Raw genomic sequence first — 55,504 nt, forward strand, 5'->3', positions numbered from 1 at the left:
ATTCTTCACTATATTTTGCCATAAAAAACACCCCCGAAAGTTAGATTTATTACTCTAACTTTCGGGGGTCGGTACTTTGATCTCTAAGCGTTTTTTTCTATGTTTGAAGTTGGTTTTCTTTGTTTCCTGCTTTGTAGAAAAATGAGCGTATTCTTTTGTTATCGGGTTTGTTGCCTTTCATGGGCTTTATAACGGGGATTTGGTTACTGTCTACTTTTTTTTGCTTGCTCGGGCATCATTGCGGCGCTTTCGTTACCGTCCTCTCTCTTTTTTGCTTCCTCGGGCATCATTGCGACGCTTTCGTTACCGTTGCCTCTCTTTTTCACCTTCTTCGGGTATCATTACGGCGCTTTCGTTACCGTCTGCTCTCTTTTTTTGCCTTCTCGGGCATCATTGCGGGGCTTTCATTACCGTTACCTCTCTTTTTTTGCTTCCTCGGGCATCATTGCGTGGCTTTCGTTACCGTCTCCACTCTTTTTCGCTCTCCTCGGGCATCATTGCTATGCCTTCGTTACCTTCCGCACTCTTTTTCTCCTTCCTCATGCAGCATTGCGGCTCTTGATTATCGGCTCCTCCCCTTTTCTCCCTCCTCGGGCATCCTAACAATTTTTTGTTTCCCCTATTTTCAAATTTTCAGTAAGAAAAAAACCAATCCCATTAGGAATTGGCTTTCCTTTTTTCCTTTATTTCTATGTTATCTAGAATTTCATCTACGATACTTTTCCATGAATACTGTTCGATCGCAAGCTTGCGTCCATATTCGCTCATTGCTTGATATTCATCGCTGGATATCGTCATTAATTCTGAAATTGCATGAGCAATGCCTTCAGGATTTTCTGGAGGAGCAATTTTTCCGCAATTGTACTCTTCAAGAATCGCTGCGCTCTCCCCATCTCCACAATAAAGGACGGGAACACCTGAGGAAATGGCAGGGAAAATTTTCGAAGGTCTTGCGCCTTTGAAAAGCTCAATATTCCTTAAAGATACGACGCTAAAGTCAGCGATTGAGAACATTCTTGGCATTTCTGAAACTGGAACGGATCCATAAAAGGTTACATTCTCCAGTCCTAAGTCTTCTTTCATTTTTACAAGCTTCTCACGCTCTTGGCCATCACCGACAAAAAGAAAATGGGCATCTGGCTGCTTGTCCTTTAACAGCGACGCAGCTTCCAATACAGAATCCAATCCTTGTGCATACCCAAGTGCTCCAGCATACATAAATACCTTTTTTCCTTGGATGCCAATTTCACTTAGCAGGCTTTCATCTTTCGTAATCGGCTTAAATGTCTCCGTATTCACACCATTGGGAAGAAGAAATACATCTGATGAATCCTTCCCCTTACGAATCATATAATCCTTAATTCCTTCGGTTGCAGTCGCAATTTTCCACGACTTTTTATAAAGAAATCTTTCTAGCCACTCAGCTAAGCGGATAAACGATTTATTTTTTAAAATCCCTAATTCAACTGCTGATTCAGGCCAAATATCTGCTACATTGAAGACAAATTTAGCCCGCTTCATTTTAGCCCCGAGATAACCTGTGATGCCTAGAAAAAGCGGCGGCGAATTACAGATGATTACATCAGTGGGCTTTGCTTTCATAAGCGAGTAAAATGCACTGAAAGTGAAGGAAAAATAGGAAGCAAGCCGCTTCCAGAAGCTCCCTTTCGGAGACGGATAAATCCACGAACGGTGAACAGGAATTCCATCCCAATCCTCATACATATAAAATTTCCCTTTATACTCCTCAGGAATAATTCCATGAGGATGATGAGGAAATGCTGTTAATACTTCCACCTGATGACCTCTGCTAATAAGCTCTTTACTTACTTCGTATACTCGAATTTGAGGGGCACCTGTTTCAGGGGGAAAATGCTGGCATAGATAAATCACTCTCATTTTCCCATCTCCATTACTTAACATGAATTTGTTTAATATAAGCTTCTAGCTTATCTTTAAGATCCGGACGCTTCAGCGCATAATCAATGGACGCCTGTAAAAATCCAAATTTATCGCCGACATCATAGCGTTTGCCTTGGATAATATAAGAGTAAATCGATTCTTGTCCGAGCAGTCGATCGATGGCATCTGTCAGCTGAATCTCGCCTTTTTTATCAGGCTGAACTTGTTCCAGCAGATCAAAGATCGCTGGTGATAAAATATATCGCCCAACAATCGCTTGTGTTGACGGCGCTTCTTCGATTGCAGGCTTTTCAACTAGGCTCTTCACCTTGAATAGATCTCCTGTACTTTCAGAATAATTAACAATTCCATACTTATTAACTTCTGAACGAGGCACTTCATTACAGCCAAGAATGCTCGAATGAACCTCATTATACTGATCGATCATTTGTTTTAATGCCGGAACTTCACTATCGACAATATCATCCCCAAGCAAAACAGCAAATGGCTCATTGCCAATAAATTTCTTGGCACATAGGACTGCATGTCCTAAGCCAAGCGGCTCTTTTTGTCTTACATAGTGAATATCAACGAGGTTAGAGATATTCTCAACCACTTCGAGCATCTCATGCTTTCCTGTTCTTTCAAGAAGCAATTCTAGCTCAACAGATTTATCAAAATGATCTTCAATTGCCCGTTTACTTCTACCTGTTACAATAATGATATCTTCAATTCCCGACTCAACCGCTTCTTCAATAATATATTGAATCGTTGGTTTATCTACAATCGGAAGCATTTCCTTCGGCTGCGCCTTTGTTGCGGGCAAAAATCTTGTCCCCAAGCCTGCTGCAGGAATAACTGCCTTTTTAATCATGATTTCATCCCCTTTTTCAAGGTTTGGTCATATAGCTCAAGCATGCCATTTGCGTTATCAACCCAATTATAATTTGCCTTTACATGGTCGATACCGGCAAGACCCATTGCTTGGCTTTTTTCTTTGTCTTCTACTAAGGATAGAATCGCTTTTGCTAACTCTTCAGGATTTTCTTTTGGTACCACATATCCTGTCTTGCCTTCAAGAACAACCTCTGGCAAGCCCCCGACATTAGAAACAACAACAGGAACGCCGCATGCCATCGATTCAACCGCTGCAACCCCAAAGCTTTCACTGTCCTCTGTTGAGGGAACCCCGAACACATCCATTTTATTTATGTATTCAGGCACTTTGTCATTCGGCACTCTGCCTGTAAATGTCGTGACATGATCAATTTTCAATTCCTTTGTTAATTGTTCATATTCACTTCTTTGCGGACCATCTCCAACGATGAGCAGCTGGGCATTTTTCTTACTGGAATAAATCGTGGCGAACGCCTTAATTAAATCCCCGATCCCGTATTTATCTGATAAAGCCTTTACCGTACCAATCGTAATTTGTTCATCCGATTTTAAACCCGATAGCGGCTTGAATTTATTCATGTCCACTCCAAATGGTGTGACAAAAACCTTTTTATCTGTATACTTATTTGTTTCTTTAGCCATGATATGACTTGTAGAACAAACCACATCTGTTTTCGATAATGTGTAATCAACAATTTTTCGATTCACACTGCCTTGCTGAGGAAATTGGAAAATATCTCTTCCCCAAACAGAAACATAATAAGGCTTGTAATTTGCTAATGCTCCAATAAATCCATAGCTTGAAACATAGTGAGCGTGCAGAATATCAGGCTTGAATTGTTTTAAGATCTTCTTTAAAGCAAAAACGCTGGAAATATACGATAGCTTTCCTGGCAATAGCTTCGGAAGGGTAATCGTATCTACTTCCTTTGCATTTTCCGCAGAGTAATGATCGAAAAACGTAACAACCTTCACATCGATCCCTTTATCTTTATAAAACAAGGCCCACTTATGCGTGTGTATCGATCTGCTTGGAGCCAAAATTAAAACTTTCATATGTCCTCCTCAGAAAGTCCTTCGTTAAATTACGTACTTATGGGGACAAAAAAACACCTCATTTTGTCCACTTGTAATGTTGTTCTTGCGAATTAAAATTTAGTTGGTAAATGGTTGATTTCCGCTCCAGGATGCTCGCTTTCCGCGGGGTAGGCGCTGAGCCTCCTCGTCGCTAACGCTCCTGTGGGGTCTCAGCTTTCTTACGCATCCCGCTGGAGTCTCGCACCTTGCGCTCCAATCAACCGACTTTGTTGGTAAGCCATGTTCATCCACTTCGTTTAAAACAACAATCTTTTAGAAATGCTCCTTAACAAATAGGAATTATTTAATAAGACTGCTTTTTATTTTTTCCACTCTTGCCAGCCATGAATGCTTTTGCAGGAATGTTTTTTGGATGTTTTCTCGATAACGCTCAGCATCTTTTGTCATTTTCACAATCGCCTTTGCCATATCTTCCGGGTTATCCTCACAAATCAGGCCATAGCCATCTGTCTCTATTATTTCTTGTTGTGCCTGACAATATGTGGCGATCACTGGAAGCTCATTGGAAAGGTATTCGACGAGCTTAACCGGGACTGAGAAATCATTATAGATGCTCCGATATCTTGGAATAAAAGCAAAGTCCATTTCACGATAAAGCTCATTTAACGCTTCTCCGCTCACATGCTTGACCGCTACATTCATTTCTTGCAGTCGTGCCTTCTTTTCCTCAGATAATCCCTTGTACTCATCCTCACGGCAAACAACCGTCAATTCACATATAACACTTGCCTCATTCGCTTTTTCAAGAGCATCGAGCAAGAGAAACAATCCATAATCCTCATTATTAATTCCGCCGACATACAGCCCTTGAGCATTTTGCTTCACTCGTTCGCTGCGAACAACTTGGCTCTCTTTTCCTCCTGGAGGAAGAGAAACCTTTTCTCTATTAATATCCACATACTTCCCCATCGCATCGCTAGGGAGGAAAATAACATCACAATATTTGCTGTAAAAATTCTCTTCCATCCGGTAGATGGTCTTCATAACCGTCTTTTTCGCACCCTTTAATGGATAAAGCTCATCAAATTTCCAATACACATCACGGTAGAATACACCGACAGGCACATGGCGCTGCTTTAGAAATTTCATGACCTTTGTATCAATAAAAGGCTTCTTCGGGATATGTCCCTTATCTGTCAGCCAAAAAGGAATCGTTTGGTTCTCCATATAGCAGAACCAAAGATCATCCAGCTTCCCTTCTGCCTTCCATTGCTCAAATAAGGTCGCCCTTTCAGCTGAGTTCCCTGACAGCAAGAGAATATTTACACCTTCCCGGCTTCCCCATTGCTGAAATGCCTTATACATTTCCTTCGGGCGAAGCTTTGAACCGCTATTTGCATTCTCGGCTACCTCAAATGGGTAATAAAGTAATACTGATTTCATCGTTTTTTCTCCTTATGCCTCGTTTCTCGCTTTCTTCTTGAAAAAGAAGGAAAACAAATCCAAACGAATTCTTATAAACAGCAGAATTCCAGCGAATAAGCAAGTGATAAAAATCCAAATTGGATTGAAGAGAAAATCAGCAAATCCACCTACTAATGTCCGAGGAATATTAATGGAAAAGTATATAAACAAGCATAAAAACACTGGGTTTTTCGGAAGCCTGATAAAAACAATATACAGAATCTGGATAAGCACTCCAACATATATCGTACCGAATAAAATCCCTAAATAGCCAAAATTAGCATACGCTTCCGCAATGAAAAGCGTATTCAGCACGCCACCTGTCCCATCTTCAATCCGATTAGGGAATGCGTTTGCCATGACTAGTCTAGCTGAACGCACCTGTTCAATATCAAACCAGCCAATTAAAATCGATGGGAGGCTGCTTCCATGTAAAAATGGGATAGACTCGCCAAAAATATTTAAATGCAGGAAGGTAGGCGCAATTTGCGCAAGAATAAGTCTTCCAATTGGTCCTGATGAATAGGACAAAAAGGAACCTAGATCATTTACTCCTTGAATAAACACGTACATCAAAATGATTAATGTAGCACCACTTATCACATAGAGATTAATCCTCCTGCGATTAAGCACTAATTTCCCAACATAAAGCTGGACAAAAATAAACATAATGATGTAGAAAATAATCGGTGATTTGGATAAATCATACACACTAATTAAAACCGCACAGGCGAAAAGAGGAAGGAATAACAGTCCCCATTTCAATTGTCTTGTCTTAACGGTGTATACATAAGCGATTAAGGACAGCAAAGGCGTCAATGCAATTGCAAATATATTTCTTATTAACACATGGCCATGGAAATTCCTTGCTGCATCAATACGAAGCATCCCTAAATCAGATAGATTTCCTTTCAGCAATGCGAAAAGTGGCACCTGGCTCGTCTTTAATAGCGTATAAGCAACCGCAAGCATACTGATTAGCGACAGACCGAGAAAAATAAGGTAAAACTCATTTTTCTCCGTAAACGTATTCTCTACCGGCTTTTTTAAATAATGATTGAATTCCTTCTTCGCATTAAAGCCAGCAAGCTTGCTGACAATAAACATCGAAAGCGGCAGCATAATCATGACGAAAGAGACGGCTCCAAAACCGATATACCGATACACTTCATGGTCGAGTTTATTAATCATATAATAATGGTCGATATCAAGCGCTATTAATAAGCTGCCGATATAACAGGAAACAAACAAGGAATAGTAAAAGATTAAAGAATTGAGATTTGGCTTTAACAGTGACAAACTCCCAGATACATTTCTAAATAGGATAACTGAAATCGTTAGAACAGCAACCCAAACAATGATAGCTAACATTCGTCAGCACCTACTTTTTGCTGATAATATCAACAATTTTTTCAGAGGCTTGTCCATCACCAAATACTTCTTTATATTCTGGATTAACCTCTTTTTGCACCGCAGCTAAGATTTTCTCTGTATCTGTTCCCGTTAAGATATTTGCCTCTCCACTAAGCGTTTCAACCCATTCCGTCTGTTCACGGATCGTTACGCAAGGTACCTTCATGAAATAAGCTTCTTTTTGCACACCGCCAGAGTCCGTAACGATTTTCTTTGCATTTGCCTCAAGCGTCAGCATATCTAAGTAACCAACAGGGTCGATTACTTTTAAATTAGGCACATCGCCCAAGTTTAAGCCGTAATCAGCCAATTTATGCTTTGTTCTCGGATGGATCGGCCAAACCTTCACTTCATCAATTTTTGAAAAAGCATCTAAAATGTTTTTCATATTCTCGATATCATCTGTGTTTTCAGCTCGGTGAATCGTAATTAAGTGATAATCTTTCGCTGTTAATCCAGCTTCCGCTAAGATATTGGACTTTTCCTTAGCCAGCTCACGGTTATAAAGAACAGCATCGTACATCACATCGCCAATATTAAATACATTGTGGGTAATGTTTTCGTTTGTTAAATTTTCAATCGCCGTATCTGTCGGGCAGAATAAATATTCTGAGACATGGTCTGTCATAATTCGATTAATTTCTTCGGGCATTTTTTTATTAAAGCTTCTAAGACCTGCTTCGATATGAATAACAGGAACGTGCAATTTAGCAGCCACTAATGCGCCTGCCAACGTTGAATTCGTATCTCCATAAACCATTAAATAATCTGGCTGTTCATTTAGTACAATCTCTTCGATTTTCGCAAGCATTTCACCTGTTTGCTTTCCATGGTTGCCTGAACCAACACCTAGATGATAATCAGGCTTTGGAATATGCAGCTCTTCGAAGAAAATATCAGACATATTTGCATCATAATGCTGGCCTGTGTGGATAATCTTTTCTTCCATATGCTTTCGTAATACCCTTGATACTGGAGCAGCTTTAATAAATTGCGGCCTTGCGCCTAGAATCGTTAATATTTTCATTTAGATTCACCTTTCAAGCTTTGAATATAGTCTTTTGCTAAAAATGAGTTTATATTATACGGCTGCGAATATTTCAAGCGATCATATTTAAAGGACAAAGCCCCAAGGTATTCAGGATAGCTTTTATAAATGCCATACCATTCCATCGGCTCTGAATAATACTTTTGATAAAGCTTTTTCTTGTTATATAGTTTTTTCGCTGTATTGTAAAAAACACCATATTTTTGTTTTAAAGAAGTTTCCTTGCCTGCAGGTTTTTCTGGCTTTGGAAAATAATCCGGGTACATTTGATGAAGCGTGTAATCATATAGGTATTTCTTAAAACGATGTTCGACAGGAACTGTTTTGAAGAATTCCATTAACCGATCATCCCATAATGGAATTTCCCAGCCCTTTTCATAAAATTCATAAACTCTGACTGAGTTAATAATGAACTTTGCCTGTCTCTCTTTCCAATCCCAATATTCGAATAAAGCGCTCGCCTGCTCATTTGTTTGGAATGGCAAGTCTCCAAATGACCGTTTGATCTCAGCCAGTACATCCCCTGCAGAAGCATGAAGCCCTTTTTCAATGTCCCAAAGCTTGTGATGCTTATTAAGGGTAAACTGAACGACATCTTCTGCCGTAAATACTCGATCCTCCGTGATTTCATAAGCTAAATGGCTTCCAGCAACGAAATCTCCTGAATGACCAGGAATGAACACGTAATCACGATCCTGCTTATTAGTGATTTCTCTTACGGCTGGCCAATCCTGAAGGTGAGCCATGGACGAACCATTCACAGCAAAATCGACATACTGCTTCCACTCATTTGAATGATACCAGCGATGCCAATCATCCTTTTTATATTCAACAAAGTCCCATTTTAAGCCAAGGCGATCAGCGATATCCTTACTGACAAGTGCCTCTTTATTTTCCCTTTTTCCATACGTAAAGGAAGCGATATCTTCTAGCCCATATTCCTTTAGCAATAAGGCAATAATTCTAGAATCATAGCCGCCGCTTAGAGGCAGAATCGGAACTTTATTCTTTAAACGGATGATGAGGTCTTCAAACACTTCATGAAAAACATTTCTCAGCTCTAAACTAAATTGGTCTAGATCCTTTTCATCAGGATGATGATAAAACTGATAATACTCTTTGCTTCTACTCTTCCCATCTTCTTGAATCTGAATGTATGAACCAGCCTCAACTTGATTAACCCCATCATAAAGAGTCTTTTCGTTTGCGGTAAATCCAGTTAATAAAAATTCCTTCACAGCTGTTGGATTCATTGCATAGTCTGCTTTATGACTAACTTTATCTGTTACAACCCAGCTTAAGCCATCTTTATAATAGAACAGCGGCATACTCCGCTTCCGGTCAACAATCGCCGTCACTTTCCGCTGATCTGCCTGTATAAAGACAAACTCTCCATGTATCTCATTCAGTTCACGCAGGAAAAAATCTTCTTCTGCTAGCACGTCCTGAAGATTATCCGCATCATAGCATTTTCCCTTGTAAAGAATATAGCCGCCAAAGTATACTTGGCCAAATGGAAACGTTAATTCTTTTATAAGATTACTGTTTTGAATGACTACTTTTAACAAATAAATCACCTATTTTTTCATTCGGTTATATGAATGCAGGAATTGCTTGTGAGGCAGCTTTTGGAACGCAGACCCCACAATCCTTGTTCATATCTATTAATTTGCAGCAGATTTTTTCCGCAATAGATCTTTATCTATCCGTGAAAGCAAGACAACAATTACATATCCGATCCAAGCAAATGCAATATTCCAATCAGAAAGGCTGCTCTCCTGAATATAAACGATCGCCATCACTGCTGCCAATGAGGTTAAAAATAAAAAGGACATTTTGCCAAATGACACGGGAACATGATACAGCTTTTGGCTTTTAAAGAAAATATACGTAATTGCGACTAAGTATGAAAGCAAATAAGCTGCGACACTTCCCCAGATTGAAAATAGAGGAATTAAGACCACATTCAAAATAATATTAATAACTGCTGCCATTCCGAACGCATAAGAAATGATCTTTGTTTGCTTCGAGAAAAAGATACCAACTGAAATGATCATATAGAAAAAGTTCAAGAAGGTTACAGCAGATAAAATGGCTACATATTGATAGGCTTCATAATAATTATCGTTTAATATTTGGAAAATCCATGGCATTACTGTTGCGATGAATAAGACTCCAATTGTCCCAACTAAAAGAATACCATAATATAACTTGGCGAATAAAATCGGACTATCCTTCTTATCCTTTAGTGACATTGAGAATGGTCTCCATGCCATTTGAACACCACTTGTAAGAAGTGTAATTAAGGTAGCAAACTTTATTGCCGTTTCGTAAATCCCCACTTCTCTTAAAGAAGTAAATTCCTTTAGAAAAATGACATTTGCATTAACGATGACCCAAAATGCTAAAGATGCAGGCACTAGAGGAGTCGCATACTTTAAGATTTCTTTCAAAAGCTTTTTATTAAAAGTAAAGCGCACGTATTTTAGTGCTGGTTTAATTAGAAGGATAACAACTATTGATACACTTATAATTCTTCCATACATGATTCCATCCATAGTAGGTGTTACAAAAGCTAAAAACCCATAGGAGAGTATGGCGATTAGGAGCATTTTCAATATGGTAAAGAAAACGACCTTTTTTGTAAAGAATTCATACCGAAGCACCGTAAGAATCAATGCAATAACCGTATCCAGAGCCAGAACTCCAATAGCGATATAAAGTAGGTAATAAAGCTTAGGCTCATCAAAAAATAATGAAGATAACCATTGGCCACCTATCAAAAATACAACCGCAGTTATGAGAACAACCGTCAACCTAAAGGTCATGACAGAACGGACATAATCAATCCTTTTCTTCTTATCCTCGGTATCAAAGTAGTAAAAAGCAAGAGCAGAATCCGTACCGAAAATAACAACAAAGGTAAGCATCGATGTAATACGATCCAAATAACCCAATGCACCGTACTGTGCTGGATCAAGATAAGATGTATATATCGGAAGCATAATAAAGGCAATTAGCTTCGTTCCTACGTTCATAAATGCGTAAAGGAGCGAATCCGCTCCTAAACGCTTAATTTGGGCGAACACCCTATAACAGCTCCCGCTCGTCTACCATTTTGACGAATTTAGCAGGAACACCTTTAATTAAAGTCTTTTCTTCCGTATTCTTTGTAACTAATGCACCAGCGGCAACAAATGTTTCCTCTTCAACAACGATACCTGGAAGAATGATCGATGCTCCACCTACGCGAGCGCCTTTTTTCACATGGGCCCCTTTAATCTTGTCAAAACGTTCTTCTGTACGGCCCATGAAATTATCATTTGTTGTTGTCACACAAGGAGCGATAAATACTTGCTCCTCCAATGTTGTGTAAGCTGTAATATAGGAATTAGATTGGATTTTTGTGCGATCGCCAATTTTAACAAAGTTTTCAACTGTTACGCCTCTGCCGACGATAACAAAATTTCCGATTTCAACGTTTTCTCTTACACTTGCAAGGTCTGCAATTAGTGTGCTTGAGCCAATTTTTGCTCCACGGTAAATAACACAATTCGCACCAATAGTTACTTCTTCACCAATTTCCAGTGCAGGAATGGAATCAGATAGCTTAACCGTGCTCGTTTTTGCTGGCTTTGGCGGCTTTCCGACAACAGCTCCATCTGCAATTGTCGTATTATCCCCAATCGCTGTTCCCTCATGAATCGTTACGCGGTTACCAACGATAACGTTTTTACCGATTTTTACATCTTTTTCAATAACAGAAAAATAACCGACCTTTGCCGTTTCATCTACTATAGCGGAAGGATCAATAAAATTCATAAGAAATGTCTCCCTTTGCCTTTTAATTAAAATGGTAACTTTGACCGGATTATTGGAGAATTTGACCGGATTATCTTCGTAATGGCTGGATTATTCTCCAATTCGGCCGGAATATCGGAATGACTATTATAATTTAATGTATTTATTTGGCTTCGCAATGTCTTTCAGTGCGTTACGAGTATCGAATATAACCTTGCTTTCCTGTGCAATCATTTCATAATCAAAATCTGTATGATCAGTTGTTACTAAAACAAGATCTGCCTCATTTAAAAGCTCTTTAGATAATTCAACCGTTTCAACCGTTTGGTCGCACGATCTGAATGACTTCACATAAGGATCTACTACTGTATAATCTGCACCGTGATGTTCTAACAGTTCAACAATCTTAAGAACTGGAGATTCCCTTACATCATCAATGTCCTTTTTGTATGCTACACCAAGAACAGCAACCTTCGCACCACGAAGTGCTTTGCCATCTTCATTCAATGTTTGCATCGCGCGTGTGATAACATATTCAGGCATGCTGTTGTTAATTTCGCCAGCAAGCTCAATTAGTCGTGTATGGTAGTTATACTCACGAGCCTTCCATGTTAAGTAGAATGGATCGATTGGGATACAGTGTCCGCCTAAGCCTGGACCTGGATAGAAGGCCATAAATCCGTAAGGCTTTGTTTTTGCTGCATCAATTACTTCCCATACATCAATGCCCATTTTCTCACAAAGAATAGCCATTTCATTCGCTAATGCAATATTAATGTGACGGAACGTATTTTCGAAGATTTTCTCCATTTCAGCAACTGCTGGAGAAGATACTTCATGTACATCGCCTTCAAGAACACTTCTGTAAAGGGCCGCTGCCACTTTCGTACAGTTTTCAGTGATTCCGCCAACTACTTTCGGTGTATTCTTCGTTTTGAATTGTTTATTACCTGGATCCACACGTTCTGGAGAATAGGCAACAAATACCGTTTCACCAGTTTTCAAGCCTTTTTCTTCAAGCGCAGGCTTTACAATTTCCTCTGTTGTTCCTGGGTAAGTAGTTGATTCTAATACAACAAGCATGCCTTCATGTGCATATTTAGCAATTTCTTTTGATGAGCTTTCTACATAAGATGTATCTGGCTGCTGATAAATATCAAGCGGCGTTGGCACACAGATTGCTACTGCATCTACTTCTTGGATACGGGCATAATCAGTTGTTGCAACTAAACGGCCATCCTTAATCATATCTGCTAAATCCTGATCAACCACGTCTCCGATGTAGTTAATTCCCATATTCACTTGCTCTACACGTGCAGCCTGCACATCAAAACCGATAACCTTATAGCCTGCTTTCGCTTTTTCAACTGCTAATGGAAGGCCAACATAGCCTAAACCAACAACACCTATGACAGCTTCTTTATTTTCAATTTTATTAATTAATGATGTATATACGTTCATCTTTCTTTCTCCTTTTATAGAACGACTTTTTTGCCAGTTTCAGCTGATTCTAATATGGCCAATATTAATTTTACAGGAGCAAGACCGTCTTCTCCAGTTACAATTGGGTTACGATTTTCTTTTACAGCAAGCACCATATCTTCGATGATGCATTGATGCCCTGGTTTGCCGAAAGGATCCGCTTGAATCTCATTTTTTATTTTGTCCGCTTCCTCTTCCGTTACACCTTCGATATCCCATGTTTCAATAAAGTTAGCGTTTCTTCCGCTAATTTTCACCGATGCGGTTTCTCCAAAGATCGCAAGTGATTCTTCTAGATTCTTTGGATAGATGGTCGTTGCTGCTTCGATGACTCCAAGCGCTCCATTCTTAAATTGAACGACAGCTGCTGCGACATCTTCAGTTTCGATTTTGCGTAAGCGGGTAGCCGCCATAGCCTGAACCGATTCTACCGGTCCCATTAACCAAAGCATTAAGTCAAGATCATGTATGGCTTGGTTCATTAGAACACCGCCGTCAAATTCCTTCGTCCCACGCCATTCTGCTTGATCATAGTACGCTTGATTTCGATTCCAGCGTACTGTTGCGTTCGCATGGCTTAATTTCCCGAATGAGCCTGCATCCATCTGCTCTCTCAGTTTTTGAATAGCAGGTCTAAAGCGGTTTGGATGTACAACAGCAAGCTTTACGCTGTTTTCATTCGCATATTTAATCATGTCCTCAGCATCTTGCAGCTTAAGGGACATTGGTTTTTCAACAATAATATGTCTCTTATGCTCTGCAACAATCTTTGTTAAGCGTGCATGTAAACCCGAAGGGACACAAATATTAACAACATCAATCTCCGGATTCTCTTCAAGCATTTGAGCTAAGTCCGTATATTTCTTTACATCTTCATTATCAATTACTAAACGTGCAGGGTTCGTATCGCATATTGCATACAAATTCGCATTTTCAGCCTTTTCGATGGCTTCAATATGCTTGTTTGCAATATGCCCCATACCAACAACGGCAAAGTTAACCATGTTTATAGAATCTCCTAGCATCATTAATATATTTCCAAAGCATCAGTATAAGGATTGCAGCAATAATCCCCAAAACAAGCCCTGCTAATGTCAGTTCTAATTTATACGTGTTTGTTGGGCCTACTTCTTGAGAAACGATGCCCGGCTTTTCAAAGAAGGCTAAATCTGTTTTCATGCTTTGAATAGACGTTTTTGCCTTCGCAGCATCAGCCTCAGATTTTTCAAGCAAAGTAGTAATTTCTTCTGTTTCTTCAATTGTTAAATCTTCACTTTCAAGTCTTTCATTACTAACTCTGATCACATCATTTAATTGGTTAAAGGTTGTTTCATTATTCTTTATAATATCTTCAGTCGTTTGATATCTCAGATCATAGCTGTCAACAAGCCCTTGTTCAATGCCAGTTGCCATCTTCTTAAGGTCCTTTTCCAGCTGCTCTTTATTATCATCAAAAATTTTGATTTTCACATAGCTTTCACTAGAAACATATGCATCAATGACACCATGAACATCTTTGCCATAAGTAGCAACCACATTCGATGGATTTGTTAATGCCTTTAATTTAATGGAACCTGTAAAAACAGATGCAGTCCCTACATATTTGCCATCTTTAGGAACAACATAAGAAGCACCGAATCCTACTAACGTAAATAGAAGCGGAATAATAAGGAAGAAAATTTTCTTCTTCCAAAAGAAAACTAAGTATTCGTATAACGCAAACCTTTTCTGTTCTGCCAAAAAGACCACCATTCCTTTTAAAATAATAGAAACTGCTTAAATGCAAGTAAAGAAACGCCCCCTGCTCGGCGACGTTCCCTTTTATTTTTTATTTTTTGAAAAACTCCGCAATTTTCGCTACTACATATTCTTGCTGTTCTTGTTTCAATTCAGGGAACATTGGCAATGACAACGCCTCTTTAGCTGCCTTTTCTGATTCTGGCATATCTCCTTCTTTATAGCCTAGATCTCTAAATACAGGCTGTACATGGAGTGGCAGCGGATAATAGATCATTGTTTGCACACCTTGTTCTTTTAAGAAAGCCTGTAACTCATCACGCTTCTCTACACGGATTGTGTATTGGTGGAATACGTGGTAATTGCCTTCTTTCTCAACCGGTGTTTTTACTAAGTCCCCTAATTGCTCATTAAGAAGATGTGTGTAGATAGCTGCTCTTTCTCTTCTCAGCTCGCTCCATTTATCTAAATGCGGGAATTTTACGTTTAAAACAGCAGCTTGCATCTCATCCAAACGGCTGTTATAGCCTAATACATGATGATAGTATTTCGGCTTGCTTCCATGAACACGGATTACACGGCTGTTTTCTGCAACCTGGTCATCATTCGTCACAACCATGCCTGCATCTCCGTATGCGCCTAGGTTCTTTGTTGGGAAAAAGCTGTATGTTGCTGCTGTCCCATATTCTGCAACAGTTTTTCCTTTATGCTTTGCACCGATTGCTTGTGCAGCATCACCGATTACTGCAAGTTGATGCTTATCAGCAATTGCACAAATTTCTTCCATATCGGCTGTTTGTCCATAAAGATGAACAGGAATAATCGCTTTTGTTTTTTCAGTGATAGCTGCTTCAATTTTCTTTGGATCGATATTAAATGTTACTGGGTCGATATCAACATATACCGGAGTTGCTCCAGCACGAACAATCGAACCGCCAGTAGCAAAGAAAGTAAATGGTGTTGTAATTACTTCATCACCTGATTTTACTCCTGCTGCTTGTAGTGCAATATGTATGGCATCACTTCCGTTTGCTACACCAATCCCATGACCAACACGGCTATACTCTGCTACATCAGCTTCCAGCTTCTTTACATTGGCTCCTAGAATAAAATGAGAAGAGCTCATCACTTGATCTAAAGCAGAAAGCATTTCTTCTTTCAATGATTGATACTGTTCACTTAAATCTAACATAGGAATATTCATACTCATTTCCTCCAACTTCCTAGATGAAATACTAAATTATTTTAACATAAAATGGCGTTTGAATAGCTATTTTACACTACCTTTAAATGACAAATTTCGAACATAAACGCAAAACTAAATGCTTCTTCTAAAAAAGCCGTTTGCGAGTCGTCCACAAACGGCCTAATGTTATTGTCTTCCAGTTACTTTTCGATATATTTTGATAACAGGCTGATACTTCTCGTGTACTAAGCCGATTGTTTCCGCAAGTACTTCGAGGATCAACAATAATCCGAAGATGATAAAAATACTGACCCATAGCGTTGCCGTTGAAAATAGTATGGCACTAATGCTAAAAATAATTCCAAATCCATAAATGCATAGCACTGTTTTCCGATGAGATAACCCAAGAGCTAACAGACGATGGTGCAAATGCGATTTGTCAGGAGCTGAAATCGGCTTCTTGTTTACAATCCGCCGAATAATAGCAAAGGTAGTATCAAAAACAGGCACACCTAGAATGATAATTGGAACAATAAAACTAAATAAGGTTACACTCTTATACAAACCAAGTAATGACAGAATCGAAATGGCATAACCTAAAAACAATGCCCCTGTATCACCCATAAATATTTTTGCCGGATGGAAATTATGGAACAGAAACCCTAATGTGCTTCCCAGCAAAATAAGAGATAGCATCAAAATGAGCGGCTTCCCTGCTATTCCAGCCATAAAAGCGATGGTTGCAATAACAATCGCAGATATTCCTGCAGAAAGTCCATCAAGGCCATCAATTAAATTAATGGCATTCGTAATGGCTACAATCCAGAAGACCGTAATTGGATAGGTCCAAAAACCAACATCAAACGTACCGATAAACGGAATAGTTAAATGATCTATCGTCAAGCCGCTTCCTACAACAGCAGCTGCAGCAAGCAATTGACCGATTAGTTTATATTTCGCTGAAAGTTCATACTTATCATCAAGGACGCCAGTAATCACAATGATAATCGCACCTACTGTAATCCCAGTTATCTTTTCATTATAGAGACCGCCCACAAAATAGCCTGCAATCACTCCAGCAAAGACAGCCAAACCACCGAGCCTAGGCATGATTTTTGAATGCACTTTCCTATGATTCGGTTTGTCAGTCGCACCAATTTTCAGTGCAAACTTAATGACCAAGGGAGTTATTAGCAAGGACGTCACTAAAGCCGCAATAAATGCAGCTAAAAATTTAATATCCAATGATATCACCTTTAGTTTTTGAATTTATGCAGCCAGATTTATACTACCATATATCAAAAAGAATTCAATTAATTTCATTTTTAAAAATATTCTCTTGTAAGGTATAGCAGTTACTTGCTAATAGTATCACCTCTTTTACAATAAAGTCTTTATTAGTTTTCGACCTTTAATGGAAGTTTCCTCTAAAGTTGACGAATATTATCGAAAAAAGTTTCAAAAAATGAAGAATAATAGAATCTGTCAAAAATTAACTGCGGCTTCTCTTCCAAATTATATTATACTACATTATATGTTATAATTAGATAGGGAAAAATGTAGAAGCTAAAACAGTTATTAATCTTATAAAAATAGTACTACTTTTTAATAAATTTTTAGGAGAGAACAGCATGCTATCGTTAATGAAGCGCATATTTAATGAAGATTCTGCCGAGCTTAAACGTTTATATAAACATGTTACAAGTATTAATGAATTAGAAGAAAAAATGGCGGCTTTAAGTGATGAGGAACTTAAAGAGGCTACTCAATATTTAAAAGAGAAGGTTGCTGAAGGCGTATCTGTTCTTGATATAAAAGAAGAAGCTTTCGCAACAGTAAGAGAAGCTTCTAAACGTGTACTTGGTCTTCGCCATTATGATGTACAGCTGCTTGGCGGTTTAGTTCTTATCGAAGGCGGAATTGCCGAAATGCGAACAGGCGAAGGAAAAACACTCGTTGCTACCCTTCCCAGTTATTTAAGAGCATTGGAAGGCAAAGGCGTACATGTGATTACAGCGAATGAATACTTAGCTAAACGTGACTTTGAGCAAATGGGAAAATTGTTTAATTTTCTTGGCTTGACAGTTGGCTTAAATATTTCTCAAATCTCTGAAACTGAAAAAAGAGAAGCGTATAACGCAGATATTACTTATGGGACAGGTACAGAATTCGGGTTTGATCTTTTGCGCGATAATATGACATCAAGCTTTGAAGAACGTGTTCAAAGACCTTTACATTACGCAATCGTTGATGAAGTTGACAGCATTTTAATTGATGAAGCAAGAACTCCGCTCATCATTGCCAGCAAATCAGATATTGCAACCGAATTATTCTATATTACCTCTGAAATTGTAAAGAATTTTGAAGACGGCAACCAATACGAATTCTACCCTGAAACAAAGCAAATTGTTTTAACAGATAATGGAGCAACAGAGTTTGAACAGGCTTTTGGCTTGAATAATTTATATGATGCTGAGCACCGTGAGCTTCTTCATAACATCATGCAATCATTACGCGCACACGTTGTCATGAGAAAAGATGTTGATTACATTGTGAAAAAAGACGAAATCATGCTTGTCGATCAATTTACAGGAAGAATCATGGAAGGACGTACATTTAGTGATGGACTTCACCAAGCAATCGAAGCTAAAGAAGGCGTGACTGTTAAGGATGAAAATCAGACACAGGCATCCATCACTGTCCAAAACTATTTTAGAATCTATAAAATCCTTTCTGGGATGACTGGCAGTGCGACACCGTCTAAAAAGGAATTTTTTGAAACGTATAATCTTCGAGTGGTTGCTATACCTACGAATAAACCGAATGCTCGTATAGATGAGGAGCCATTAGTTTATAAAAATTATGAGTCTAAGGTTGCGAAAATTGTAGAAGAAGTAGAAAAGCATAATAAAATTGGCCGCCCAGTATTAATTGGGACAACATCCATCGAACAATCCGAAAAGCTTTCAGGCTATCTGGAGAAGGCTGGAATTAAGTATAAAATTCTTAATGCAAAAACAGAAGAAGATGAAGCAAACATCATTTCACAAGCTGGACAGATGAACCAGGTTATGCTTTCTACGAACATGGCTGGGCGCGGAACAGATATTATCTTAGATCCAGCTGTCAGAGACCTTGGCGGCTTGCATATTATTGGCACGGAGCTCCATGAAAGTGAAAGAATTGATATGCAGCTAAGAGGAAGAGCCGGAAGACAAGGTGACCCTGGCTCCACTCAATTTATCATATCGATTGAAGATGATATCTTTAATAGCTATGATAAAGAAGAGATGGACAGGTGGAAGAAGAAAATCAAAACGGATGAAACTGGTCTTATTGTTTCACCAAATCCGGTTAAATTTGTGCTTAAAGTTCAATCCATTGTAGAGGGTGGTCATTTCTCTGCAAGAAACCATCTTTTAAAACTGGATGATGTCGTCAACCAGCAAAGAAAAATTGTTTATGAAAAACGCGATCAGCTGCTGGCAAATACAAATTCTGCAGCTTTGATTATTAACTCATTACAAAGCCATCTTTCTACTACTTTTGAAACATATTGTCCTGCAGAGATTATTACAGAGGCTTCGGCAGCAGACGGGTTGTATGAAGAGCTGACACTTATTTTTGGAGAGCTGCCATTCCAAGCTTCTGATCTAGTCGATCTTGAAAAAGAAGTGATCAAAGGAAAAATCGACCAGCTGTATGAAAACTATATAAATGAAATTAAGACGCTTGAAACAAATGAGGATTTCCAAGCACAGGTTAAATTATTATATCTGCAGAATTTGGATCGTTCATGGGTTGTTCATATGGAAATGATGATGCAATTAAGAGAAGGCTTTAATATTCGCGGCTATGGTCAGGAAGATCCATATCGCCTTTACGAATTAGAAGGCTTCGAAGAGTTCAAGCATTTCTTAGCCGAATTAGATGCTCAAGCGAGCAAGCAATCGAGAATGATCATTCAGCATTTTCTTCCTGGTGAGGAGAAAGAATAAAGAATATGAAAGAATAAGGCGATTCAGCAAAACTCGCCTTATTCCTTTTAAAAGGGGACTGGACAACTAATGGGGATTTTTAATAAGGGAAATAATGAAGCAAACGAACAAGAAGAAAATAAATCGTTGGATATTCGCTCAACAGATAATGAAGAAGGAATTAAGACAGAGCTTTCTTATCATCCAGAATGGGATTTGAGCGTTCAAGAAAAGTATGTATTCCAATATAATCATCAAAAATTGCCCACACTTCAGCCGAACCAAATTGCGATTAACGGCATTAATTTATACGAATATGATGGCGGTTTCGTTATCACTGCTTTCTTAAGAAGCTCCCTTCCTAAGCCTGTAAGCTTTGAAGTAATTGACTTAGTTATTGTGAATGGCGATAATGAACGATTAGCTAGAAAGAGCTTTGAAATGGATCTATTCAGTGAACTCCCTCCTAACTCTTGCAGACCATGGAGATTCTTATTCGAAAATGAGAATAAGCTTGTTGATGAGATTCCTAAGAACAATTGGAAGGTTGTCTTTGAACTGAAGCAGAAGGCTCCGGACGTGCTTCCGCTCGATCTTGAGGATAGCTGGAAAGAAGCATTTAGTGACGAACAGAAACAACATCTAGAGAACATTGTAAAGAACCTTCCGCCATTACGCGAAGGAGAAGTTAATTTCATGGGTCTAGAGGCAAAAATAATTGAAGGTCGTGGATTGGCTGCCACATTATTAATCCGCAATGCAAGCAACCGCAGCATTACGATTGAAAACCTGCCACTCGTATTTGAAGATGCTTCCGGCGAAGCTGTTGCTCAGGCAGGCTTTCAACTAAACAACCTTGAGATCAAGAGCCAAACATGCAAGCCATGGACCTTTGTTTTCCCAGAATCAGCAATTAAAAAAGAAAATCTAGATCTATCAAAATGGAAAACTTATGTTCCTCAAAATGCAGCTGTTAATATGAAAGAAGAGGCCTGAAGCTAAGCTTCAGACCTCTTTTTTATACTATAAAATAAAGATAGTAGAACGATCGGGTTAGATGATTAATTAGCTAGTTCCAGCCCAGACAAGCAAGATGGACTGCTGCATGGCGCCGCGTGCCATAAAACAGTCCATCTTATGTTCTTGAGGAGCTAAGAGCCCTAGCTAGATGACCTAGGCACTTATGCTTTTCTTATAGTGAAAAGTAATCAATATGTGTGTCCATTTTCGTTATGTACATATTATCGCCAAGTCCGTACTGACCGCCATGCTTATCATCATATGTATATACACGGTATTTCTCGCCCGCTTTAAGTACTCTTTCAACAACTAAATTATCGTTGCTATCACGTTTCCATAGATTAATAGACTTCTTAATTTCAACTACGCCAATTTGACCTGACTTTACTTCAAGTCCTCTGAATTCTCCCGGCGGTGGTGGTGAAGCTTCAAAATTTGTGAATCGCTTCGCGCCTACGTATTTATTTTTCCAATATTTATCGTTTAAACCATTGATTCTAACGCCGTCAGAAGTGGAGGCATGAATAAAGTTATTGTCACCAATATAGATCCCTGCATGGGATACGCCAGATCCAGATGTATTAAAGAAAACAGCATCCCCTGGCTTTAAATCCGATTTAGCAACAGTTTCGCCAACATTATACTGATCTGCAGAACTTCTAGGTAAATTATTTACATTAAAATTTTCATATATGTATGTGATATATCCTGAACAATCAAAGCCTTTTGGTGATTCTCCTGCCCAAACATAAGGAGTTCCAATGAATTTCTTGCTATATTCTACTAGATCATCCGTACTAGATGCACTTGCGCTGCCTGCTCCGAAAACTGCTGGAAGAAGCAATGCTCCCGTAATGACTACTTTCGCTAAAATCTTCATTTAAACCTCCCGAAAATAAGAAGAATGTCGTATATTATCGCTACAAGTATGATTTTACATTATTTTCAGGTAATTTATCATTTCAAATCTATTAAATAATTCTTGTTATATTACAGGCATGTTACAATTTAAACGATTTTGAGAAACAATACTAAAGAACTAGCCAAATTATCCCATTTCATGAAAAATATTTCCGATAACTGAAAAAAAAGAAATAAACCTTCTTAGCATGTAAGAAGGTTTACGAAAAGTCTGGCCAATTCTTTTGGAATTGATCTCCTTTAACTTTTCCGAGTGTTCTATATCGAAAAGGCATTAAGTCACTTGTGTCTTTGTCCATATACTCTAAAGCTAATTCTAACGGAATGAGATTAAATTGCTCCTGTGCCTCGGAAAGAAAAAAAGCATCTTTAATTCTTCCGCTTTTCTTCGTATCAATTAATAGAAAGGCCGGATAATAGCTGCCATCCTTTGCTTCAAGAATTGCTTTTGCTGTAATAAAACCTTTTTTCTCTTGTTCGATATCTTCATTCTCGGTTTTATCTAGAGCCTTTTGAGCCCAGCCTTGCCTCTTATAACCCCCAATGATTTTGGGAGGATCTTTTTCAAACTGTTTTTTTACTTGTTCCATATCATTCGAACCCATTGACATTCTTTTCCCTCCAACGAAAAGGGTTTCTATAAATTATCCCATAAAAGAGCACAAAATAGAATTGCTTGTACTAGCGTACCATATCATAAATGACAAATCAAACCAATACAAATAACATTTTTTGTAAAGCGCAATCATAACAAGGGCCAAATTCCCCAATTCAGTATAAAAAATCAGGGAGAAATTTGGCCTCTTATCCATTCTTTATTTAGTTATATACAGCTTGAATTTGGTCAATAAAAATGGCACCGCTATTTTTATTTGCATCATTTGTTTCCATGTAACGTACTGGCGCTTCAATAACTAATGGTGTTTTGATAGTTTGTGGAACAGCTGCTTCGATATACTTCCAGCCAGTCCAATTTAAATTCTTTGTGAAATCTAGCTGAATCTCTTGGCCACTGCCATCCTTTAGCTGCATTCTTAGCCAATGCCCTTTGCCATCCCCGTAAACCCACATGCCGATTTTTTTCGGGTGGCCTTTTACAGCAATCGGTTTAATGGCATCAATATAAGCGCCTGATGTACCTGTAGTACCAGTAAAGTCATAGCTTAGCTTTGCTGCTGATTTTCCTGTTTTGCTTAAAGGATCTTGGATTAGGTTAACACTCTTATATCTTGCTCCAGATGCCTTATAGTTTGCTACTCCGTTCTCAAAGCCTTCAATAAGAATCGGCTCAGGTGTACCAACTGTTACAGCAATTTTTGCTAAAATCTTTCCATGGGAAACAGTAATCGTGCCTGTTCCTTTTGCAGATCCAGCTTTAAATTCACCTTTATTATTAATTGTACCTAGGCTAGCCGGTGATACACTCCATTTGAACAAAGCAGGATCTGTAATCACTGTTTTGCCTTTATAGATGCCCTTCGGCTGAATCTTATAAATCGTGTTGTTTTCAACAATGATATCCTTTTCATCCACTTGTATGCTATCAAGCGTATTAATTAAATTCACCTTAATTTTGCTGCTAATATTGCCTGATGAAACAGTAATCTCACTAGTGCTTAAAGAAGTGGAAGCTGTATAGCTGCCATCCGCATTTTTCTTCAATGCTGGAGAACTGTATGCTACTTGTGAAACAGGAACCGCATTATAGAATTGATCCATTCCTTTAACAGTCAAGCCTAAATCTTTATATGTCGCACCTGCAAACAAAGTAAGCTCTTTCGGATTGACGACAAGCTGATTAAGAGGTCCCTTCATCCATTGACTGATAAACAATAAGGAATTGGAAACGGAACGCTCTGCTCCATCTGAAGGCTTGTTCACTACTGAAACGGAATCATTCCCATGATCTCTTACAACCATTGTAGAAGATCCGCCTCCATCAAAGGTAAATGCTTGGATAGCACCGAGGTCTTTCATGACAGTAGCCATTTCCTCTAAGGAGAGACCCACACTGTGAAGTGCGTTACGCCCATCAACAACGACCGTGACAATTCCGCCATCCGCTTTAATACCTATTGCCGATCTTGGATGAACACCAGCAACAGTCTGCTTAACAACTGATCCATTTTTCACTAAGTGGTAACGGCCGCTCAACGCTTCCACCACTTGGTTCCAATCAGTTGAACCAAAATCTGCCTTTACTTCAATCTTGTCACCTACGGCAATTGTTTTTAAGTAATTACTGCCCAAATTATGACCAGAAAGAACAAATTCACCGCTATTTAATTTCTCGTCCCCTACATTCTCTACCACTCTAACAACCGTTCCCGTTAACACACTATGACCGTTCAATTGGCCAGAGTCTGTTTTTACAACAACCTCTGTTCCAAGATTATTTGTACGTGTAGAACTTGCAAAAGCTGGTGTATAAAGAACAAGATGGTTGGCCAGCCTATTTCTATTAACAGAATTAATCCAGTAAGCATTCTGTCCATTTACTTGAACAGAAATTTTCAATTGCGGATTGCCTATTAATGGCTTGCCATCCTTTGTTACACCGAAAACAGCTAATTCGTTCAATGCCGTCTGACTCGTAGCAACAATTTCACCCTTTTGAATCATTAGATCTACAGGGTGGCCGTTTTTATCAAAATAGTCACCGTTGATACCCGCTACTACATGTTTCTCTAAAGTTTGGGCATTATTTGCTTGTTTGGATACAGGTTCAAATCCATATAATTGACCTTTTGCCAAACCTGTTTCTAAGCTAATCTTTTCTGTCTTGCCATCATACTCAACTGTATAGATTTTTTGCTTTCCTCTGTTACTCGTTACAGAAAGCTCTGTCTCTGTTACCCCAGGAGCAATTTTTTTAGATTGCTGCTGTGTAATTTTTCCGATTGAAAGATTTCCTATCGGCTTTGTTGTCGATCCGCCACCGCTATATGCGGCCTCAAGCTCTGCCAGTTTTTTCTTAGATGGCGTCCGGTAATCGACATAACCAGCCATCTTTGTAATATAGTAACCTCCGCCAAGTCCATATTGGCCTCCGAAGAGATTGTCATAGCGATACACTCGATATTGCTCACCAGGCTTTAAAACCCGTTCAAATACAAGCTTATTTCCTTCTCTTTTCCATAGATTAATAGGCTTAATTACTTTTATTTTCCCCACTTGGCCTTTAACCATAAGAAGCCCGTCCCAATAAACTTTCGGCTCGCTTGCAGAAGCCTGAGAGCTTAAACCAAATATCAATGCAACAACTACTGCTAACTTAACTATCCACTTTTTCGTCATTTTCCCTCTCCTTCATTCTACTATTCTCTTATTATATGACATTTTCCCAGTTATTTGGACAAATAACTGGATAAAACGACTTTTGAACTAATAAACTTAAGAGGGGAGCTGACATTATTTGATATGCAGCGATTAATCTGAAGAATTTGCTAGTTTTCCGGTCCTTTTGTGCTGTTTTCCGGTCTAATTTTTTGTTTATCGGCCACTTTTACTCGTTTTCAGGCCACTTCCTCTTATTTACGGGCCACTTTCTTAGTTTATCAGCCACTCTTCATATTTACGGGCCAATCAGCCAATAGAATAGCAAAAAAGCCTGCGGGCGGCTCCCACAGGCTTTTTCTAAAATAAACTTTCAATAAATTGATAGGTTAGCGGTGCCAGTCTTTGCAATTTCGCTCGGGAATTGTCATCGCGATAATATAGCGCAAATGCTTCTGCGAAGTATTCCTCACGATAATTAAGGAAATACTTCTCACTCAAGAACAATCTTCCTTTTTCCAGATTCCAAATCGCATTGAAAGCTTCTGATGATGATACATGGTTCTTCAAAATACTATCAACGGAATGTGCTAGCTCATGGAGCTCTAAATTAATGGAACCATGTCCGCTTCCTCTTTCACTATAACCTATTCGAACGACGACCGCTTTTCCACCGCCGACTCCAGGAACATCATCCCACGTCTTATTCGTATCCTCCCAGCCTCTTGGGGCTACGCCTTTTAGGTGTGCATATTCGGCTGTATCTGTGATCGGTCCATTTACTAGATGGATATGTATTTGATGATCAATTAGCTGCGTTAAAATAGGTTCCGGCAAATGCCCTAATCGCTCTTTCACTTGTTCAACAGCCGTCGTATTATATTCTTCTTTCGGAAGAGTCACTATGTTTTCAACAAGGCATTTATGGTCACAATCTAATAGCTTGCGCTTAGAAGCTGATGGCGTTTCATAAATAACATGCCCTTTCACTTTCGTAATATAGGCATCGCCCCCAACCCCATATTGGCCGCCGTAAAGATCATCCATACGATACACGCGATATTTCTCACCAGGCTGAAGCAATCTTATAAATTGAAGACCATCCTCTGTTCGCTTCCAAAGATTGATAGGTTTAACAACTGTGACACGTCCAATTTGTCCTTTTTTCAGCTCGACTCCATCCCAATACACAGTCGCAGCCTTGGAATCCTCGGGATGTATTGATAGAAAAAGGATGAATACAGCAAATATAAAAACTAGTTTCTTCAAATGATATCCCTCCAGCTCGTACCTTTATTGTATGTCGATTCCCTGGAAAAAGATAGAGACTTTTCTATCTAAAAAACCTATGGGGCACAAGCTCAGACTGCAATCCAAAAGAAGGATTGCGATTCTGAACGAATACCCCACAGGCATCATAGCATATTAATTTTTATTAACAGTTAGAGTGTAAGGGTTTAAAGTTGTATTGCCGAATGAATCACGCACCTTAATATGGTAGGTGCCTTTGCTAAGGTTAAAGTTTAGAACCTCATTATCCCCGCTTGAATAGTAATCAGCTGTTGTTACTAGCTTGCCATTTTTATAGAGGGAAATCACTCCATCCACTTCAATGCCTGTTGCAAGTTCAATCGTGCCAGTCGTATTCTTATCAAGTTTTAATTCATACCAGTCTTCATCCCCGTAAGGAACACCAGCATTTAAATGACCTGTTGCCTGCAAATGCTTGGATGATTTCTCTTTAAGTTTCAGCGGCTTTGATGGAACGTTATTTTTTACAACTGAATCTTTATCCTCATCGTTTTTATTAACAGGGTTAAGTGTTAATACGTATGGCATTAACGAGAAAGATTGGAAGCCATCGAAATAGGCAGAAGCTGTGATGAAATAATTCTTGCCTTTTTCTGTTTTAAAAGAACCGTATGTTTTTCCTTGCTCAGCACCTTTTGCAATATACTGGGACTTAGCAATTTCTTCATCATCTAATTTACGGTTTTTATTCGTATCCTCAACAATAACTAAATTGCCATAGAAAGGACTAACTAGCTCCTTCGGATACTGGGATTTAAACTTATCGCTTACTTGCTTTCTCTCTAGTTTAATGCCGTAAATATCATTCTGTTTGCCCTCAAAATAGAAAACATCCTGATCATTCGGCAGAGCAAAATTGCCTTCGATTACATTTGCAGTAAGATTCTTCGCATTTTCCGGCTTATCATTGTCCTCATATTTATCCTGTGGATTTTTCACTACAAGCTTCGAAGTAAACTGATAAGGATCAAATGAAATACTGCCATTATAATAATTCGTGTTTACTTTAACATAATACGTTTCATTCTTCTTTAATCCTGTAAAGATAGAAGTGCCAAGCTCACCAGATTGCCAGAATGAATACTCATTTGTACTAATCATTTCAGTGTATGAATACTCTTCTCCGTTCTGATCTTTTTCTTCCTTCACTTGGTAGATTCCTAACATTGGAATAGAGGCATCTTTATCAGATAAAATAAACTCATAGATTCCATTCTCTTCAGGCGTAAAGCTAAACCAATCCTCATCCTCTAATGTTTGAAGATAGCCAGTTGCAGAATCGCCAATTTTATAAGGCTGAGCCCCGTCTTTGATCATTTGCACATAGTCAAATTCCTCTTCTTGAGGAGGCGTTGTAATAAGCCCTAATTGTTTTTCAAGCATACTCATTTCCTCTTCCTCAGAGAAAAATACTGGCAATGAATCCTCATCTGGAGGAAGAACCTTGCCTTCCACATTTAACTGATAAGGGATTGCTGAAGATTCAGGGCTTTGCTCTTCCTCCATCATTCCCATATTCATGAAGAAATCAAAAATACCAAAATAGTTGCTGTCTTTATTCGATACTTTAATTAATAATTCAGTCTCAGGGTTGGCAGTAAAGGATAAAATTTCACCTTCACCTTTGCCTTTATTGTTCGCATAATATGATGGTTCTTCTGGGAATTGAGCTAGCTCCTCAGGCAGCTCTGCCTCCTGCTGCATTTCTCCTTCTGCCATTTCAGATGGAAGCCATTTCTCATAAACACTTATACTTGTATCTACACCTGGAATACCAGAAAGGTCCACACGAACAACTTGCTCTTCTTCAACAGAGAAACGGTAGTAATCATCATCGCCCTCTTCACCAATCAAAGTAAAGTTTTCCTTTCCGGATTTATACGGCAGCTTCAGATCAATCGGTGTCTCAAGTGTAGATTCATCTTTTGGCAGCGCTGTATATTTTTTCACGGAGAGATTGTACTTGGATTGCTGACTTTTAGAGTCATCATAGCTGCCATTTACATCCTTTACTGCAAAGGTAAGCTTCCCAGAGGCAGGAACTTTATATAGCTTGCCTTCTGTTTTCCCATCCAGCACTTTATTGACATCGACTTTTTCTTTGCCATCAGGTGAATTGATAAGAAGTTTGTAGTCAAATTGCTTTGCACCCTCTAGAGAAAATTGAATGTACTCCCCAGCCTTCACCTCTGTTTGGTACCATTTTTCTTCAAATGGCTTTGTAATAACTCCATTGATAATAGAAGTTTTCGCTAAGTCTACTTCTTCTGCCTTTGCTAGAATTTCTTTAACTGTCAAATCTTTGTTTGTTAAATTTGGCAGTTTCTTCATATCAAAGTTAAGTGCGGCAACCGGGTTAACGAGTCCATTTCCGTATTTAACATCAAACCCTTTTTCTCCCAAATCCTCTGTTGTATGCTCTAAAATATACTCTACCTGCATCGGTGTTAATTTTGGATTTTTTGATAAAAGCAGAGAAGCAACACCTGCTACCACTGGAGAAGCCATTGAAGTACCGCTCATTTTAACAAAGCTTGACTTCTTTTCATAATCATAGAGCGTGCTATACACTTCATCTCCAGGTGCAACCAAATCAACTGATGGTCCATATGAGGAGAAGTCTGATAGCTTCTTTTCTTTGTTCACAGATCCGACGCTAATAACTCCCTCGTATGCAGCTGGATAGCTTGCAATAGCAGCACCGTCATTTCCTGCTGCTGCAACGATGGTAATATTTTTATCCAATGCTTTTTTAATCGCTTCCTCAATAACTGGCGATTTCATCGGTCCGCCTAAACTCATATTGATTACTTTGGCACCCTTTTCCACTGCGTGTAAAATTCCATCAGCAATCGCATAGTCGTATGCCCCATACCCACGGTCAAAAACATCGATTGGAAGGATGCTAACATTTGGATTTACTCCAAAACCGCCAATGCCATTATTTTTGTTCCCAGCAATAATCCCCGTCACATGTGTTCCGTGGAAATCAGGAGTTCCTTGATTCATCGGGTTTACTGCATTATAGCTAGGCAGCAGCTTCCCTTTTAGCTCTGGGTGCTGCATGTCCACACCTTGGTCAATGACAGCAACAGTCACCTTATTCTTCCCGGCCAGCTGGTGCGCTTTATTCAGGTTTAGCATATCAATATAGTACTGCTCAGATACTTTTGGATCTTTAGCATTTAAAGGTTTGTACAATGCACTTGGATTCACTGAATTTACATGAGCGAATCCCTTATATTTCTCCATTACTTTTTGAAGATTCTTTTTGTTATTAACTTTAACAACGGCATAGTTAAGAGTAGGAAAATTCTTAAGCAATGTTCCTCCCGCAATCCGATGTTCTGCTTGAGTAAGCGATTTCGAATATTTAATGATAATTGTATCCTCACTTAAAGCCTTTTCATTGGCCAAGTCCAGCTTTTTCTGAAGCTGTGGATTACTTACGTTTATCGCTGCTACATCCGCTGATTTTTTTTCGGCAAAAGCTGATGTTCCCGCTGCTAGATTACTAGAAATTAAGCCAAGCCCAACTGTAACCGATAAGGCATTTCTAACCCATTTTTTCATAGTATCCCCCTATTTTCTGTACTCACTTTATCTTACTAATAATTACCAAATAATAGCAAGCGATATCCTATTCAAACTTTTTACTAATTTCGACAGGCAGATCCTTCATCGTGCCCATTAAACAAATTGGAGCTGCTCAACATGAATAATCAGATCTCCTTGTCCACAAGCAGTGCCGACCACCGCTTGTGAACACTGTTAGCGTGAAAGGATTCCTTTTGCTAGATATCTAGCTGTTTGCTTCTTTCCGATTGCTTTCATTGCTGAAAGTTCTAGTTTGGAAGGATGAAGGGGGGTAATAATGGATGGTCCCTCTTCTTTTTGAACAGAATCTGATTGACTGACAATCATTTCACCAGCGTCGATTCCTTTTTTGGCCTGCACTTGATTACCGGATTGCATGCCAGCTTTCATTTCTCTTTGCTCTAGCCTTCCGCTTGCTGTAATAACCCAGACAAAGGATTTCTTTTTACTCCTCACAACAGACTCCTTTGGAACCATTATTGCTCCGTTCACCTCTTTTGTTATAAGTCTTATGTTCACATGCGACCCTTGAAGTAACTCTTGAGGTGCCTCTTCATCCAATTGAATCGTAAATGGATAGCTGCTTTTCTTCTTCTCAGAAACACGGCCAGCTGGAAGGTTATCAGCTTCTTGTAATGTCCCCTTCCATGGATTCTTTATTAAATTAGAGGAAAGCACAGCTGTCATCCCAGCTTCTGCTTGAATCCGTTCCTCTTCATTAAAGCTGCCTCGAATTGTTGGCGTCAGAGAATTGATTGTTATCAGCGGATTTTCTAAGCCGATATTCACATCGCTAACAATGCCCTCATACTCACTAACAACAGTCAATTTCCCCTCGCTTGCCTGAAGTGCTTCTAATTCCTGTTCGTACTTTTCAGCTGTTTTCCCTAACATTTCTGCCTGTAATTCTTTATCGTATATATCTTGCTCGACGCTATGTATAATTGCTCGTCCTTCCGCCTTCTCTTCCTCCTCAAACATTAACGTATCTCTATAGCGGGTAAGCTCAGAAATATGATCTTCTATAGCTGAAATCTGGTTTTCTATCTTAGTAATTTCAGCCTCCATTCGGACACGATCTGCCTCAATATCAGCCGAAATATATTCATATAAAGGAGTACCTATTGTTACCTCTTCTCCTTTTTTCACAAAAAACTGTTTAAAAGAGCCCATTTTTTCATCATAGTAATAATGGTAATTATCAGATGGTGAAACAACACCTTCCTTATGAAGCATTTCTTTTATATCTTCTTTTTTGGCTGCTGAATATTGATCAACAAATGCGGCTCGCTCAATCTTTGATTGATCTTTTAAAATGAGGTAGAAATTTCCGGAAATGACTAGACAGCCAGCTCCTATCAGCAGCTTTTTGATGTGCTTTCTCAAGTAATCACCACCTGTTTATATAAGACTTTCAATTTTCAAATAGGATAATAATGTTGAAATTAACCAAAAGAATAGATTTACACAAATAATTAAAATGAAAATAACCGTAGGGTTCTTTTCACTCATCCTCTTTATGCATACATATTGAAAAATAATCACCCAAATTTTAAAAATTGAGATATGTGATAAGAAATATACGACAATCATATTCGATGTAATATATCTAGCTATTACCCCTAACCCAAATGGAGAGAATTCAGAACCGATCCCTAGGGAAACATTGAAAGGGAGCAGGATAGCTTTCTCAACCAATAAAATACTGAGTACAAATAATTGAATGACAACTAATTTCTTATATGGAAGGTCCATTAAAGCCCACAGAATAATTGACCAGCCGAAGAGGACAAATGCTGCAAAACCGGCTCCCCATATAACCTTCCCGATTCCTGCTATTGCCTTCTTTGCCTCAAGCTCCTGCTGAGGGATTCCGGCAATTTCTTTTGCTAGAAAGTCCAATCCTACACCGTAATAACTAGCAATAGCAGATAGAAAAATACTAAATAAAATGAGGAATACAACCTTTTTCCAAAGCCCTCTTATTTCTTCCGCCTTCTCCATTTGATAGGAGAAACTACTTGGATGCAGCAACCCTTTAAAAAGTTGCACGTAATAGACCATAAGCTGTACCTCCAAACGAATTCTATTTCTATTTTAACCCACATATTGTCTCAATTCCCATTTTAAACCCTAAAATTGACGAAATTAGGAAATTGTTCACAAGTTATGATAGACACCAATAAAAAAAGGAGATTCACCCATTCCAATAAAGATGTGAATCTCCTCTTGCAATCTATTTTTTTCAGGAAGCTGCCTGCTACCCAGTTAGTTATTTGTGTAGACGTGTTTTGTTTTGTCGTAATTTAGGTAGAAGCCGCCGCCTAAGTCTAGCTTATTGCCATTGATAGCATACACTCTAAACACTTGGCCATTTTTCAATATTTTAGCTGTATTGCCAGCCGCATCAATAAGCGGACTATCAGCTTTTATTTGGATGGTCCCTTTATAAAAAGAAACATCCGTTCCTTTTTTAATGTAATATCCACCGCCAACATAGTAAGCATTTTCATCATAGCTGAATACTTTAACGATTTCGCCAGGAATCATTTTACGGTGAACTTTGCCATCTGGCTTATATAAATCGATATTTTTACTCTTAATATGCAATCGGCCAATATAAACGCTCATCTTGCTGCTATTGGCTGCAATGACATAATTGCCGCCGAGATTATAATTGTTGCCTAATGTACCGAATACTTTATAAGAAAAGCCCTTTTTCAAGATCTTTTCTGTTTTTCCGTCTGGACTAATAAGCGGCATATCTGCTTTCAAATACACAGACGCTGCTGGAAGCTTCGATGTCCATTCACTGCTTACATTTGGAATCGCTAAGTTAATTTGCTTCATCTCATCAAAAATACTTAAAACCTTTTCGCCGTATCCATTCCCAGGAACAGCCCACCGATTATTTAAATCCGTCCAATAAGGTGCAATTCCCCGCTTTACATAATCAAAACGAGGGTCAATCTTCTCAGTTACAAGCGGTTCATTGTTCGCATATGCCTTCAAATGCTGGATTTGTGCACGCACACCTTCCTCAGGCGTATTGAAAAAGGCTCCTTGTGCTCCGCCGCCAACCGCACCAATGCCAGAAAAATTGTTTTGCTCAGGTAACACATCGTTGCCATATTGGAAAAATCCCGTTTCATGGATAGCTTGTGCAAAGGCAATGTCCCCACGAATGCCTTCCATCCTTCCAATGGATAAATATAAATCTGCTAATCTATAAATATCGACAGTCGTTAACTTAGGATCTGGCTTTTTCAGCAAGACAAAATCACCCATTTGCTTTGCCGTTAATATAGAATTCCCTTCTATGGCCACTTTTTCACTAGCAGCTTCTGCAGATACAGTTGGAATCAGACTCATAACTAAAACAAACAGCAATAAATAAACTTTTTTCATCACTTTCTCCCTTGCAATTGATTTCTAGATGATTATTTCTATTCGTCATACTTACTTTCTATTTTCTCGTAAATTTAAATAATCGTAAAGGTGTTTTCAATACTAAAAATATAAAAACAGAGAGATAGATATCTCTCTGCTTCTAGTAACAGTATTACTTATTCAATTCAGCTAGTTTCTTTTTAGAAGGTGTTTCATATTTTACTAGTCCTTTGATGTTTGTGATGTAATGTCCATCACCTACACCATATTGGCCAAAGAAAAGCTTGTCTTGGTTATACACTCTGTATTTCTCACCAGGCTTCAGGACACGAACAAACGTAAGCTTGTTATTCACATCGCGCTTCCAAAGGTTAATTGGTTTTTCAATTGTTACACGGCCAATTTGGCCTTTTTTCATTAATAGACCATCCCAGTAAACATTCTTTGTTGGTACTGGTGTTGGCGTCGGTGTTGGCGTCGGTGTTGGTGTTGGTGTTGGTTTTACTTCTTCTTTTTCAATAGCTTTCTCAACAAATCGAGCTACATACTTATCGTCCACCGAGCCTATTTTTTTAAGATAAGCAATTAATGCCTCATCTAATGCAGGGAACTCATTTGCAATTGGATTATTCTTGAATTCAGTATACTCATCTCCGCCAATAGCCATGAAATCATTTGTTGCGACTAAATACTTCTTATTCATATCAACTGGCTGCCCTTTAATCTTCAATTCATGCACGCGGTGACCAGCTGTTTGAGCAGGATCAATCGCAAAAGTTAAACCAGAAACATGCGGGAATGCTCCTTTAGATTCTGGATAAGCACTTACACCGTTTTCAAGACTAGCTTTTATCTGCGCACCTGTTAACTCTTTCGTCACGATATAGTTGCCAAACGGCAGTACCGTAATGACATCTTCCTTCGTAATGTCCCCTTTTTCAATTGATGCGCGAATTCCGCCGCCATTTGTTAAAGCTATATCCGCACCAGTCATATCTACCATTGCATCTGTAATTAAATTTCCAAGATTTGTTCCGCCTACACGGACTTGCTCACGTTCACCATCTAATTGCACATTCGTTTTTCCAATCACTTCTGATAAAATTTCTTTTTGAGTTTCATGGACCTTTTCAATTGCCTTTTCAACAGCTGGATCAGGTTTCACATTCGCTGCTTCTTCTTTTGAAATCAAACGCGCTGATTTATTGGTTAATTTCTTATCTTCAAAAGTTAGCTCAACAACACCAAGATTCTTTGTATATTCTCCTGTACTTACAATCAGTGTATCATTTTCTCCTTTTAGTCCTTCCACAAGAGTGGAATGACTATGTCCATCAACAATGAGATCGATGCCAGGAGCACCTTTTGCAACTTTAATTGATGTTTCTGTACTTGACTCATCAATTCCTAAGTGAGTCACAGCAATAATCATATCAACATTTTGGGATTTTAATTCCTTTACCATTGCCTGTGCTTCTTTTACAGGATCAGTAAACGTTAATCCCTCCACGTTTTTCGGATTTGTTTTGTAATGTGTTTCCGGTGTAGATAAGCCAAAGATACCTAGTTTAATGCCATCCACTTCTTTAATTTCATATGGTTTTAATAAATTTGTACCGTCTTTCTGACGCACATTTGCACTTAATACAGGGAAATTCAATTTCTTTTCTAATTCTAGCAATCTCTTATACCCATAGTTAAAATCATGGTTGCCAGCAGCCATTCCATCATAGCCAACAGTGTTCATTACTTCTGTAATACTCTCTCCTTGGCTTACTGTGGCAAAAGGTGTGCCGTGCAAAGTATCTCCCGCATCCAACAATAATGTGTTCGGATTCTCGCTCTCGAATTGCTTCACAAGCGCAGAAATCTTTGCAAATCCCATTCCATCGCCTTCTTCTACGCGGCCATGGGTGTCATTTGTATGCAAAATTGTAATTTTCTTTGTTGCTGCAGAAGCTGAAATGCTCTCTGCATTCACAGAGAATTGTCCGCCAAATCCGGACCATACGACTAAAGAAGAAGCAATAACAGCAAAACCTTTTTTAAACCTTTGCATGACTTACCTCCTGTTTTTTGAGAATTCAAATCTATTATATCTTATAATTATTAATCTGGTGTTAATAGAATGTAAAATTAGTCGTAAAGACCTATCAATATGACCTAATAAATAGACAAATTATGATGTTTTTAGACAAATTCCAACAGCAAAATAAATAATTTCCATATTTTCCACATTCCCAGATTCGGTTTGCTAGTATACAATAGTAACTGTACGCTAGCATGTGTAAACAAATGGGTTTACTCTTCCAGCGTGCTTACCTAACTTTGAATTAGTCATCGGATCTTCCGAAGGCTAATTCTTTTTTTATGCCTTCAAGGAGGACAGCGTGTCAGGTTCCTTGTCCCACCAATTTTTCGTGATCAGTGAACTACAGCTAAAAACCTTTTCCTTTTTTTGATTGAATTAGAAAAACTCCCCTAGTATATTAAGAATATATTGAATGGGAGGTTTTGGAATGAAGAGAAAATTACTTGGAATATTATTTGTATTTGTTCTTTCCCTTTCTATCCTGCCTATCGGTTCTGCACAAGCAAGCGTGATGTGGGGGAAAACAGAGCTGAAGAAGGGGCAAATAGGAAAAGCTACATTAATAAATAATTCACAGCTATGGGCATACAGTAAGGATCGAAAAAGTTTAATAGAAATTCGGAAACTCAAAAAAGGGGAAGAATACCGCGTCTATACATTTAAGAGCGACTTCGGAGGACTTTATGGTGTTGGCGGAGGAGCATTTATTAAGAAATCTTCTGCCGTTAAATATGAAACTCCTTCTAAAGTAAAGCTGCAGGCGTTAGGTGTGACTCTTTCTAAACAAACATTTGAGGGTGAATTTAATTATCCGCAGGTTGAAGGCTTGATCAGCAGTGAGGCACAGAAAAAGATCAACTCAGCTATAAAAGGTCACATGGCCGCTTCTTATAAATCCTTATTAAAGTTAGAAGAGGATGAGTTTGCCCATCGTGAAGATTATTATAATGAACACGGGTACGATGTTCCTGAGGATGAAGAATACAGATTTTCCTATGAATATGATGTAACCTACGAAGTTAAATATAACAAAAATAACCGATTAAGCATTCTTATTTACGACTACATGTATACAGGCGGTGCTCACGGAATGTCGACAGTGGAAGCTTATAATTTCGATGTGCTGACTGGTAACCAAATTTCTTTAACGAGCATAGCTAAGGGCAGCAGTGCCTTAACAAAAATGAAAAATTATGCAAAAGCTGATCTGCTTAACCAAAATAAAGAATTGGGAATGATCTTTACTGACTCCCTTTCTTCAATCACGATCAATAATGGTCGCCCTTTTTATTTTTATGATAATGGGGTTGTTGTGAAATTCTTCGAGTATGAAGTAGCCGCTTATGCAGCTGGAATGCCTGAAGTGAAAATACCTTATTCGGTTTTTAAATAATAAAAAAGGGGACAGATATGATCTGACCCCTTTACTTTTTGCCACTACTTCAGAAGCGCTAATTTACTTTTTGATGGTGTTTCGTAATGGACACTGGCGGAGTTTTTTTCAATAAATAATCCGCCGCCTACTCCGTAGAGCCCACTTTTCTCGGCAAGATAGCGATAGACGCGGAATTCTTCACCCGGCTTAAGTGTACGTTCCTTTTCTAATGTTCCATCATCATTTCGCTTCCAGAGGGCTGCAGCTTGCTTAATGGTTACTTTTCCAATTTGGCCCTTTAGCAGTTCTGTTTTTCCCCACATGACTTTTTGATGTGCTTTTAAAGAAAAAAGTTCATCTTTGCTTGTGAAGTAGATGACCCCATCTGCCCCTTTAGTAAGCCTTTCAGCTCCTGTACTTTTTAGTATTTCCTTTTTAAATGTCCCTGGATGAACGCTAAACAACGTCCCTTCAACTGTTCCATAAATCAATCCATCATTTCCTATAACAAGCGTTCCATTATTAAAACGGCCGCTCGTATTTTTTACGATATTAACCGTTTGTGTTTTCTTTGTTTGCGGATCATAAGAAAAGAAATTGCCATCTGATAAACCATAAATTTTCTTTGCATCTGCAGCCAAGGCATGGATCATGCGCGGATTTTTTATCCCTAATGGCAAAATCTCAATTTTCCCTGCCGGGGTCGAGCTCTTCATTCTAAAAAGTATTGCATTTTGTTTGCCTTCCAGGTTTTTTCCGCTGAATATGGAAGTGCCTCCATAGACGTAAGACTGATGAGCAGTTAAAGAAATGATGCTTTGATCCTTCACAATATTTCTTCTGACTGAATGGTTTCGTGCAATCGTGTCGTATATAGTTAGACTCCCGCCAATTTCTCCATTTTTCGGATGGGTGCCAATAAATAAGTAGTTCGTTCCTTTCGCTCCTGTCATCGCCACCGGTCGATTTTGTCCGTTGCCAATTGTAAACAACTGTGTTGGTGACGATGGAGCCTTCAACTCTGAAATCACACCTGCAGGATAAACCCCGAGATAAAATTTCCCATTGACTGTCGCAAAACTTTCCACTTGACCGATCCTCGAGATCGATGAAAAAGTTTTTGACTGCGGATGGTAGACGCCCATCTTATCAGATACATAGCTGCTTATATAAATATTGCCATCCGGTCCTGCGGCTAAATTGTAAATAGGCACGCCCGCTGCCGGCAAGGCAAAGTGATCAACAACCAGCTCTTCACTTGCCACATCATACGTAAAGAAAGTGCCAGTATTTCCAAGCAAGCCTGCAAGGTAGGTTTTCGATCCTTTTTTTACGAAATCAAGGGATACAGCTTCTGTTCCCTGCAATGTTTTACGTGAAGCGGTTACTTTCCCTGTCTGCAAATCCATTTTTTGAAGGTGATAGTCGTTTGTAAAGTATACATCCTTCCCGTTAGGTGCAAGCTTCGAAACTCCCCGTGATTTCGCTGTCAGCTCCCCTTTGAACTTATATGTTTTTGCATCGAACATAAGAATGGTTTGTTTATTTTCAAGCTTGGCAAACAGCACACCCCCAGCCTGATCTAAATCATAAACAGAAGTTGCATTTTTATATTGCTGGGGCAAGATAGACTTTTTGGCATTGGATGAAAGATTCCAGGCAATCAAATCAGCATTTGCTCCAACTCCAACAAACATTGTGTTTGTTGCTGGATAATAGGCTAAGCTGCGGCCGATTGTTTTTCCGTTCGCCGCTTGTCCAAGATTTTGAAACTTTCCACCGCTATATTTAAATACCCCGCCTTCATAAGACGTACTTCCATACACATTCCCATGATGGTCTACTTCAATATCATGAATGGATGTACTTCCACTCGTTGCTTTGCCAAGATCGGTTAACTTTTTTTGATTCGGATTATATTTATAAAGTTTATTGGAAGGAGTTCCCCCAATCCAGACCTCTCCTTTTTCATCCACTTCAATCGCCCAGCCGCTAGATGAACCAGCTAAGGCCTTTTGATCAACCATTTTTTTATTAAACAGATCAAATACAGCTAATTGGGCAGGCTCACCTTGCAAAAGAATATACATATAGGCATTTCCTTCCGCATCATTGCCTGAAACTGCTGTGATGGCGGTACTATTTGTAATTGGTTTTCCTACTTTTGAAATTTGGTAGGACGAATCAGCTGAGACAGAGCCAATTTGCGAAAATACTAGAAACACACAGGCTAACATAAGAAAGAAGACCGACTTTTTCACCATTATTTTTTCCCCTATTCTATTGATGTTAGATCTATTTTACTATAGGTAAATCATAATTGGGACAATTAGTGTGGAATGAGATAGAGGGAAAAACTACTAAAATAAATGAATGACTTCAAAATATGTTAAATCAAGTCGGCAAAGAGATGAAGGATAGAAATTTTTTGACAGATTAAGCTGGATTTATTATCAACTTTGGAGAAGGGATGTATTGGAAAAAGCAAAGTTTTTATATTAATCAAACGTTTGATTAAATTTTTGTAAAGCGGAAATAGACGCTTCAAATGACTTGCCTCTTCGCTTCTAAATATTTGAAAATTTAAAAAGTTAGTTGTATAAATAGAAATAGATAGGTTCCAAACATAGGAGGAGCGTTATGTTGGCAAATAAACAAGAAGAATGGATAAAAAACGGAGATTTTTATATAAGTACGAATAAAAGCTATTTAGATATTGATGTTATCTATAATTTTCTAAGTGAGGAGTCCTACTGGCTTAAAGGAATTTCAAAAGAGCTGGTTATAGCAGCCATTGAACATTCGATTCTTTGTTATGGGATCTATGAAGGAGACCCCGCCACGGGTTCCTCAAAACAAGTTGGTTTTGCACGTGTCGTATCCGATCTTGTTCGATTTTCGTGGCTCGGTGATGTGTTCATCCTTCCCGAATATCGAGGAAAGGGTTTAAGTAAGTGGCTTATGAGTGTAATTACCGAGCATCCTCATTTGAAAGGAACAAACTTCCACCTCGCCACGAGGGATGCGCATTCTCTTTATGCCCAATATGGCTTTAAGCCATTAGACAATATCGAAAATCGAATGGCAAGACCTTTTGATTGGGATGCCATCTATGATGGGTATAAAAAAGGATAGACTTATTCAGCGATTCTTCCATAAAGAGAATCGCTTTATTCTAAAAAATAAGCCGTGTAAAAATAGGTGAGCACATTGCCAAATTCGAAAGATCAGATTAGAGCAGTAGTTACCGCAATTGAATATATGAAGAAGCATTTAGAAGAAGAAATTACTTCAGAAGAGCTAGCTTCTCACGTTGGATATAGCCCCTATCACTTTTCGAGAGTGTTTAAAGAAATCACAGGAGTATCACCACGACATTATTTATCTGCCTTACGTATCGAGGCGGGTAAGAAAATACTTGTAGATGCTTCCTCATCATCGATATTAAAAACACTGCTGTTAATTGGATTTAGAAGCATGGGAACGTTCAGCACGAAATTCAAACAATTTGTCGGGCTGTCCCCAAAGAAGTTTCAGTTGCGTACAGAAGACTTGCACCAATTTATTAACCAATTTGAGCATCAGGAAAAGCTTGAACCTATTACATTAACTCCGCCTGTTGTTTCATGTCAGCTAGAATTTCCGAAAGGCTTTAAAGGCCTTATTTTTATCGGTCTCTTCCCGCGCCCGATCCCAGACCAAAGACCTTTAGCCGGAACGGCGATTACCCATAATCAAACAAACTGCCTATTCTCCTCTGTGCCATTGGGAACCTACTATGTTTTAGCGGCAGCACTTCCTCTTAGTTTTCATCCAAAAGACTACTTTCTTTTAGATGCAGCCTTACGAGGAAAGTCGGATCTTGCAATTGAAGTAACAGAAAGGACAGAGACGGAAGTTAAGATAAAGCTTAGAGATCCTTTGCCCTATGATCCACCGATCTTAATTAATCTCCCTCAGCTATTATTTGAAAAAGAAAAAAACAAAGCAAACTAGAAGAATTTTCCGATTATTTTTTTGTTAAGTTAAGGATATCAAATGCTAGGAGGGATCATTTTGTTAAATCAAGTGTGTGTGTTAACCGCGAAGGTGGACGACATTAAGAAAGCAGTTGAATTCTATACAAATGTGTTATCATTCAAAGTTTCAAAGTATTACGGGGAAAAGCTTGTTAGTTTAATACATAATGAAATCCCAATCGTACTAGAGGAAACAGAGCCTTTTGATACAGAGACACGCCAAAGTGTTTTATTCGGAATTCTTTCGGAGAACCTTGATAAAGATGTTGAGGCACTAAAAGCAAAAGGAGTATCGCTTCTCTTTGATGAGCCCCAGCCATGCCCGCCTGGCCGGTTTACGATTATTAAGGACCCTGCAGGAAACCAAATTGAACTCGTCGAATTTTCTAGCTAGTTAACATGATGCCTGCTATAAAGCATCAAACATATATTAAGTCGCAGCCAGCGAAAGTTTTCCATACGCTAACAACCGCCGCTGGATGGAATGCATGGTTTACAGATCGCACAACCATCGTGTGGAACAATGATGGTGCAGGTGAAATCCGGCTAAGATGGGCAGTTAATAGGCATAAAGTGATTGAAGATGGCGGAAAAATAGTTGAAGCCATCCCATATGAGTCTTTTATTTTTCAATGGTGCCCTGGAGAAAGCCCAACAACCGTGAAATTCAATTTGCATCCATTTAGGGAAGGAACTCTAGTAATCCTTGAAGAGCATGGGTATTTAAATTCAATTAAAGATATCGATGCGTGCATTGGATGTGCTGCTGGATGGGGAGAAGCACTGACTTTATTAAAAATATATCTAGAACACGGGATCGTTCTTAAGGGAGATTTATTTATAGGAGATGATACAGCTGATATATGAAGTGACATTTCAGGTACGTGTAACCGATATGACTAAAGGAGAATCGTGGTATCGAACATTATTAGGCCGAGAGCCTGATTTTGTGCCACATGAGGGTTTTGCAGAGTGGGAGCTTATTCCAAGATGCTGGCTCCAGGTGGCAGAAGGAATTCCAGCCACAAGCAGCGGTCCTCTTAGACTGGGTGTTGTGAATATTGAAGATGAGCGTGAGCGATTAGTGCAAGAATTAAATATAGATCACTTTAAGATATATGAAAGGCCCGAAGTTCCAGTAAAATGGGCAACATTTTCGGACCCCTGGGGAAATCATATTGGGATGTTTGAGTATTTGAATAAAGCAGAGAAGGATAGAAAGATGAATGAGGTATTAGGAATCTGATCAGTACTTACTTCTCTCTCATTGCTGAGCTTCCTCTTTTATTGTCTGGACTTATACTAGAGCTTCAGGCTCGTTCCGGTTTTCAGCCAAAAAAAAATTGCAGAGAAGTTGGTCTTCTCTGCAATTTATGCATTTCTAAACATTCTCGTTGGACGAGGCATGATTTTATCTGATTCTTTCAAGACTTTATTTAATGTATCAATGTTGTGGGCTACGGAATCACTGAAGCTGCGCGGGCCTAAAATTTTCCCTTTATTTTTCTGGATGACTTTTCCTGCCGGGGAACGTCTAGAAACAATGGTGCCAGAGCTTTGATAACTTACTCGTTCTTTGCTCATTTTGTCCCTCCTATCAGCATAATCAAAAATTGAAAGAAATAGCCACTTTCGTTTATTATAGCATATTCAATCTCATCTGAATATGCGCGAACTTGTTCTTTAGACCACCAATCAATGAACGTAAAATGGAGGCAAAGCACATATTCACCTATTGGTTCGGTGATATAGAGGGTCTGTTTTTCTTCCAAAAAGGCAATTAGCCGTTCTTGATTATTATATGCTTCTACAACAAATACATCCTCCGATTCGGTCAAATCGAAAAAGTCAGGTGCTGTAATTTCACCAAATTCAGCCATTCTCTTTAAACAAGTTCCATCGTATTTATAAAGGGATGCTGCTAAGCATTCAGAAACGGTATTCACATGGATAGGGTTTGTTTCAGGTGTCTGCATGATCGCCTTTGGTTCATCAAGAAATAGTAAACCGCTTTTTAAAAAGTTCGACCATTCTCTTTTTGTATTTTGCACGATAGAATTTCTTTTATCCAGCATAATTAGTGTGTAATCTGCATAATTTAACAAGAAAGATGCTTGTCCTTTAAGCTCTTCCAATTGATCTCTTTCTTCGATGAGACCAACTACGGATCTAAGTGACGTGCTAAGCATCGCTGAAATCGTGCTTGCTTCTTTTTCAGAACGGGAGATATTAAAATCATAAAGCCATTTTCCATTTGAATAAATATCATACAGAAACGCCCATACAAACGGATCAGCAATTTCAAGCAGGCTTTTCGCTATTCCATCTTGCTTTAATTGATCCTGCATCCAGTCTTTTAACGGATCAAAAGGAGACCCTGGCAGCCTGTGATGGTCCCTTAAATAAATATCATATAAATTCTTAAATTCCTTCTGTAAAAGCTTAAAGTTATTTTTGATCTCTGGCGATACAAAAACAAGGATATGCTTTTTCTCCAGCAGCGCAGCTTTATATTCAAGATAGGTCGGTGTTACATTTCCACGTAACAGCCTCCTGCTCGCTCCTGATTTCTTATGAATCAGCAAAACAAACACGTCGCTGGACTTGACGACGTCCTGACACTGTTTTAATGTATCCTTTTCCCAAGTACCAAAATCTCCATCTTCGAAAATGGGTACTTCATGCCCACTTTCTTCAAGATGCTTTTTGATTAGCTTCCTTGGACCTTTAAGATCCTCCTCATAAGCGGAACTAATAAAAATTCTTGTCTTATTGATCAGCGGAAACTCCCCCTTCCCCCTAATGCTCTTACCCATATTATACCATTATTGAAACAAGCAGATACCTAATAGACAGAAAATTTAATTTTATAGCCTTTCCTTTAAAAATCTACATACTTCTTCAAATGATTCAGCAACAACAGGATCGCTCATATTCTCATCAAATGAGTGCTTGCCATTTTTAATTGTAATCAGCTTATTTGTGATACCTGCCTTGTTAAGGGCCTCGCTCATGAATACGGACTGTTCAAAAGGAACATCCTCATCGGCATCGCCATGCAACAGGAGCGTCGGCGGATAGCTTTCATCCACCTTCTTCAATGGACAAAAAGGATCAAGCGTCCCTTCGTTCTTGTCGGTTAAATAGTCGATCCACTTTCCTTGCTGACGGCAATATAAATAGATGCCGAAGCGGCGTTCAATTGGTCCCTCAGATATGGGATGCTTCTGAACGAGCTGTTGCACAAGAACCTCAGGAACAGCCGTCATTTTTGAAAAATAAGGACTAGACTTTCGATACCAATCCCCAGTAATATCTCCATACCCATAAAAAGAAACAATCACTTTCGGCCGGACTTGTAAAGTACCGGAAAGCAATGCGAGATAGCCCCCAGCTGAACTTCCAATTACCGCAATCCGTTCAGGATCAAAATTGAACTGATGTACGCCTTGTTCTTTTAACCACAAAAGAGCATCTTCTATATCTTCTTTAATCTCAGCAAGCTTGGATTCAGGCGCTAGCCGGTAATCAATCGTGCATACGTTATAGCCTGCCTGTAAATAAAGATCTATTTGTTCCTTTTTCATATCCGTTCTTGATCCAAAGATTAAGCCTCCGCCATGAATATAAACAATAAGTGGCGCATGCTTCTCCTCAATGGAATAAAAATCCCCTTTGATGCTGCAGCCGTCTGCTTCTTTATATATAAAGGTTGTCTTCATTATGTATCCTTCCTTTCATATGCTTGTTACCGATTAAAATTATAGTACATCGGTGCCAGAAACAAATGAATGGCGTGAATCTTTAATGTTTTTGCAATGTAAACCCTTTCAATTTTATTCGATTGTTATGCCCGATTTTCTATAATGCAACTGAGGTTAAGTTATTCTTTATCCATTTACCTAAGGCTCTTATGAAAAATATGGTTGTTATTTCAGCAGTTGTCTGACTGAAAACTGCTTTCGTTGACTGGAGCGAGAGGTGCGAGACTCCTGCGGGAGGAGTGGGACAGATGAGACCCCGCAGGAGCGACTGCGACGAGGAGGCTCATCGCCCACCCCGCGGAAAGCGAGCAGCCTGCAGCGGAAGTCAACCTCTGCTCACTATATTTTAATAGCCTTTCGCATCCACATTAGTCAAACGCATCAAAAATAATACCGAGGTGATAACAAGTGATTTATACAATTGTAAAAAAGAACTCGTATCAAGACTCTATCAATCTAATGCTATTAACCAATTCAATCTCTACGATTGAAGGCGTCAACAAGGCACAAATCATGATGGGAACACCAGCAAACAAAGATATCTTTAAAACAGCTGGCTTGTATTCAGACGAGCTGGAAACAGCGGAATCCAATGATATGGCCATTGTGGTTGATACTGACGATGAGAATAAAATGAGTGAGGTACTCGAAAAGGTTGAGCAATACTTGAAAGACCAATCCATTAGTAATAAAGGAAATGATTTTGAAACGGTCCGTACATGGGATCGGGCAAAAAAGGCATTGCCTGATGCAACATTGGCTTTAATTTCTGTTCCTGGTCAATATGCGGCTGATGAAGCTGAGAAAGCATTGGACCTAGGCTTGCATACATTCATTTTCAGTGACAACATGCCAATCGAAGATGAAGTGAGACTGAAGAAAAAAGCTCATGAAAAAGGATTGCTTGTCATGGGGCCAGATTGTGGAACAGGGATACTGGATGGCGTTCCCATTGCATTTGCGAACGTTGTTAAAAAGGGCCGCATCGGAATTGTTGGTGCTTCTGGAACAGGAATTCAAGAAGTTACAGCAATTATTGACCGTCTTGGCGAAGGAGTTAGCCATGCAATTGGTACGGGTGGCCGTGACCTGAAGGAACCCGTTGGTGCAATCACAATGATGGACGGCATCCGCGCATTAGAAAATCATCAGCAAACAGAAATCATTGTTGTTATTTCTAAGCCGCCAGCGAAGGAAGTACGCAATGAAGTTGTAGATTTGCTTCATAGCGTTTCAAAGCCTGTCGTTACGATTTTCTTAGGAGAAAAGCCAACTCAGCATGAAGGAAATGTATACCAGGCATACACGCTTGAAGAAACAGCCCGCATTGCTGTTGATCTAGCAAAAGGAAATGAAATCAAAGCTGATTATAATCAAGGCAATTATGAAGTGGCAAATAAAGACTTAAAACCAAACCAAAGAACAATTAAAGGACTATTCTCTGGCGGAACATTAGCTTCAGAAGCAGCCGTATTAATTTCTGATGCATTAGGATTAGGATCTGCCATTACAAACGAAGATGGTTATGTCTTAAAGAAGGACGGCCACATCGTTGTGGACCTTGGTGATGACAAATATACACAAGGAAAGCCGCATCCAATGATCGACCCTGAGACGAGAGCAAGATTTATTGATGAGGCTGGTGCTGACGAACAAACAGCGGTTATCCTTCTTGATTTCGTACTAGGCTATGGCTCACACGATGATATGGCGAGTGCCCTATTGCCATCGATTCAAAAAGCAGTTTCTCACGCGCATAATGAAGGCCGTACATTGCATGTAGTTGCTTCTGTTTGTGGAACAGAAACAGATCCGCAAGATTACCAAGCTCAAAAGAAAAAGCTTGCTGAAGCTGGCATCATCGTGAAGGACAGCAATAACGAAGCGGTAAGAACAGCTCTAGCAATCGTTGGCTTGAAGGTAAATGATGTACAGAAAGCCCATGTAGATGCAAAAGCACCTTCGAAGACATTCGACTTAAGCGTGTCTCAAGAAATGGCAGCATTATTGAACAATAAACCAAGTGTGATCAATGTAGGCTTAAAGAGCTTTACAGATTCCATCACAGCATATGGCGGCCGTGTTGTTCAGTTTGACTGGAGACCGATTGCTGGCGGAAACGAAAGAATGAGAAAAATCTTAGCCTTATTAAAATAAAAGCTCTGTAATTATTCATTGTTGATTTTCGTGTTTGTATGAAAATTCATAAGCGGAGAATTTCCGGCTATTTATAGAGACGAAGCTTAAGAAGCAAATATAAGCGGAGATATTCCGATTAACAGCTCAAATTTAGGTGAAATCCAAAGATTTGGATACGATAACCGGAAAAACTCCCTTTATTTTAAAAAAACTATAGGTATTTCACAATTTAACCGGAATATTTCCGTTTATTTCTCAAACACCACAAAATCAACATTCAGTTATAACAGAGCCAATGAAAAAGTTTATCTAACCTATCAATTATTCGAGGAGGATTTCACATGAAATACAATTCAATGGATGAGGCAAACAGAGCGGTAATTGAAAAGATTTCTGGATCAGCGCCATTCCTTGTGGATGTTGTTCCAGCTAAGGATAAAATCAAAGAATTAAATGAAGGAAAAGTACTTTTGCATGCTGGACCACCTATTAAATGGGAAGATATGACGGGTCCAATGCAGGGTTCATGTATTGGGGCTGCCCTTTTTGAAGGCTGGGCTACTACGGAGGAAGAAGCAAAGCAAATGCTTGAAAATGGCGAAGTAACATTTATTCCTTGCCATCATGTGAATGCAGTTGGTCCAATGGGCGGAATCACTTCTGCAAATATGCCTGTATTTGTAGTAGAAAACCGTTCAGAAGGAAACGAAGCATACTGCATCATGAACGAAGGAATTGGAAAAGTACTTCGTTTCGGAGCTTACTCTGAAGAAGTAATCAATCGCTTAAAGTGGCAGAAAAATGTATTAGGTCCAACCCTTTCAAAAGCATTAAAGCTAACAGATAATGGCCTAAATTTAAATGTAATGATTGCTAAAGCAATCACTATGGGAGATGAGTTCCACCAGCGAAATATCGCAGCATCCCTCATCTTCCTTAAAGAAATCAGCCCATATATTGTGCAAGTAGAAGATTTAAAGGATACCGACTTAAAGGATGTTATTAAGTTCCTAGCTGATACGGATCAATTCTTCTTAAATATTGCCATGGCAACAAGTAAAGCTGTCTTAGACGGTGCAAGAAAAATTGAAGAAGGTACCGTTGTTACAGCAATGTGCCGTAACGGGAAGGACTTTGGCATTCGTATTAGCGGAATGGGCGATGAATGGTTTACTGCTCCAGTTAATACGCCACAAGGACTGTTTTTCACTGGCTATTCTCAAGATGATGCAAACCCAGATATTGGGGACAGTGCGATTACCGAAACATTTGGTGTCGGCGGGATGGCAATGATTGCAGCTCCTGGTGTAACACGCTTCGTTGGTGCGGGCGGCTTCAATGATGCACTTACAACAAGCAACGATATGATGGAAATTTGTATCGATCAAAACAGCAACTTTACGATTCCAACTTGGGATTTCCAAGGTGCTTGTCTCGGAATTGATGCGCGTAAAGTGGTTGAAACAGGTATTGAGCCTGTTATTAATACAGGAATTGCTCATAAACAAGCAGGTGTTGGACAGGTTGGTGCAGGAACGGTTCGTGCACCGAAGGAATGCTTCGAGAAAGCACTTGAAGCATATGCGGTCAAATTAGGCCTCATCTAATGAGCCGATGCTAAAAACCCAAACAATGTATGCAGAGGAATATGAACGTAATATTCCTCTCTTCCTTATAGAAAACCCAATTGGATCTGTTCATAGCTTATTTCAAAATGGACTGAACATTCGGATGGGCGGGCGTTTGTTTTTTATCGGTACAGATAAAAATGGGAAGCTTCCCTTTGGCATTCACCTTCAAAAGGATGCTATTCAGAGACTGCTTTCTTCTATTCAGGCACCAGCTGCTGTCCATTGGGATAATGATTCCAAGGAGCTAATCTTTGAAGATAGCAATATACGAGTTAACTTCCAAAAAGGCACACCCTTCTCGAACATTGTTCCATTTACGAAGAATGATAGATCCACTCAATACTTAGATACATTCATAAAAGCCCTTGCTATTGAAGGGGAACAAACAGGATTAGATCTTGATATTGAACAATTTCTTCTAGAATACCTTCGTTTGCAAAAAGAAAAATACGCTGCTTCTGCAAATGAAGTTTACCGTTTAATGGATGCGCTCTCTTCCCATGATTCATCTGAAGTAGATAGAGTTTTACGCTATTTTTTAGGCAGAGGACGAGGCTTGACTCCTTCAGGGGATGACCATCTCGTTGGTTTACTAGCTATTCATACAATTTCCGGGATCTGCAGCCCTCTTTTCCTGCAAACGATTCAGGACATTCTGCTGAATGAATCTGTCACTACTGATATCGGAAGAGAATATCTGCTTTACGCATTAAAAGGAGAGTTCAGCTCTACAATTGTAAATATCTTAAATTGCTTAGCTGAAAAGGATAGGCAGGAAGAAGCAGAAAAGCATGTATTACATTTACTTACCGTTGGTCATAGCTCCGGTATAGATACAGCATTCGGGCTATTAATCGGATTATTAACAATGAAAAATTGGAGGAAATAAAAGATGGCAGAAAAAGTAGTCATTGCTCTAGGCGGGAACGCAATCTTACAGCCGAAGCAAGAAGCAACCTATGAAAATCAATTAGAAAATGTGCGTAAAAGCAGTGAGATCATTGCCCGTATCGTGAAAAATGGCCATAATGTCATTGTTACACACGGAAATGGTCCTCAAGTAGGCAATATTCTGCGCCAAAATGAAGAAGCAAAGGACATCGTTCCTCCGTTCCCATTAGATGTGTGCAGTGCAGAATCTCAAGGGTTCATCGGCTATATGATGGATCAAACATTGAAAAACGAATTACACAAGCTCGGCTTAAATCATTCTGTTGTCAGCATGCTGACACAAACAGAAGTATCAGCTGATGATCCAGCTTTCCAAGATCCTTCCAAACCAATCGGCGTCTTTTTCGCGGAAGAAGAAGCAAAGCAATTAGCTGAGGAAAAGAACTGGATCGTGAAAGAAGATGCAGGACGCGGATGGAGACGTGTCGTTCCTTCTCCAATGCCAAAATCGATACTAGGCTCTGAAACAATTAAACAATTAACGGATGCCAATACAATCGTTATTTCCGCTGGCGGTGGCGGTATCCCAGTCGTAAAGAACGCGGATGGAGCACTCACTGGAATTGAGGCCGTAATTGATAAGGACCGCAGTGCCTTTAAACTAGCTGAAGAAGTACAGGCAGATGCTTTCATGATTTTAACAGACGTGCAAAATGTGTATGTAAACTACGGCAAGCCTGACCAAAAGGCACTAACACATGTAACGCTTGATGAAGCAAAGCAATATGTGGAAGAAGGGCAATTCTCTGCCGGAAGCATGGGGCCAAAAATGGAAGCTGCCATTAAATTTGCTGAGCAAGGCGGAAGAGCCATCATTTGTTCACTAGACCAAGCAGACCTTGCTATGGAAGGAAAAGCAGGCACGCAAATTACAAAATAATTAAAAAATATTATATAATATGGTATCTGTTCATGCTAAATTTTTTATAAAGCTAGCGCAGATACCATTTTTCTCATTTGATTTAGAGAGGAGGCCAATCATGAAAAAGGCTCGCTCCTTAAAAAAAGAACTTATCTATTCCTTTTTAAGCATTGCTTTTTTTTCCATCGCCATCCTTGGCGTTTTTCAAATTTATCAATTATCTTCTTTAACGAAAGAGAATCAGCGATACCAGGCACAGACGGCGAAATATCTTGCAGATTATATTGACAATTATATATTAGACTATAAAAAAGCGATCCAAACAGAAGCTCTGAATGTGAAAGAACCCTTTTTAAATAATGATATTCCTGGCATCCAAAAACAATTGAAGGATATAAAAACGAATTACCCTGGTTTCGTAAATATGTACGTTGGAGATAGCAAAGGTCAATCCATTGTTTTTTACCCTGAGTCCTATACAGACGGGGTGAAAAGAAAAAATCATAATTTCAGTGATCGCTATTATTATAAAGAATTATTGAAAACAAAGGATACAGTCATTTCCCCTGTTTATCATGGCAGAGGGGGAACTGATATTTTACTAGTTGCCATCGTTTCCCCTATCCTAAATGATCAAGGTGAGCTAGTTGGTTATGTCCTTGGTGCTTTAGATTTAAATGCTCTAGGTGAGCATATTAAAAACCGAACCTTTGGTGATGGTGGCTATGCTGTTGTCATCGACCAAGAGAATAACGTCGTTGTTCACCCTGAGGTTGATACGAGAAGAGAGCTAGTGAACCTTACCAAGTCTGCGATCGTTCAATATATTGAAAAACAGCAGAATAAAAGCGGCAGCAGCTTTTTTGAAACGGATAAACTACATCTAGATGTATATGTAACATATGAGAAAATAAATAATCTTAATTGGACTGTATGGGTCAGTAAGCCGACAGAAGCCATTACTTCAACTTATAAAAATGCGATCCTGGTAATTATTGTTTTCCTTCTGATCACCGCCACAATTATGGTGCTTGTCAGTCTTTTCTTAACAGACCGATTAGAACGGACCATTCGTTATCTATTAAACTATATCAAAGACTATACGAAAGGCATTAAAGAAGAAACATCGGTAACAAAGAAGATTCAAGGTCCCCAGGAAATGGGCGAGTTATTCTATTATTTCAATCATATGATTGATGAAGTAGAAAAAAACAGAACAGAATTAATCGAATTAAATAAAGAACTTGAAGCGAGAGTGGAAGAGCGAACGACCACGTTAAAAAATAAGAATTTAGAGCTAAAGGCAGTAAATAAATTAATTACCTCTGTTTCTTCCAATAAGGATTTAGCTCATTTTATTCAGCATTGTTTAAAAGAAATAGCGCCATTCATGGAGTATTCCATCCATGTGTTCTTTCACGATTTAGCTGTAACAACAAATACAATCCATGCGAAGCAAAATTTATTGCAGTATCTTAGCAAGAACATCGTAGGCGACCAGCAGTATATCGAACCGATTCAGATTGAGAAAAACAATAAAGGCTTCTTAATTGTTGACCTTATGAACAAGCAATCCATGACAACGAGCCAGCAGGAATTTCTTCGGACCTTTGCCAGCTCATTAGCTGTCATGCTGCAAAACAAGTTCCTATTTGAACAAATCCGTAATAAGCATGCCGTGCTAGCTGCCGTATTAGAAAGCATGTCGGAAGGGTTAATGCTAGTAAATAACCAAAAAGAGGTTGAATATGTAAATGAGTTCTTTCTTTCTACTTTTAAAATTGGAAAAGAGAAAGAATTGGTCAGCTTTAACGATGTTTATCGACAGTTTATCAACATCTTTGGTGTTGACCCTGAAGAGTTATCAGCCTTTTTTGCTAATAAAAAGAAGGAATTAAAATTAGAGTATAGGGCTCAGCAAAAAAAGCCTAAATATTATATTCTTCATAAATTTTCAGTTATGCTCGATGAGGACGAGATTGGTGAAGGCTTATTATTGCGCGATATTACGAAGGAAGAGGAAATTGATACATTAAAAAATAATTTAATTTCACTCACTTCACATGAATTTAAAACACCGATTACAAATATTAAGGGCAGTGTCGAAACTTTGCTTCGTCCGGAGGTTGAATGGGAGCCTGATTTCCAAAAGGAGCTGTTAGAAGGAGTTCATGAGGATATCGAAAGGATTCTGCATTTAGTCAATGACTGGATGGATATCTCGAAGATTGAATCTGGAACCATGTACGTCGAGCGTAACGTGGTACGTGCATGCTATCTTATTGAAAAATCAATGGAGCAGATCCCTCTTAACCTGCGTACAGATGCCAGCTTCCATTTTCATAATAAGCTTGGTGAAGACTTCAGCTTTTATGCGGATAAAATTCGCGTTCAGCAGGTGCTGGTCAATTTAATGACGAATGCCCTGCGCTATAATGATTCCAGCTTGAAGACGATTGATATTACGCTGGACAAGACAGAGGACTATATAACAATAGCAGTCTCTGATAATGGGATTGGAATTTCCGAGGACCATATCTCGAAAATTTTCAATCACTTTTATCAGGTCGATGTTACCGCAACAAGACGAACAGGCGGGACAGGCCTTGGTCTTGCCATATGTGTTGGTATTATGGAGGCACATGAAGGGAAAATTGAAGCAATTAGCGAGTCTGGAAAAGGAAGTACATTTATCTTATATTTTCCCAATAAAAGAGGGAGGGACATAGATGAAAAATCAAAAGATTTGTATCGTTGATGATGAGCCAAAAATTCTGCGATTTATATCTGCAAACCTAAAATCTATCGGATACGAAGTATCTACCGTTAGCTCAGGAGAAGAATTATTTGATAAATTCGATCTGATTTCCCCAGATTTAATTTTGCTTGATATCATGATGCCAGGACAGGATGGCTTTTATGTATTAGAAAAGCTGCGCAAGTTTTCGAATGTACCCGTTATAATGCTTACTGCCAGAAGCAATGCCCAGGATAAAGTGCAGGGATTAAATGTTGGAGCAGATGATTATTTAACAAAGCCGTTTTCATTAGATGAGCTCTTTGCACGGGTAAATGCCGTTTTAAGAAGAACCCAGTCCAGCTTTGCTGATGCGCAAACGGCTGAGACACCAATTATTCGTACAGGCGTCTTGGCTATTGATCTTGGAAGTAAGCGCTGCTGGATTAAGGATGAGGAGTTTAAGCTCACACAAACCGAATATTCGGTAATGGAAATTTTAGCCCTCAATCTTGATAAAGTTGTTCAGCATGAAGTTTTGCTTTCAGAAGTTTGGGGACCGCAATATCGAGATGACATTGAATATTTGCGTGTTGGCATTGCACGAATCCGCAGAAAAATTAAAGAACATCTACAAAATAAAGAAGAATATATTGCGACATACCCTGGACTCGGCTACATGCTGAGGAGCATTCCCCAGGAATAACCTGTAACACCGTATTGCTGTAAAAAGCAGTACGGTGTTTTATTTATGCCCTTTTCAATAAAGTGACTGTTTTTAGAAGGAGTATTTTAGAAAAAGTTGGATGATTGAAGCATTCGGTACGAGACTCCTGGAGAATGTCTCAAGGAGGTGCACCTCAAACCTTAGGTCGCTGTGCATACTGAAAAGGAAATCAACTACCGACCATGATGTGTAAAGCAGCATTGATTATGAAAACCATTATTTATGACAAGTGACTTTTCCTTACTTTTTAATCTTTTTGCAATGTAAACCCTTTCATTTTTATTCGACTGCAATGCTTTTTATCCTATAGTTTGGATGAGGTTGAAATATTATTTTTTTACTTAAGAACCATACAAATAAATCTAAATTAGGAGGCAACGAAAATGGCTAAAGTTTTGAATCAAGATGAGCCGGCACCTGTATCTAAGGGCGGTATTCCGTATTGGGTTAAAATCACGATTGTATTCTTTTTAGGCTGGGTTGCGCTTTATGCAACACGCGCCATTCTTAACCCGGTAATGGACAATATCCAAGCAGAATTCAGTTTATCTGCTGCACAACTAGGTTTAATTAGCAGTATTTTCTTCATTGGCTATGCCGGACTTAATGTTCCATCAGGAATACTAGGAGATAAGATTGGTAAGAAAAAAGTTCTTGTTCCTGGTGTGATTCTTTTCGGTATTATGGCAGCAGTAACTGGGATGATGCCTTCATTTACACTGTTCATGATTGCTTGGCTGCTAGTCGGGATCTTCCAAGGCTTCTATTATGGCCCACAGTATGGGTTATCATCTGAAGCAATTCCCAAAAAACATATTACCTTAGGAAGTGCGATAATTAACAGCGGAATGGCATTTGGTTTATCAGCTGGGTACTTCATTTCTAGTTACACAGTTGGCACACTTGGCATGAGCTGGAGAGCACCCTTTTATGTTATTGCAATCCCAGTAGTCCTTATTGGTTTGGCTATGTGGTGGGTTATAAAAGAAAAGCCAAAGTCAAGTGCAGGAGTATCAACTGGAGAAGAGAAACCAAAGCTTAAAATGAAAGAGCTTTTTAGCAGAAACTTAGTTTTTGCATACATTACTATTTTCTGTGCTATTTATGCATTTTTCGTAGTTGTTACTTGGATTCCATATTACTTGCAGCATGCAAGAGGAATTGATGGAACAGAGGTTGCCGTTGTTTCTTCACTTGTTCCATGGGCAGCGATTCCAGGGTCTATTCTTTTTAGCTGGATTGCTGATAGAATGGGAAAACGCCGTCCAGTATTGCTAGTCATGCTTCCACTTTCTATTATTGCAATTGTTTCAATCGTCGCATTTGATAGTATGTGGGTATTATACGCTGCTTTAATCGGTTATGGTATTTTCGGTAAAATTAGTACGAACCCAGTGCTTGTAGCGGTTGTAGCTGATAACGCACCAAAACATGCATTAAGTACTGCATTTGGTTTCTATAACTTTATCGGAATGTGCGGATCTATATTGGCTCCTTACATTACAGGTTTCCTTACTGATGTTACAGGTACATTAAATGCTGGATTCTACTTCGCAGGAATTCTTTTAGTCATTGGAACGATTTCTGTATTGTTTATTAAAGAGAACAATCGTCCGAATGTGGAAGGTGCAGCAAATTAACAAAAAAAATCCCGAATCTATTAGAGATTCGGGATTTCAGACTGTAGACAAACTCGATGAAAATCGAGTTTGCCTACAGTCTTTTTTGTTTTAAAATAGAAATAGAA

General features: G+C 39.0%; 43 protein-coding genes. 16 read left to right on the forward strand and 27 right to left on the reverse strand.

All coding sequences use genetic code 11. The features are described from left to right. Positions 1 to 657: 657 nt before the first annotated feature. The 14 genes from ASU02_RS22310 to ASU02_RS22375 form a co-directional block, all read right to left on the reverse strand. On the reverse strand, positions 658 to 1,899 hold the full coding sequence (locus tag ASU02_RS22310) for a glycosyltransferase family 4 protein (protein WP_057767632.1): 1,242 nt from the start codon (positions 1,897 to 1,899) through the stop codon (positions 658 to 660). 13 nt (positions 1,900 to 1,912) lie between these two features. Continuing rightward, the gene (gene galU / locus ASU02_RS22315) at positions 1,913 to 2,776 is read right to left on the reverse strand and encodes a UTP--glucose-1-phosphate uridylyltransferase GalU (RefSeq protein WP_057767633.1); all 864 of its coding nucleotides are present in this window, start codon (positions 2,774 to 2,776) and stop codon (positions 1,913 to 1,915) included. Next, positions 2,773 to 3,855: a glycosyltransferase gene (locus ASU02_RS22320; RefSeq protein ID WP_057767634.1), complete on the reverse strand. Its 1,083-nt coding sequence runs from the start codon at positions 3,853 to 3,855 to the stop codon at positions 2,773 to 2,775. Before ASU02_RS22320 ends, galU begins: the two co-directional genes overlap by 4 nt. A gap of 321 nt (positions 3,856 to 4,176) precedes the next feature. Continuing rightward, positions 4,177 to 5,280 carry a glycosyltransferase family 4 protein gene (locus ASU02_RS22325; RefSeq protein WP_057767635.1) on the reverse strand — a complete coding sequence of 368 codons (1,104 nt, stop codon included), beginning with the start codon at positions 5,278 to 5,280 and terminating at the stop codon, positions 4,177 to 4,179. Between the two features lie 12 nt (positions 5,281 to 5,292). Further along, positions 5,293 to 6,672, reverse strand: coding sequence for an O-antigen polymerase (locus ASU02_RS22330; protein WP_057767636.1), 1,380 nt, complete (start codon positions 6,670 to 6,672; stop codon positions 5,293 to 5,295). Between the two features lie 10 nt (positions 6,673 to 6,682). After that, the gene (wecB, locus tag ASU02_RS22335) at positions 6,683 to 7,741 is read right to left on the reverse strand and encodes a non-hydrolyzing UDP-N-acetylglucosamine 2-epimerase (protein ID WP_057767637.1); all 1,059 of its coding nucleotides are present in this window, start codon (positions 7,739 to 7,741) and stop codon (positions 6,683 to 6,685) included. Beyond that, positions 7,738 to 9,330, reverse strand: a complete 1,593-nt coding sequence (locus ASU02_RS22340; RefSeq protein ID WP_057767638.1) for an asparagine synthase C-terminal domain-containing protein — start codon at positions 9,328 to 9,330, stop codon at positions 7,738 to 7,740. Before ASU02_RS22340 ends, wecB begins: the two co-directional genes overlap by 4 nt. 96 nt (positions 9,331 to 9,426) lie before the next feature. After that, positions 9,427 to 10,851: a lipopolysaccharide biosynthesis protein gene (locus tag ASU02_RS22345; protein ID WP_057767639.1), complete on the reverse strand. Its 1,425-nt coding sequence runs from the start codon at positions 10,849 to 10,851 to the stop codon at positions 9,427 to 9,429. Position 10,852: 1 nt separating this feature from the next. Next, entirely contained in the window at positions 10,853 to 11,584 is a 732-nt protein-coding gene (locus ASU02_RS22350) for an N-acetyltransferase (RefSeq protein WP_057767640.1), read from the reverse strand. Positions 11,585 to 11,710: 126 nt separating this feature from the next. Next, positions 11,711 to 13,024, reverse strand: a complete 1,314-nt coding sequence (locus ASU02_RS22355) for a nucleotide sugar dehydrogenase (RefSeq protein ID WP_057767641.1) — start codon at positions 13,022 to 13,024, stop codon at positions 11,711 to 11,713. 14 nt (positions 13,025 to 13,038) lie between these two features. Then, complete coding sequence (locus tag ASU02_RS22360) at positions 13,039 to 14,049, reverse strand: Gfo/Idh/MocA family protein (protein WP_057767642.1); 1,011 nt, start codon at positions 14,047 to 14,049, stop codon at positions 13,039 to 13,041. Next, entirely contained in the window at positions 14,042 to 14,785 is a 744-nt protein-coding gene (locus tag ASU02_RS22365) for a hypothetical protein (protein ID WP_057767643.1), read from the reverse strand. Before ASU02_RS22365 ends, ASU02_RS22360 begins: the two co-directional genes overlap by 8 nt. A gap of 88 nt (positions 14,786 to 14,873) precedes the next feature. Beyond that, on the reverse strand, positions 14,874 to 15,986 hold the full coding sequence (locus tag ASU02_RS22370) for a DegT/DnrJ/EryC1/StrS family aminotransferase (RefSeq protein WP_057767644.1): 1,113 nt from the start codon (positions 15,984 to 15,986) through the stop codon (positions 14,874 to 14,876). A 168-nt stretch (positions 15,987 to 16,154) separates the two neighbouring features. Beyond that, positions 16,155 to 17,213 (reverse strand): glycosyltransferase family 4 protein, encoded by a 1,059-nt coding sequence (locus tag ASU02_RS22375; RefSeq protein WP_057767645.1) that lies wholly within the window; start codon positions 17,211 to 17,213, stop codon positions 16,155 to 16,157. 386 nt (positions 17,214 to 17,599) lie between these two features. Between ASU02_RS22375 and secA2 the strand changes: the two genes are divergently transcribed. Both secA2 and ASU02_RS22385 read left to right on the forward strand, forming a co-directional pair. Continuing rightward, a complete protein-coding gene (gene secA2 / locus ASU02_RS22380; RefSeq protein WP_057767646.1) occupies positions 17,600 to 19,966 on the forward strand; it encodes an accessory Sec system translocase SecA2 in 2,367 nt (788 codons plus the stop codon). A gap of 69 nt (positions 19,967 to 20,035) precedes the next feature. Next, positions 20,036 to 20,941 carry an accessory Sec system S-layer assembly protein gene (locus ASU02_RS22385; RefSeq protein ID WP_057767647.1) on the forward strand — a complete coding sequence of 302 codons (906 nt, stop codon included), beginning with the start codon at positions 20,036 to 20,038 and terminating at the stop codon, positions 20,939 to 20,941. Between the two features lie 196 nt (positions 20,942 to 21,137). On the opposite strand, the gene ASU02_RS22390 is transcribed toward ASU02_RS22385, so the two are convergent. The 9 genes from ASU02_RS22390 to ASU02_RS22430 all read right to left on the reverse strand — a co-directional run bounded on the left by ASU02_RS22390 (position 21,138) and on the right by ASU02_RS22430 (position 35,519). After that, a complete protein-coding gene (locus ASU02_RS22390) occupies positions 21,138 to 21,845 on the reverse strand; it encodes a C40 family peptidase (protein ID WP_057767648.1) in 708 nt (235 codons plus the stop codon). Positions 21,846 to 22,086: 241 nt separating this feature from the next. Then, a complete protein-coding gene (locus tag ASU02_RS22395) occupies positions 22,087 to 22,497 on the reverse strand; it encodes a hypothetical protein (protein ID WP_057767649.1) in 411 nt (136 codons plus the stop codon). 208 nt (positions 22,498 to 22,705) lie between these two features. Beyond that, positions 22,706 to 25,183 (reverse strand): phosphodiester glycosidase family protein, encoded by a 2,478-nt coding sequence (locus ASU02_RS22400; protein WP_057767650.1) that lies wholly within the window; start codon positions 25,181 to 25,183, stop codon positions 22,706 to 22,708. 339 nt (positions 25,184 to 25,522) lie between these two features. Next, entirely contained in the window at positions 25,523 to 26,431 is a 909-nt protein-coding gene (locus tag ASU02_RS27100) for an anthrax toxin lethal factor-related metalloendopeptidase (protein WP_232426323.1), read from the reverse strand. Positions 26,432 to 26,587: 156 nt separating this feature from the next. Beyond that, on the reverse strand, positions 26,588 to 30,046 hold the full coding sequence (locus ASU02_RS22410) for a S8 family peptidase (protein ID WP_057767651.1): 3,459 nt from the start codon (positions 30,044 to 30,046) through the stop codon (positions 26,588 to 26,590). 198 nt (positions 30,047 to 30,244) lie between these two features. Continuing rightward, the gene (locus ASU02_RS22415; protein WP_057767652.1) at positions 30,245 to 31,456 is read right to left on the reverse strand and encodes an efflux RND transporter periplasmic adaptor subunit; all 1,212 of its coding nucleotides are present in this window, start codon (positions 31,454 to 31,456) and stop codon (positions 30,245 to 30,247) included. Between the two features lie 15 nt (positions 31,457 to 31,471). Further along, complete coding sequence (locus ASU02_RS22420) at positions 31,472 to 32,134, reverse strand: hypothetical protein (protein ID WP_057767653.1); 663 nt, start codon at positions 32,132 to 32,134, stop codon at positions 31,472 to 31,474. 204 nt (positions 32,135 to 32,338) lie between these two features. After that, entirely contained in the window at positions 32,339 to 33,478 is a 1,140-nt protein-coding gene (locus ASU02_RS26105) for a glucosaminidase domain-containing protein (RefSeq protein WP_232426324.1), read from the reverse strand. A 154-nt stretch (positions 33,479 to 33,632) separates the two neighbouring features. Beyond that, positions 33,633 to 35,519 (reverse strand): bifunctional metallophosphatase/5'-nucleotidase, encoded by a 1,887-nt coding sequence (locus ASU02_RS22430; RefSeq protein WP_057767654.1) that lies wholly within the window; start codon positions 35,517 to 35,519, stop codon positions 33,633 to 33,635. A gap of 460 nt (positions 35,520 to 35,979) precedes the next feature. Between ASU02_RS22430 and ASU02_RS22435 the strand changes: the two genes are divergently transcribed. Next, a complete protein-coding gene (locus ASU02_RS22435; protein ID WP_057767655.1) occupies positions 35,980 to 36,945 on the forward strand; it encodes a DUF3298 and DUF4163 domain-containing protein in 966 nt (321 codons plus the stop codon). A gap of 44 nt (positions 36,946 to 36,989) precedes the next feature. Here the strand turns inward: ASU02_RS22435 and ASU02_RS22440 are convergent, their stop codons facing one another. Beyond that, a complete protein-coding gene (locus tag ASU02_RS22440) occupies positions 36,990 to 39,191 on the reverse strand; it encodes an NHL repeat-containing protein (protein ID WP_057767656.1) in 2,202 nt (733 codons plus the stop codon). Positions 39,192 to 39,567: 376 nt separating this feature from the next. Between ASU02_RS22440 and ASU02_RS22445 the strand changes: the two genes are divergently transcribed. The 5 genes from ASU02_RS22445 (at position 39,568) to ASU02_RS22465 (ending at position 42,192) form a co-directional block, all read left to right on the forward strand. Continuing rightward, on the forward strand, positions 39,568 to 40,062 hold the full coding sequence (locus ASU02_RS22445) for a GNAT family N-acetyltransferase (protein WP_057767657.1): 495 nt from the start codon (positions 39,568 to 39,570) through the stop codon (positions 40,060 to 40,062). 75 nt (positions 40,063 to 40,137) lie between these two features. Beyond that, the gene (locus tag ASU02_RS22450) at positions 40,138 to 40,923 is read left to right on the forward strand and encodes a helix-turn-helix domain-containing protein (protein WP_232426325.1); all 786 of its coding nucleotides are present in this window, start codon (positions 40,138 to 40,140) and stop codon (positions 40,921 to 40,923) included. Between the two features lie 60 nt (positions 40,924 to 40,983). Then, positions 40,984 to 41,340, forward strand: a complete 357-nt coding sequence (locus ASU02_RS22455) for a VOC family protein (RefSeq protein ID WP_057767658.1) — start codon at positions 40,984 to 40,986, stop codon at positions 41,338 to 41,340. A gap of 8 nt (positions 41,341 to 41,348) precedes the next feature. Beyond that, positions 41,349 to 41,813 carry an SRPBCC family protein gene (locus tag ASU02_RS22460; RefSeq protein WP_057767659.1) on the forward strand — a complete coding sequence of 155 codons (465 nt, stop codon included), beginning with the start codon at positions 41,349 to 41,351 and terminating at the stop codon, positions 41,811 to 41,813. Next, entirely contained in the window at positions 41,803 to 42,192 is a 390-nt protein-coding gene (locus ASU02_RS22465) for a VOC family protein (protein ID WP_057767672.1), read from the forward strand. The genes ASU02_RS22460 and ASU02_RS22465 overlap by 11 nt, the downstream gene beginning before the upstream one ends. A 125-nt stretch (positions 42,193 to 42,317) precedes the next feature. On the opposite strand, the gene ASU02_RS22470 is transcribed toward ASU02_RS22465, so the two are convergent. The 3 genes from ASU02_RS22470 to ASU02_RS22480 are packed head-to-tail and all read right to left on the reverse strand — an operon-like array spanning position 42,318 to position 44,668. After that, positions 42,318 to 42,530, reverse strand: a complete 213-nt coding sequence (locus tag ASU02_RS22470; RefSeq protein ID WP_057767660.1) for a hypothetical protein — start codon at positions 42,528 to 42,530, stop codon at positions 42,318 to 42,320. Next, on the reverse strand, positions 42,527 to 43,762 hold the full coding sequence (locus ASU02_RS22475; protein WP_057767661.1) for a DUF4062 domain-containing protein: 1,236 nt from the start codon (positions 43,760 to 43,762) through the stop codon (positions 42,527 to 42,529). Before ASU02_RS22475 ends, ASU02_RS22470 begins: the two co-directional genes overlap by 4 nt. A 51-nt stretch (positions 43,763 to 43,813) precedes the next feature. After that, positions 43,814 to 44,668: an alpha/beta hydrolase gene (locus ASU02_RS22480; RefSeq protein WP_057767662.1), complete on the reverse strand. Its 855-nt coding sequence runs from the start codon at positions 44,666 to 44,668 to the stop codon at positions 43,814 to 43,816. Between the two features lie 247 nt (positions 44,669 to 44,915). Between ASU02_RS22480 and ASU02_RS27105 the strand changes: the two genes are divergently transcribed. The 8 genes from ASU02_RS27105 (at position 44,916) to ASU02_RS22515 (ending at position 55,397) form a co-directional block, all read left to right on the forward strand. Then, a complete protein-coding gene (locus ASU02_RS27105; RefSeq protein WP_082631907.1) occupies positions 44,916 to 45,101 on the forward strand; it encodes a hypothetical protein in 186 nt (61 codons plus the stop codon). A gap of 17 nt (positions 45,102 to 45,118) precedes the next feature. Next, positions 45,119 to 46,867, forward strand: coding sequence for an acyl-CoA synthetase FdrA (fdrA, locus tag ASU02_RS22485; RefSeq protein ID WP_057767663.1), 1,749 nt, complete (start codon positions 45,119 to 45,121; stop codon positions 46,865 to 46,867). A 323-nt stretch (positions 46,868 to 47,190) separates the two neighbouring features. Continuing rightward, entirely contained in the window at positions 47,191 to 48,456 is a 1,266-nt protein-coding gene (locus tag ASU02_RS22490; RefSeq protein WP_057767664.1) for a YlbE family protein, read from the forward strand. A 7-nt stretch (positions 48,457 to 48,463) separates the two neighbouring features. Then, positions 48,464 to 49,369: a DUF2877 domain-containing protein gene (locus ASU02_RS22495; RefSeq protein WP_057767665.1), complete on the forward strand. Its 906-nt coding sequence runs from the start codon at positions 48,464 to 48,466 to the stop codon at positions 49,367 to 49,369. Between the two features lie 3 nt (positions 49,370 to 49,372). Continuing rightward, a complete protein-coding gene (gene arcC, locus ASU02_RS22500; RefSeq protein WP_057767666.1) occupies positions 49,373 to 50,311 on the forward strand; it encodes a carbamate kinase in 939 nt (312 codons plus the stop codon). A 100-nt stretch (positions 50,312 to 50,411) separates the two neighbouring features. Continuing rightward, the gene (locus ASU02_RS22505) at positions 50,412 to 53,051 is read left to right on the forward strand and encodes an ATP-binding protein (protein ID WP_057767667.1); all 2,640 of its coding nucleotides are present in this window, start codon (positions 50,412 to 50,414) and stop codon (positions 53,049 to 53,051) included. After that, positions 53,023 to 53,736: a response regulator transcription factor gene (locus ASU02_RS22510; protein ID WP_057767668.1), complete on the forward strand. Its 714-nt coding sequence runs from the start codon at positions 53,023 to 53,025 to the stop codon at positions 53,734 to 53,736. The genes ASU02_RS22505 and ASU02_RS22510 overlap by 29 nt, the downstream gene beginning before the upstream one ends. Positions 53,737 to 54,140: 404 nt before the next feature. After that, positions 54,141 to 55,397, forward strand: a complete 1,257-nt coding sequence (locus ASU02_RS22515; protein ID WP_057767669.1) for an MFS transporter — start codon at positions 54,141 to 54,143, stop codon at positions 55,395 to 55,397. Positions 55,398 to 55,504 lie beyond the last annotated feature (107 nt).

The organism is Cytobacillus praedii, from assembly GCF_001439605.1.
Classification (GTDB): Bacteria; Bacillota; Bacilli; order Bacillales; family Cytobacillaceae; genus Cytobacillus; species Cytobacillus praedii.

What these genes read in the sequence shown, in the direction of transcription:
- ASU02_RS22350 (WP_057767640.1), bottom strand. Translation starts at nt 11,584, where the DNA reads ATGAATTTTATTGATCCTTCCGCTATAGTAGATGAAACGGCAAAGGTC.
- ASU02_RS22445 (WP_057767657.1), top strand. Translation starts at nt 39,568, where the DNA reads ATGTTGGCAAATAAACAAGAAGAATGGATAAAAAACGGAGATTTTTAT.
- ASU02_RS22330 (WP_057767636.1), bottom strand. Translation starts at nt 6,672, where the DNA reads ATGTTAGCTATCATTGTTTGGGTTGCTGTTCTAACGATTTCAGTTATC.
- ASU02_RS22325 (WP_057767635.1), bottom strand. Translation starts at nt 5,280, where the DNA reads ATGAAATCAGTATTACTTTATTACCCATTTGAGGTAGCCGAGAATGCA.
- ASU02_RS22320 (WP_057767634.1), bottom strand. Translation starts at nt 3,855, where the DNA reads ATGAAAGTTTTAATTTTGGCTCCAAGCAGATCGATACACACGCATAAG.
- ASU02_RS22475 (WP_057767661.1), bottom strand. Translation starts at nt 43,762, where the DNA reads ATGGGTAAGAGCATTAGGGGGAAGGGGGAGTTTCCGCTGATCAATAAG.
- ASU02_RS22505 (WP_057767667.1), top strand. Translation starts at nt 50,412, where the DNA reads ATGAAAAAGGCTCGCTCCTTAAAAAAAGAACTTATCTATTCCTTTTTA.
- ASU02_RS22480 (WP_057767662.1), bottom strand. Translation starts at nt 44,668, where the DNA reads ATGAAGACAACCTTTATATATAAAGAAGCAGACGGCTGCAGCATCAAA.
- ASU02_RS22515 (WP_057767669.1), top strand. Translation starts at nt 54,141, where the DNA reads ATGGCTAAAGTTTTGAATCAAGATGAGCCGGCACCTGTATCTAAGGGC.
- ASU02_RS22510 (WP_057767668.1), top strand. Translation starts at nt 53,023, where the DNA reads ATGAAAAATCAAAAGATTTGTATCGTTGATGATGAGCCAAAAATTCTG.
- ASU02_RS22390 (WP_057767648.1), bottom strand. Translation starts at nt 21,845, where the DNA reads ATGAAGATTTTAGCGAAAGTAGTCATTACGGGAGCATTGCTTCTTCCA.
- ASU02_RS22355 (WP_057767641.1), bottom strand. Translation starts at nt 13,024, where the DNA reads ATGAACGTATATACATCATTAATTAATAAAATTGAAAATAAAGAAGCT.
- galU (WP_057767633.1), bottom strand. Translation starts at nt 2,776, where the DNA reads ATGATTAAAAAGGCAGTTATTCCTGCAGCAGGCTTGGGGACAAGATTT.
- ASU02_RS22385 (WP_057767647.1), top strand. Translation starts at nt 20,036, where the DNA reads ATGGGGATTTTTAATAAGGGAAATAATGAAGCAAACGAACAAGAAGAA.
- ASU02_RS22410 (WP_057767651.1), bottom strand. Translation starts at nt 30,046, where the DNA reads ATGAAAAAATGGGTTAGAAATGCCTTATCGGTTACAGTTGGGCTTGGC.
- ASU02_RS22495 (WP_057767665.1), top strand. Translation starts at nt 48,464, where the DNA reads ATGCTAAAAACCCAAACAATGTATGCAGAGGAATATGAACGTAATATT.
- secA2 (WP_057767646.1), top strand. Translation starts at nt 17,600, where the DNA reads ATGCTATCGTTAATGAAGCGCATATTTAATGAAGATTCTGCCGAGCTT.
- ASU02_RS22360 (WP_057767642.1), bottom strand. Translation starts at nt 14,049, where the DNA reads ATGGTTAACTTTGCCGTTGTTGGTATGGGGCATATTGCAAACAAGCAT.
- wecB (WP_057767637.1), bottom strand. Translation starts at nt 7,741, where the DNA reads ATGAAAATATTAACGATTCTAGGCGCAAGGCCGCAATTTATTAAAGCT.
- ASU02_RS22420 (WP_057767653.1), bottom strand. Translation starts at nt 32,134, where the DNA reads ATGGTCTATTACGTGCAACTTTTTAAAGGGTTGCTGCATCCAAGTAGT.
- ASU02_RS22395 (WP_057767649.1), bottom strand. Translation starts at nt 22,497, where the DNA reads ATGTCAATGGGTTCGAATGATATGGAACAAGTAAAAAAACAGTTTGAA.
- ASU02_RS22490 (WP_057767664.1), top strand. Translation starts at nt 47,191, where the DNA reads ATGAAATACAATTCAATGGATGAGGCAAACAGAGCGGTAATTGAAAAG.
- arcC (WP_057767666.1), top strand. Translation starts at nt 49,373, where the DNA reads ATGGCAGAAAAAGTAGTCATTGCTCTAGGCGGGAACGCAATCTTACAG.
- ASU02_RS26105 (WP_232426324.1), bottom strand. Translation starts at nt 33,478, where the DNA reads ATGAAAAAAGTTTATTTATTGCTGTTTGTTTTAGTTATGAGTCTGATT.
- ASU02_RS22460 (WP_057767659.1), top strand. Translation starts at nt 41,349, where the DNA reads ATGCCTGCTATAAAGCATCAAACATATATTAAGTCGCAGCCAGCGAAA.
- ASU02_RS22430 (WP_057767654.1), bottom strand. Translation starts at nt 35,519, where the DNA reads ATGCAAAGGTTTAAAAAAGGTTTTGCTGTTATTGCTTCTTCTTTAGTC.
- ASU02_RS22400 (WP_057767650.1), bottom strand. Translation starts at nt 25,183, where the DNA reads ATGACGAAAAAGTGGATAGTTAAGTTAGCAGTAGTTGTTGCATTGATA.
- ASU02_RS22470 (WP_057767660.1), bottom strand. Translation starts at nt 42,530, where the DNA reads ATGAGCAAAGAACGAGTAAGTTATCAAAGCTCTGGCACCATTGTTTCT.
- ASU02_RS22310 (WP_057767632.1), bottom strand. Translation starts at nt 1,899, where the DNA reads ATGAGAGTGATTTATCTATGCCAGCATTTTCCCCCTGAAACAGGTGCC.
- ASU02_RS22370 (WP_057767644.1), bottom strand. Translation starts at nt 15,986, where the DNA reads ATGAATATTCCTATGTTAGATTTAAGTGAACAGTATCAATCATTGAAA.
- ASU02_RS22435 (WP_057767655.1), top strand. Translation starts at nt 35,980, where the DNA reads ATGAAGAGAAAATTACTTGGAATATTATTTGTATTTGTTCTTTCCCTT.
- ASU02_RS22440 (WP_057767656.1), bottom strand. Translation starts at nt 39,191, where the DNA reads ATGGTGAAAAAGTCGGTCTTCTTTCTTATGTTAGCCTGTGTGTTTCTA.